This is a genomic window from Streptomyces sp. NPDC059852 (assembly GCF_042731455.1).
Lineage (GTDB): Bacteria > Actinomycetota > Actinomycetes > Streptomycetales > Streptomycetaceae > Streptomyces.
On record NZ_JBHWJK010000002.1, the window covers coordinates 103,936 to 161,606 of the forward strand.

The following is a 57,671-nucleotide window of genomic DNA, read 5'->3' on the forward strand; positions in this document are numbered from 1 at the left end:
CGCCGCGGGGGGGCTACACCCCCCACATGGGCTCAACCCCCCGGCCGGTCCGCGGGGCCCGGACCCGAACGACCGACGGCTTTCGGCCGTCCGGGTCCGTCCACCCGCGAGTCGGATGGCCGGCGTTCTTGATGACGCCGGGGGTTGCGCCGGGGGGTGCTGCGCAGGCTGTGCGGGCCGTGCGCCGGCGCCGACCGGGGCGCTCGTGCCGGCCGGGGCGCCGGCCCACGGCCTGGGTGCTGCCGGTGTGGGCCTGACGCCGGGGCACGGGCGCCTCACGGTGGCGTCGTCGCCGGTAGCGCGGGGCGGGAGCGCGGGCGGGGTCGTGCCGGGCGGCGATCGGGGCCACGGGGCTGCGGTGCCGTCGACGCGGTACCACGGGCCGCAGGCCGGGAGCCGCGAGCTGTGACGCGGCGCGCCGCGGCAGCGAGCCGCTCGGCGACCGGGTGGGCCCGGGCAGACCGGCAGGCCGTACGGCGTCGGCTAGGCGGGCGACACCGGTACGTCCCCGTACCGGTCCCGTGTCTCGTCCGCCTCCGCCCGGACGGCGGCGCCGGGCACCAGTCGCACCGGAACCCGGCCGTACTCCACGGACACCGCGTGGGCGTCCGCGCACCGGGGACCGTTGTTGTCGCCGCTCGAGCGGCTGCCCGGCACCCCGGCCGGGTGATCCGCCGGTCCCTGCCGCACGGGGCCGTATCCGAACCGTGCGTCCGGCTGCGCGGCGACGGCGTCCATGGCGCCGGACGCCATCTCGTCCGCGCCGGTCCGGACGCGGGCGGCGAGTGACTGGGCGCCGTGCGGGTCGCCCCAGGGGCCGTACACACCGGGCGATCCCTCGCCGGTACGTCCCGTGCGGTCCCGCTGGTCCCCCGGCTCCTCCGCGGCGGGCTTGTGCTCCGGGGCGGTCTCTTCGGGGGCGGGCGGTGCCGGCCGGTCCGGGACATCGGGACGGTCGGGGTTGCCGGGGTTGCCGGGGTTGTCGGGGAGAGCGGGCAGGCTGGGCGGTTCGGCCGTGGGCGGGTCCGGCAGGCCGGGCACCTCCACACCGGGCCAGTCCGGTGTCCCGGGCGGTGTCGGTGCGGGCGTCGGTGACGTGACCGGGAGGGCAGGCGGCGGGGGCAGCTCCTTCCGCACCTCGGTGAGTACACCGGAGACCGTTTGCTCGACCGTCCGCGTCACGTCCTCGGTCACGGTCCTGACGAGGTCGCGCACGGGCGACGCCACCGAAGTCGCGGGCGGAGCCACCTCCCGGCTCACCACCGGCAGCGTCACCTTGTCGCCGCCCGCACCCTCCGCCGCGTCGGCCCGCTCCCCGCAGAGGAGGCCGAGCACGAACAGGCCCCCGACGAGCAGCACCAACTGGAGCACGCGCGGTGCGGCACCCGGTGAGGCGGCGGGCCGGGACACGGTGGCGGTCCTCCCGTGGGGGTGGGCGAAGGACAGGGGACGCCGGGTGTATGCGCTTACGGAACACGCCACACCGCTGGCGGAACGCCGATCCTCGCACGCCCCTCCCGAGGTCGCGCAAGCCCTCGGTGACCGATGGGCGCGCATGTCCGTTTTGCTGCCCGGAGTCCACGAGCGGCGGCCCGCGGTCCCGCCGGTGACGGCCCGCCATCTCGCCGATGACGACCCGTCAGGGGGTGTCCGGCACCGGGATCGCACGCTTCTCGATGGCCGCCGCCATCACCTCCGGGAACAGGTCGGGCGTGCAGGCGAAGGCCGGCGCGCCCAACGCCGCGAGCGCCGCCGCGTGTTCACGGTCGTAGGCGGGCGCCCCTTCGTCGGACAGCGCCAGCAGCGCCACGAACTGCACCCCCGACGCCTTCATCGCCGCGACCCGCTTGAGCATCTCGTCGCGTATGCCGCCCTCGTACAGGTCGCTGATCAGCACCACCACCGTCTCGGCGGGCCGGGTGATCTGCGACTGGCAGTAGGCGAGCGCCCGGTTGATGTCCGTGCCGCCGCCGAGCTGGGTGCCGAAGAGGACGTCGACGGGATCGTCCAGCTGGTCGGTCAGGTCGACCACCGCCGTGTCGAAGACGACGAGCCGGGTGTCGATGGACCGCATGGACGCCAGCACGGCCCCGAACACCGACGCGTACACCACGGACGCCGCCATCGACCCGGACTGGTCGATGCAGAGGACGACCTCCTTCTTCACCGACTGCGAGGCCCGCCCGTAGCCGATGAGCCGCTCCGGCACGATCGTGCGGTACTCGGGCAGATAGTGCTTGAGGTTGGCCGCGATCGTCCGGTTCCAGTCGATGTCGTGGTGGCGGGGCCGGTTGATCCGGGCGCTGCGGTCGAGGGCGCCGGTGAGGGTCGCGCGGGTGCGGGTGGCGAGCCGCTTCTCCAGGTCCTCGACGACCTTGCGCACGACGGCCCGGGCCGTCTCCTTCGTGGTCTCCGGCATGGCCCGGTTGAGCGAGAGGAGCGTGCCGACGAGGTGCACGTCGGCCTCGACCGCCTCCAGCATCTCCGGTTCCAGCAGGAGCGTGGACAGACCGAGCCGGTCGATGGCGTCGCGCTGCATGACCTGGACGACGGAGGACGGGAAGTAGGTCCGGATGTCGCCCAGCCAGCGGGCCACGGACGGTGCCGACGCGCCGAGCCCCGCGGAGCGGTCCTTGCCCGTCTGCTTCTTGTCTCCTCTGCCGTAGAGCGCGGTGAGCGCTCCGTCCATCGCGGCGTCCTTGCCGGAGAGCGCGCAACCGGTGCCGTCGGCGTCGTCCCCGCCCAGCACCAGCCGCCAGCGGCGCAGCCGCTCGCTCGCCGGGTCCCTCAGTTCGGTCGTCATCAGCGTGTCCCCCTTCGACATCGTTCCCGCCACCGGTTCGTCCGCGTGCTCCCCTCGCGGCCCCTGCGTGCCGCCCGCTGCGTCACCGTCACGCCCTCTCGCAGCCCCTGCGCGCCGCCCCCTGCGTCACCGCCACGCCCCCCATGCACCCCGTGCGCCGGCACCTGCCTCATCGCCGCGCCCCCTCGTGGTGCCGACGCTCCCACAGCGGCATCACCAGCACCGTCCGGGGCGCCGCCGCCCTTCCCTGGGCCGGGGTCCGGCGCGGCAGCCGCGCCGCACTCGTCGTCCCGGGGCCGGCGTGCTCCCCGCGCTCCAGCAGTCCCTCGGTCGTCATCCCGTCGCCCCCACCAGGTCACCGGCGGCGGGGCGGCCGCGCCCGGCGGCCCCGTCCTCCGTCCCGTCCAGTCCCAGCAGCAGGCGTACGACCGGCACCACCGCGTCCGCCCGCTCGAGATCCAGCTCGTCGGCGAAGCCGGGTATGCCGCCCCCGGAGGTGCCCACGCCCTGCCGCTCCCCCGGTCCGCGCCGGACCAGCTCGCCGAGCGTGCGCCGGACGCCCGGCTCGTACGCCGAGAAGGTGCGCCGCAGCAGCGGCAGCACGTCGGTGAACGCCTCCGCCGGCACGCCCGTCAGCCAGGTGTCGACCAGGCCGAGCAGCCGCTCGTCGTGCACCAGGAGCATCCCGCCGCCGGACCCCCCGCCGACGAAACCCTCGATCCACGCCGCCGCGTCCCCCGGCGGAGTCCCCGGCGACAACGCCAGCCCCATCAGCCGCGCGGCGTCCTCCTGCCGCAGCTCCCCGTCGTCCAGGAGCAACCGCACCGCGCGGCCCCTGATGACGCCGGGCACGGTGTCCCGGCCGCACAGCACCCGCAGCACCCCGTGCCAGCGCGGCCGCATCCCGGTCACCGCGTCCCCGAGCAGCCCCAGGGCCCCGTGCACCGCGTCCACATGGCGCCGCATCTCGTCCGCCGCATCGGTGTCGAGGCCGACGCAGGCCGGGGGGAGGCCGACGAAGACACGCTCGGCGAGTCCGGCCGCCACCTCCGCGAGCGCGCCGGTGTCGGTGCCGCGGACGTCGCCGTACCGCAGGGAGCGCACCAGCGCCGGCAGGGCCTGCGCGAGATGCCCGACGTCCGCGTCGAGTGCCGCCCGGTCGGCCAGGACGCCCATCACCACCGGCAGCGCGTCCGGCAGGTCCGCCAGCAGGCAGCGCTCCGCGAGCGCCGTGACGTCGGCGAGCCCTTGCGCGGCGACCGCGTCGGCCTCCGCCTTGGCGGTGGCCGCGGCGAGCACCGTGGTCCCCCACACGCCGGCCTCGGCGACCCGCACCGCCAGCTCCGGCTCCCAGCGCAGCCGCCATGTCTCCCGGAAGGTCCCGGTGCTTCCCCGCGACGCGGCCGGCTCGCCCCACGCCACACCGAGCAGCCGCAGCCGGTGCAACAGCCTGCTGCGCTCGGCGTCGTTCTCCTTGCGCAGGTCGAGTTCCAGCTCCCGCTCGAGCGCCTCCGGCCTGAGCCGCAGCCGGCGCTGGATCCGGTCCAGGTCCCGCTGGAGCGGCACGGCCGGGGCCGCCTCCGGCACCTCCCCCAGCACATCGCCGACGACCAGCCGGTCCCGGATCAGCTCCAGCGGCACGTCGGAGCCCTCGCACATCACCGCGCGGATCGCGTCGGTGGTCTCGCTCAGCCCCGGCAGCGGGCGGCCGCGCATCGCCGCCAGCGTCTCCGCGAGGCGGACCGCCTCGATGACGTGCGCCGAGGAGACGATGCGGTCCTCCTCGCGCAGCAGTCCGGCCACCTTCGTCATCCAGCGCTCGACGGGCCGGTCGGGCGCGCCGAACAGATGCCCGTACCACCCCGGCGAGTCGATGCCCGCGCCGTAGCCGCTGGCGCGGGCCAGCCTGCGGTGCGTCCACGGCACCCAGGTCATCTCGGCCTTGACCTTGGGCAGCCCCTTCAGCAGCGCCTTGTCGGCGGTGACCGTGCTCTTCCGCCGCAGCGCGGGCACATGCCACGCCCCGCACACGACGGCCACGTCGTCCCCGAACTCGCGCTGGGCGGCGCGCACCTGGAGGCGCATGTACGCCTCGCGCACCAGATCACGGTCGTGTCCGCCGCTTCCGTACACCTCCCGCAGGGCGGCCATGGCCTCCTCCAGCCCCTGGAAGGGCGCGAACACGTCCCCGCCGGCCGTGCCCCGGTGCTCGACGACGTCCTCCCACCAGCGCTCGGGATCGTCGTAGCCGGCGGTCTCGGCGAGCACGGCGAGGGGATCGACGCGGACGTCGGCCGCGGTGTCCCCGGCGGCGGCCTCCGTGTCCTCCGTGCCCTCCTGGCCTTCCTGCCGGGCAGTCGCTTCGGGCTCCGTTTCGCCGTCCCTGTGCCACGCCAGGGTGTGCGTGGCGGGCAGGTCGATGAAGCGGGCCGGGACCTGGTGCTCCAGGGCCCAGCGGAGGGCCACCCACTCCGGTGAGAACTCGGCGAGCGGCCAGAACGCCGAGCGGCCGGGCTCGTCCACGGCGTGGGCGAGGAGGGCGACCGGCGGCCGCATGGCCTCGTCCCCGGCGAGCGGCACCAGGGCGTCGGCCTCGGGCGGCCCCTCGATCAGCACGGTGCGCGGCCGCGCCGCGTCCAGGGCCGCGCGGACCGCCCGCGCCGAACCCGGCCCGTGGTGCCGCACCCCGAGCAGCAGCGGCCCGGCGGGCCGGGCTCCGGAACCCGCCCGCACGCCGTCGCTCGTGGTCTCCTCAACGCCTGTCACTTCGACCCCCTCGCTCCGTGCACCGTCTGTCCCCCGTTCACACCGCGCCCCGCCCCCTCGCCGCTCAGCCGGGCTGTGCGGCTCGCGGCGTCGTCCCTCGCGTCGCCCGGCGGCCGCCGGGCCCCGGCCGGCCGGACGCGCCGCCCGGCTTCGATCCCCCGCCCGGCTTCGGCCCTCCGCCGGGGCGACCCCATCCGAGGTCGTCGCTCACGCGCTCACCTCCCGGCAGGCGCGGTAGAAGTCCGTCCAGCCGTCCCGCTCCCGGACGACCGCCTCCAGGTACTCCTGCCAGATGACCCGGTCGGCGGCCGGATCGCGGACGACGGCGCCGAGGATGCCCGCGGCGACGTCCCCCGGCCGCAGCACGCCGTCGCCGAAGTGGGCGGCCAGGGCGAGGCCGTTGGTGACGACGGAGATCGCCTCGGCCGTCGAGAGCGTGCCGCTCGGCGACTTCAGCTTCGTCCGGCCGTCGGCCGTGACCCCGTCACGCAGCTCACGGAACACGGTGACCACCCGGCGGATCTCGTCGATGCCGTCGGGCGACGCCGGCAGATCGAGGGAGCGTCCGATCTGGTCGACGCGGCGGGACACGATGTCCACCTCGGCGTCGGCGCTCTCCGGCAGCGGCAGCACGACCGTGTTGAAACGGCGGCGCAGCGCGCTCGACAGGTCGTTGACCCCGCGGTCCCGGTCGTTGGCGGTGGCGATCAGGTTGAACCCGCGGACGGCCTGCACCTCCTGCCCCAGCTCCGGTATGGGCAGGGTCTTCTCCGACAGGATCGTGATCAGGGTGTCCTGCACGTCCGCCGGGATGCGGGTCAGCTCCTCGACCCGCGCCGTCATCCCCTCGGCCATGGCCCGCATCACCGGGCTGGGCACCAGCGCGTCCCGGCTGGGGCCGTGCGCGAGCAGCCGCGCGTAGTTCCAGCCGTAGCGGATCGCCTCCTCCGGGGTGCCGGCCGTGCCCTGTACGAGCAGCGTCGAGTCGCCGCTGACCGCGGCGGCCAGATGCTCGGAGACCCAGGTCTTCGCGGTGCCGGGCACGCCGAGCAGGAGCAGGGCGCGGTCCGTGGCGAGCGTGGTGACGGCGACCTCGACGATGCGGCGCGGGCCCACGTACTTCGGGGTGATCACCGTGCCGTCCGGGAGGGTGCCGCCGAGCAGATAGGTGGCCACGGCCCACGGCGACAGCTTCCAGCGGGCCGGGCGCGGACGGTCGTCCTGCGCGGCCAGCGCGGCCAGTTCGTGGGCGAAGGCGTCCTCGGCGTGCGGTCGCAACGCCTGGGCCTCCTCCGTCGCCCCCGTGTCGACGGACGTCGGCTCAACGGACACAGTCATGGCAAAGTCCCCCTCCAGCTCAGCCGGTTCGGATCTGGGTCCCACCCTGCACCACCCCACTGACAACGCGTCCTGACCTGCGAGAACGCGATCACCGGCCGCTGCGCCAGACCGATTGTCAGTGGCGGGATCTACCGTCGGAGACATGACTCAGCAGGGGGTCCGCTGGACCGCGGACCAGGTGCTGGCACTGGCACCTGACGCCGCATCACGCAAAGCGGGAAGCAAACTCGGGGCGGCCGGGCCGTGGTCCGAGGCGGGGAGTTCCGACGAGGGGACGGTGTGGGGACTGTGCAAGGGCAGTGGCAGCAAGCCGTATCAGACGGTGATCGACCTCGCGGACGCGTCCGGCCCCGCGTACAAGTGCAGTTGTCCCAGCCGCAAGTTCCCGTGCAAGCACGCGCTCGGGCTGCTGCTGCTCTGGGCCGGCGGGGACGGGGCCGTGCCGGACGGGCAGGCGCCGGACTGGGCTGAGCAGTGGCTGGCGGGCCGGCGGCAGCGCGCCCAGGAGAAGCGGGCGGCGGGCCCCGCGGGCTCGTCCGCGGCCGCCGCCGATCCGGAGGCGGCCCGGCGCAGGGCCGAGCGCCGGGCGCTGCGGGTCACCGCGGGGGCGACGGAGCTGGAGCAGCGGCTCGCCGACCTGCTGCGCGGCGGGCTCGCGGGCGCGGAGCAGGCGGGGTACGGGCTGTGGGAGGAGACGGCCGCCCGGATGGTCGACGCCCAGGCGCCGGGGCTGGCCGCGCGGGTGCGGGAGCTGGGTGCGATACCGGCGTCGGGTCCCGGTTGGCCGGTGCGGCTGCTGGAGGAGTGCGCGCTGGTGCACCTTCTCGACCAGGGCTGGCTGGGCCGTGAGCGCCTGTCCGACGAGCTGGCGGAGACGGTCCGCTCCCGGATCGGCCTGCCGTCCTCGGCGGACGGTCCGCCGGTGCGGGACCGGTGGCTGGTGCTCGCCCAGTACGACACGGCGGACGTGAAACTGACGACGCGCCGGATCTGGCTGCACGGCGCCGACTCGGGCCGCACGGCCCTCCTTCTCTCCTACGGTGCGGCGGGCCGCGCCCCGGAACTGTCGCTGCCGGTGGGACTCGCGCTCGACGCGGAGGTGGCGGCGTACGGGGGCGCCGGGCAGGTGCGGGCGGCCCTGGGCGAGCAGTTCGCGCCGCCGGCGCCCACGGAGGTCCGGCCGCCCGGGGTGACGACGGTGGAGGCGGCCGCCCGGTACGGCGAAGCGCTGCGCCACGACCCGTGGCTGGACTCGGTGCCGGTCACCCTGGACCGGGTGGTGCCCGTCCCGGACGGCGACGGGTGGCAACTGGCGGACGCCAACGCGGACTCGGCGCTGCCGCTCACCGCGGCCGCCCGTTCCCGGCCCGGGCTGTGGCGGCTGGTCGCGCTGTCGGGCGGGTCACCGGTCACGGTGTTCGGCGAGTGCGGCCACCGAGGTTTCACACCGCTCACGGCCTGGGCGGAAGGGATCGGAGAGGCGGTGCGCCTGTGGTGACGGCCGGACGGCGCCCGTCCCACGGCGCGCGCCCATCACGCCCCGTCGGCCTCCAGTACGACGGCCACGCCCATGGCGACGGCCACGGCATCGGCCACGGCATCGGCATCGGCATCGGCAGAGAGGGTCGAACGACATGAACAGCCCTTCCCTTCCCGTGGACTCCCCGGCGCCGGACGCCTGGGAGGAGCTCGTCACGGCGGCGTTGCTCGGCACGGACCGGCGCACCCCGCCGGGCTGCCCGCCCGGCCCGGAGGCTCCGGTCGCACTGCTGGACCGGGCGGCGGTGGAGACCGTCCGCAGACGGGCCGGACTGCGTCCGGCGCGCGCTGCGGAGCGCCCGAAGCCCGCCCCCGAGGATCCGCGTCCGGCGCTTCCTCCGGCGGCGGCCCGCCGGCTGGCGCTGCTGCTGGCGGACCGACCGGGTGCGGGCGGTGGCCGCCGGGGCTCGGCACCGGACCTCATGGAGCTGCTGCCGCAGTGGCTGGCCGCGGCCAACGAGCGGGGCTTCGCCCCACCCGCGCAGGCGCTGCCCGCCTTGCTGGACGCCGCCCGGGGACGCACGGATCTGCGGCCGGCGGCCCTGACCTTCGCGGGCCCGCGCGCGGTGTGGCTGGCCCGGCTGAACCCGGACTGGCGGTTCGCGCTGCGCACGGCGCCCGGCGGGGGCACCACGCTGCCGTCATTGGAAGACCCGGCGCAGGTGGAGCAGTTGTGGCAGGAGGGGCTGTTCGCCGAGCGCGTCGCCCTGCTCGCCGCGATCCGCGCGCGGGAGCCGTCGGCCGCGCGCGAGCTGCTGACCACGACGTGGGCGACGGAGCGGGCCGAGGACCGGCTGATGTTCCTGGACTCGCTGCGCACCGGGCTGGGCCCGCAGGACGAGCCGTTCCTGGAGCAGGCGCTCGGCGACCGCAGCCGCAACGTCCGTTCCACGGCGGCCGAGTTGCTGTCGGCCCGGCCGGGCTCGGCACTCGCGGCCAGGATGGCGGTCCGGGCCGGGGCGTGCGTGGCCGTGGACCACACCGGGGACACGCCGACCCTCACCGTGGAGGCACCGCACGAGTGCGACGCGGCCATGGAGCGCGACGGCGTGGTGGCCAAGGCTCCGACGGGCCGGGGTGAACGGTCGTGGTGGTTCGGTCAGTTGGTGGAGGCGGCCCCGCTGGACGCCTGGGCGGGGCGGCTCGGCGGGCGGACACCGGAGCAGATCGTCGCCCTGCCGGTGGCGGACGACTGGCAGGGCGAGCTGCACGCGGCCTGGTGCCGGGCGGCGGTACGGCAGCGGGACGCCGCGTGGGCGCGGGCGCTGCTCGGCTCACCGGCGGCACCCGAGGCGGGCGGTCCGGGAGCGGTGTCCCTGGCGGAGCGCGCGAAGCTCCTGGCCACGCTCGACGCGGGCGAACGGTCGGAGTGGGTGGCCGGCTTCATCGCGACGCACGGTCTGTCGGAGGCGTTCCAGTTGCTGGGCGTGTGCGCGGTGCCGTGGAGCGGGCCACTCGGACGCGCGGTGGTCGACGCGCTCAACATCGCGCGGGACGCGGGGAGTTACCCGTGGTCGTTCAGTGGGGTGATGGGCCTGGCCGAGCGCTGCCTCGACCCGTCGGAGGCGGCCCGCCTCGACGGCCTCCTGGCGATACCGGACGAACCGGAGGACGCGTCCCCCGGAGCGACGGGCTACTGGGCGGAGTCCTTCCAGCGCCTGGTCACGACGCTGCGGCTACGCGCCACGATGATCGCCGAACTGGACGGCAGGGAGCCGTCCCAGGGCTGAGGACACCTGGGCGCGGGCGGCCCGGGCCGACGGGACGCGGGCCCGGGGAGGCGGCGAGGAGATGGAGGGGAGGCGGCCGGGCCTGGACCACGCGGGCCCGAACCGGGCCGAGGGACCGGCCCTGGGCAGGACGACCAGCGTCGCGGTCCGTCCCAGGGCACTGTCACCCCTGGCGACGGCCACGCCCGGCCGGCGCCCAGCCCACCCCGGGCCGGCGCCTACGCCTACGCCTACGCCTACGCCTACGCCCCCGCAGGCTGCCGTACGTTCTCGCGGACCCAGTCCACGATCGACTGCGTCGTGGCGCCCGGGGTGAAGATCTCCGCGACGCCCTTCTCCTTCAGCGGGGCGATGTCGGCCTCCGGGATGATGCCGCCGCCGAAGACGAGGATGTCCTCCGCCTCGCGCTCCTTGAGCAGGTCGATCACCGCGGCGAACAGCGTGTTGTGGGCGCCGGAGAGGATGGACAGGCCGATCGCGTCGGCGTCCTCCTGGATCGCCGTGTCGACGATCTGTTCCGGGGTCTGGTGGAGGCCGGTGTAGATGACCTCCATACCGGCGTCGCGCAGCGCCCGCGCGATCACCTTCGCCCCGCGATCGTGGCCGTCGAGCCCCGGCTTGGCGACCACCACGCGGATCGGACCGGCTGCCACACCCATCACTGCCTCCATGAAGCGACTACATCCATCCGTACCGACACGTACCGCTCATGTATGAGGTATGCCGTGCTCGGCCTACATGTCATACATGGTGCACGTATCGCACTGTCCGTCACCCGCTCCGGCACGCTCCGCGCCGGACGTGCGACGACCGCACGGACGCCCGGGCCACACCGCCCGGAAGTGAACGCACGTTATCTCCAGCATCCCGCAACCGGCAGTTTCGCGGTGCTGACCGAGGGGGAAATCACACGTGGGACACGTTCGCCGCGCAGGTTCCACTCATCGCGGCACACGCGCCGCGTCCATGAGCGGTGCGCGCGTCGCGGACGGGACCCCGCGCACAAGGAGCCGCAACGAGGTCGTCGCACCACCGCGCCACCGGACGGCGCGCCGTTGGTGATGCGACACGTCGGCGGTGGCACGAAGGGCACACAGGGCAGGTAAGGCACGACAGAGGGAGCTCGTCGCCCCACCGGCGGCAAGCCCCCTCAGGTCATCGGCGCCGCACGGCCGCCCGGGCCGGCGCACCTCTCACGCCTCGCTCACCCCGCTCCCCTACCGCTGACCACCCGCCGGCCGCCTCCGCCGCGACTTCCCACGAGGGCACACGGGGGCCGGAGCCGTCTCCTGCGTGCCACAAGGAGGTCGGCCATGAAGGTCACCAGGGCACTCCCCTTTTCCCCGCTCTGCCGACGCCTGCTCCCCAGCGGGCTCGCCGGCCTCTCCCTCACCCTGCTGAAGGCGACCGCCCTGGAGATCGCGATCCTGGCCGGCCATGTCCTGCTGTATCCCTCGGGCATCGCCCAGGAGCGCCGCTCACCCGGCACGCTCCCCGCGCGGGACACCGCCCAGCTACCGGCCGAGGTGACCCCACCCGTCGTCCTGCTGCACGGCTTCATCGACAACCGCTCGGTGTTCGTCCTGCTGCGCCGCAGTCTCGCCCAGCACGGCAGGCACCAGGTCGAGTCGCTCAACTACTCCCCGCTGACCTGCGACATCCGCACCGCCGCCGAGTTGCTCGGCCGGCACATCGAGGGCATCTGCGAGCGCACCGGCAGCAGCCGGGTCGACATCGTGGGGCACAGCCTCGGCGGGCTGATCGCGCGCTACTACGTGCAGTGTCTCGGCGGCGACCTCCGGGTCCGCACGCTGGTCACGCTCGGCACACCGCACTCCGGCACCAGCGTGGTCCCGCTGGCCAACGCACATCCGGTCGTGCGTCAGATGCGGCCCGGTTCGGCCGTCCTCGAGGAGCTGGCCCGGCCCGCTCCCGGCTGCCGTACGCACTTCGTGAGTTTCTGGAGCGACCTGGACCATCTGATGGTCCCGCTGGAGACGGCCCGCATCGACCATCCCGACCTGATGGCGCAGAACGTGCTCGTCACGGGCATCGGCCATCTCGCGCTGCCGGTCCACCCGGCCGTGGCGACGGGCATACGGCAGGCCCTGGACACCGCCCACACGGACGCGGGGACGCCCCGGGAGGCCGGTGGTCTGACGGTGGCGTGAGCGGTCCGGCGCCGGCCGGTCACGCTGCGTGGAACGGCGGCGTCCGCCCCAGCCGTCCCGGGACCGCCCAACGGCCCCCGGAACACCCACTCAGCCTCGAACACCCTTCGAACACAAGGCCAAAGTCGCGCCCACTGACCGCCAAAACACGGCCGAATGCCCGTTTCCTGCGCGCCTAAAACCTGCCGAAGATTGTCGCGCCCGCGTACCGCCGGGTACAGTCGCCGCACTGCTCTGGCAGCCCCTGTTGTCGAGGCGAGAGAGAAGTTGGTGAACGATCGTCACCCGTCGGGGACCATGACCTCCCCGGTCTCGGCCTCCGATGCCGCCTCGGCGCACTACGCGTCGTACGGCGCTCAGGAAGCCCCCTACGGTGACGCGAGCGCGTACGGCACCTACGACGCCACCGGCTATGCCGCCGGCCACGCGACCACGACGTTCGACGCGGATCCTCTCTTCGGCAGCCTCCCCGGTGACGGCACGGGCGCCTACGACGCCACGCAGTGGTCCACCGGTACCCACTCCACGCAGTACGACACCTACGCGGGCGATCAGCAGCACACCGCGTACGGCACCGGCGCGTACGACACCGGCGCCTGGACCGCCGAGCACGAGCGTCTCGACTTCGTCCCGCAGCAGGCCAACGGCCATGACGCGTCCGGGCAGTGGGACGCGCACGCGTGGCTCCAGCCCGACCCGTCCGGCGCCGCCCCGGCCGACCCCACGCAGCAGTGGGAGTGGGGCACGCAGACCTATGACACCGGCGCGTACGACGCCACCCAGTGGAACTCCGACGGCGGCGCCGCTCCGGCCGCCGACGCGTACGAGCCGGCAGCAGAATCCTTCGACCAGCAGACGACCGCGCACTTCGAGCCGGTCGAGCACGCGTCCTACGACCCGGCCGCCTACGACGAGCAGGCCACGTACCAGGACCCGGCGGCGTACGAGAACGAGACCGGCTACGACGAGCCGGTCCAGGACGCCTCCGACCCGGCCTCGACAGGCCAACTCCCCGTCGTCGAACCGCTTCTGGACGACCAGGAGGAGATCACTCCGGCCCCCGCGCCGCGTGCCGCCTCCCGCGGCGGGGCGCGCTCCCGCCGCCGTACGCCTCCCAAGCGCTCGGCGCTGCTGACGATCGCCGTGCCGTCGGCGTGTGTGATGGGTGTGGCGGGCATCGCCGCCGCGTCCGTCGGTGACTTCACCGACGAGAAGGAACCCACCACGCTGGCCGCCGAGGGCGACGCGGTGAAGCCGTCCGCGGCGAACAACAAGCTGGACAGCCAGCTCGAGAGCCTCTCCGCCGGCGCCGACGACTTCGCCGACCGCGCCAGCCGGACGCAGGAGCGCATCGACCTCAAGGCCCAGCAGGCGGCCGAGAAGCGGAAGGCCGCCGAGGAGGCGGCCCGCAAGGAGCGGCTGCGCCCGAAGTTCGCGATCCCCGTCGCGCAGCACGGCCTCAGCGCCTACTTCGGCCAGGCCGGCATCAACTGGATGTCGGTCCACTCGGGCATCGACTTCCCGGTCTCGTACGGCACCACGGTGCTGGCCGCGACCGACGGCACCGTCCGCACGCAGTGGAACAGCGCCTACGGCAACATGATGATCGTGACCGCGAAGGACGGTACGGAGACGTGGTACTGCCACCTCTCCACCTACCGCGTCGCCTCCGGTACGACCGTCAAGGCCGGCGACCCGATCGCGTACTCCGGCAACTCGGGCAACTCCACGGGCCCGCACCTGCACTTCGAGGTCCGGCCCGGCGGGGGTTCGGCGATAGACCCCCTGTCCTGGCTGCGCAGCCACGGCCTGGACCCCACGTAGCCGCCCGCTCGGCGAAGCAGAAGCAGACACGGCCCCCGCGCCTTCCGGCTACGGGGGCCGTCTTCCAAGACACCCCCTAGAGCTTCTCCACCGGCGCGTACCGCAGCAACAGCCGCTTCGGCTTGGTGTCGCCGAAGTCGATCGTCGCCTCGGCGTTCGCGCCCGTGCCCTTCACGGCCATCACGGTGCCGAGGCCGAACTGGTCGTGGGTGACCCGGTCCCCGACCGCCAGCTGCGGGATCGGCTTCTCCGAGGTGCGCCGCGTGGCGAAGCCGGACGCGCCCGACGCCGAGGAGCGCGAACGGGACGAGGACAGCGACGCCGCCACACCGGAGGCGGGACCGGACGACAGGGGCGAACTCCCGCCCTTGCGCTTCCAGTCCACGTGCGCGGGCGGGATCTCCTCCAGGAACCGGGAGGGTGGGTTGTACGACGGCTGCCCCCAGGCGCTGCGCATCGCCGAGCGCGTCAGGTACAGCCGCTCCCGCGCACGCGTGATGCCGACGTACGCGAGCCGCCGCTCCTCCTCCAGCTCCTTGGCCTGGCCGAGGGCGCGCATGTGCGGGAAGACGCCGTCCTCCATGCCGGTGAGGAAGACGACCGGGAACTCCAGGCCCTTGGCGGTGTGGAGGGTCATCAGGGTGATGACCCCGGAGCCGTCCTCCTCCTCGTCCGGGATCTGGTCGGAGTCGGCGACGAGCGCGACCCGCTCCAGGAAGGCGGCGAGCCCGCCGGACTCCTCGCCCTCGGCCGCCTCCTGCTCGAACTCCAGGGCGACAGCCGCGAGTTCCTGGAGGTTCTCGATGCGGGTCTCGTCCTGCGGGTCGGTGGAGGACTGCAACTCGGCGAGGTAGCCGGTCCGTTCCAGCACGGCCTCCAGGACCGTCGCGGGGCCCGCGCCGGACTCGACGATCGTGCGGAGCTCCTCCATCAGCGCGTTGAACCGCTTCACGGCGTTCGTCGACCGCGCGGCCATACCGTACGCCTCGTCGACGCGCCGCAGGGCCTGCGGGAAGCTGATCTTCTCCCGCTGCGACAGGGCGTCGATCATGGCCTCGGCGCGCTCGCCGATGCCGCGCTTGGGGACGTTCAGGATGCGGCGCAGCGGGACGGAGTCCTCGGGGTTGGCCAGGACCCGCAGGTAGGCCAGGACGTCCCGGACCTCCTTGCGCTCGTAGAAGCGCACACCGCCGACGACCTTGTAGGGCAGCCCGACGCGGATGAAGACTTCCTCGAAGACACGGGACTGGGCGTTCGTCCGGTAGAAGACGGCCACGTCGCCGGCCTTCGCCTCCCCGGCGTCGGTCAGACGGTCTATCTCGTCGGCGACGAACTGCGCCTCGTCGTGCTCGGTGTCCGCGACGTAGCCGGTGATGCGCGCGCCGGCGCCCGCGTTGGTCCACAGGTTCTTGGGCCGGCGGGACTCGTTGCGCTCGATGACGGCGTTGGCGGCGCTGAGGATGGTCTGCGTGGAGCGGTAGTTCTGCTCCAGCAGGATCGTCGTCGCGTCCGGGTAGTCCTCCTCGAACTGGAGGATGTTGCGGATGGTGGCGCCCCGGAAGGCGTAGATCGACTGGTCGGCGTCACCCACCACGCACAGCTCGGCGGGCGGGACCTCGGCCTCGGGCGGTACGTCTACGGGGTGCTCGGAGGTGCCGACCAGCTCGCGGACCAGGGCGTACTGCGCGTGGTTGGTGTCCTGGTACTCGTCCACCAGCACATGCCGGAACCGGCGGCGGTAGTGCTCCGCGACGTCGGGGAAGGCGCGCAGCAGATTGACCGTCGTCATGATCAGGTCGTCGAAGTCGAGGGCGTTGGCCTCCCGCAGCCGCGACTGGTAGAGCGCGTACGCCTGGGCGAGGGTCTTCTCGAAGCCGTCGGTGGCCTGGGCGGCGAAGTCCTCCTCGTCGATCAGCTCGTTCTTCAGGTTGCTGATCTTGGCGCTGAACGACTTGGGCGGGAACCGCTTCGGGTCGAGGTCGAGGTCCCGGCACACGAGCGCCATCAGGCGCTTGCTGTCGGCGGCGTCGTAGATCGAGAACGACGAGGTGAACCCGAGCTTCTTGCTCTCGCGGCGCAGGATGCGGACGCAGGCGCTGTGGAAGGTCATCACCCACATCGCGTTCGCGCGCGGTCCGACGAGCTGCTCGACGCGCTCCTTCATCTCGCCGGCGGCCTTGTTGGTGAAGGTGATCGCCAGGATCTGGCCGGGGTGCACGTTCCGCTCGCCGAGCAGGTAGGCGATGCGGTGCGTGAGGACACGCGTCTTGCCGGATCCGGCTCCGGCCACGATGAGCAGCGGGGTGCCGGAGTGGACGACGGCCGCACGCTGGTTCTCGTTGAGCCCCTCCAGCAGCGCGGCGGCGTCGAGGGCCGGGCGCGGGGCGCCGTCGCGGTAGTAGGCGTCGCGGTCCGGGGGCACGTCGAACTTCCCGCCGAACAGATCGTCCGGAAGCGACTCCGGAGTGTGATCGTCCTCGGGCGGTGGCGGGGGCTCTTCCCCGTGGGCCCGTGGGGCCTGGAGGTCCGCCAGGAAGCTGTCGTCAAAGAGGCTGCTCATCGCTCTCCGAGTCTAGGCGGCCCCACCGACAACCGGCCGCCGCCTCGAGAACATCACACCGCCCGGTCCGGCACCCCGACCGCCCGGTCACCGTACGAAGTCACCCCATCACGTCACACACCGGTCGGATGAAGCGCGTGATCCTTGCCTGAAAAGGACAGACAACACCAACCGCACCGGAACGGCATCAGTCACCCGCCCGCTCCCCCTCCACCCGCTCCCCTGACCGAAGGTCACGAAAATGTATCGGGCATATCGCACATCAACCTTCACAGCGGCCACACCAGTTGGCTACCGTGCCGGGCAGGCCGTACGACCCCCACCGGCGAACGACGCCGGGCCGCACGGCCTCCGCCGAGTCCGGTGCGTCCGGAGCCGGGGACCCACCGAACTTGGGGTGAATCGGCCCGACCTCCCGTCCTGGGAGCGGCCGTAGGGCAACCCTTCCGAACCACCCGCCCGAACCCGACAGCTAACTCGGCAGGCGGAGCGTGGAAGGAGTCGCCTCCCTTGGCGTCGCACCGCAAGTCGCGTCCCTCCGGCACGCGCGTGGCAGGCATACGGACCCCCGCGCTGGCCACCGCGGCCCTCACCTCCGTGGCCCTGCTGTCCCAGACGGCCCAGGCGAGCCCGTCCGCCGACGACCGCCCGAGCCTCGAAGAGGTCGAGAAGAAGGTCGACGACCTCTACCGCCAGGCGGAGTCCGCCACCGAGAAGTACAACGCGGCCAAGGAGAAGACGACCAAGCAGCGCAAGCGCGTCGACACCCTCCTCGACGACGTCGCGCGGCGCACGCAGAAGCTCAACGACGCGCGCGAGGAGCTGGGCCGCAACGCCGCCGCCCAGTACCGCACGGGCGCCGCCGCCCCGGACACCACGACGTTCCTCCTCGCGGACACCCCCCAGGACTACTTCGACCAGTCCCAGCTGATGAACCGTATGACGGGACGTCAGAAGCAGTCCGTGGACGAGTACTTCACCGAGCAGTCCGCGACGATGAAGAAGCGGCAGGAGGCCACGCGGAGCCTCGAGACGCTCACCGCGTCGCAGAAGAACCTGCGGACCGCCAAGGCGACCGTCCAGAAGAAGCTCGCGGACGCGCGTCAACTGCTCTCCGAGCTGACCGCGCAGGAGAAGGCCCGCCTCGCCGCGATCGAGAAGCGCAAGCAGGAAGAGGCCGACCGCAAGGCCGAGGAGCTGGCCCGGCAGCAGAAGGCGGAGGCCGAGCGCGAGCGCGAGGCGGCCGCACAGCGGCAGGAACAGGGCGGGCAGGAGCAGGGCGGCACCGCCCCGGACGGGTCGTACGCCACGAAGGCCGAGAAGGCGCTGACCTTCGCCCGCACCCAGATCGGCAAGCCGTACGTCTGGGGCGCCACCGGCCCCGACTCCTACGACTGCTCCGGCCTCACCCAGGCCGCCTGGAAGGCCGCCGGCGTCGACATCCCGCGCGTCACCTACGACCAGGTCGAGGCGGGCACGACGGTCCCCGTGTCCAGTGCCCAGCCCGGCGACCTGGTCTTCTTCTACGACGACGTCACGCACGTGGGCCTCTACATCGGCAACGGCATGATGATCCACGCGCCGAAGCCCGGCGCGTACGTCCGCGAGGAGTCGATCTACTACGACGGCGAGTCGGCGATCCACAGCGTGGTCCGCCCGGCGTGACGAACGGCGGGAACGGACGGACCCCACCGGCCTGAGGGTGGACGGCGACAGCGACGCGGGACGGTGCACCTCCTCCACGAGGAGCCCGTCGCCGAACTCGCCGAGGCGTTCACTCGCCGGACGGGCCGTCGATTCACCCACCCCCCGCGCGCGCCTCCACCCGCACGCCGGTGCCGTGCTCCTTAGCATCGGCCCATGCCCGCCGCCACACCCGCGTCCGCGTCCCCCCTGCCCGTCCGGTGGGCGCGCCGTCCCCCCGCCGCCGGGGCCTCGGTCATGGCCACCGGCATCCTCTCGGTGGCCCTGCACCAGACGGGCCACACGATCCTGTCCCGGATCGCCCTCGTCCTGGCGTGTGTCGCCTGGCTCGCGCTCGCCTGCGACTTCGTCGCCCGGCTCCTGTGGCACCGGTCCGCGTGGGTGAGGGCGGCGGTCACCCCGGCCTCGCTCTGCGCCGTCGCCGCGACCGCGGTCCTGGGCACCCGCTTCGCCGCGGCCGGCCGGCAGACTCTCGCCGAGGCGCTGCTGGCCCTCGCCTTCGTGCTCTGGCCGGGCCTGCTGTACGTCGTCGTACGCCACTGGCGGCCGGGGATGCCCGGGTCCGTCTTCCTCGGCTGCGTGGCCACGCAGGGGCTGGCCGTCCTCGCGGCCACGCTGGCCGCCACGGCGGAGGCGGCCTGGCTCGCGCACGCGGCCCTGGTGCTGTTCTGGCTCGGCCTGCTCCTGTACGCCGTGGCCCTGACCCGCTTCGACCGCCGGGAGGTCGTCCGGGGGCACGGCGACCACTGGGTGGCGGGCGGCGCGCTCGCCATCTCGGCGCTGGCCGGCGCCCGGCTCCTCGCGGCCGACGGGCCCGTCCCGTTCCTGTGGAACGACGACGACTTCGACGCGCTGCGCACGGTGACCTACGCCCTCGTCGCCCTGGACCTGGCCTGGTACGTCGTCCTGCTGGTCGCCGAGATCGCCCGGCCGAGGACGCGTTACGACGTGCGCCGCTGGTCGACCGTCTTCCCGCTGGGCATGTCGGCGGCGGCGACGCTCTCGGTCTCCTCCACCCTGGACGTCCCGTGGCTGGAGGTCGCCGGCGAGGTCCTGCTGTGGATCGCGGTGGCGGTGTGGCTGGCGGTCGCCGCGGGCGCCGTACGCCACCACCTCGCGGCCGGTCCCCGGGCCGGTGTCACGTCCAGAGCACGGCGATGAAGACGTTGGCCAGGGTCAGCAGACCCACCAGGCCGAACAGCTTCGCGTCCACCTTCTCCTCGTCCCGCTTCACGTAGACGAGTCCGAGGATCACGACGAGCAGCGCCAGCTTCACACCGATCTTGACGTTGTTCACCGACTGGTCGTCCGCCTGGTTCAGGCCGACCAGGATCACCCCGGTGACCAGCATGGTCAGCGCGCCGTGCAGCATCCCCGGCACGAACCGCGCGGTGCCCCGGCCCATCGCCTTCATCTGGGTGAGGAAACCGCCGAGCAGCGCGGCGATCCCGACGATGTGCAGGCCCACGAAGAGGTGGATGAGTACGTCCATGGGGCCGGAGCCTAACGACCGGCCCGCCCGGTGCCGTCACCGGGTGCGCGACCGATCCGGGCCCGGCCGCGGGGGTGGGCGATCCCGGCCGCGCGGGTGCGCGGGCCCCGGCCGTCGGTGCATATATGCGCCTCATAGCACCCCGCTCCGCCCCTCGCCCGCCGAACCCGTACATCGGTCACCACACAGCGTGAACAAGACGCCGTCTCTTCGGCGTCCCGCTCACTTACGGTCACGCCCGGTCCTCTCCCGGCACTTCCGCACAACGCGTTACCGACTCGACACACAGCGGTTTAGCGTCCTCCCCCAGGTGACCGGCTCCCCACCGCCGCCCGGGCCAGGGGCGGCCGTCGGTCACCACCGCCGAGAAAAGGTCCGGCGGCGGTCCGCTCCCCCTGTGCGGGTCGCCGCCGGACGAGCGAGTCCCCCCGTACGGAAGGACGTGCAGTCCACGTGGCAGCGCACCGGAAACCCCGCTCGAGAACGACCGCAGGCGGCGCGGCCCGCACGGCGCGGACGGCCTGGACGATCGCGCTGGCGGGCGCGGCGACGGCCACGGGGTTCGACGGGACCGGGCACGCGGAGCCTCAGCTGACCCCGGCGCAGGTCAAGGCGAAGGTGGACAAGCTGTACCAGGAGGCGGAGGTCGCCACCGAGAAGTACAACGGAGCGCAGGAGAAGGCCGAGGCGGCCCGCAAGCGGATCCGCACCCTGCAGGACGAGGCCGCGCGCAAGACGCAGAAGCTCAACGCGGCCCGGGAGGCCCTGGGTTCGATGGCGGCGGCCCAGTACCGCGACGGCGGCGTGGACCCGGCGTTCCAGCTCGCCCTCTCCTCCGACCCGGACCGCTATCTCGACGGCGCGGAGTTCGCCGAGCGCGCCGGCCACCGGCAGGCGGCGTCCGTCGCCGAGGTCCGGCGGGAGCTGCGTGAGATCGAGCAATTGCGCGGCGCCGCACGCGTCGAGCTGAAGTCGCTGACGTCACGCCAGGCGGAGCTGCGGCGGCACAAGAAGACGATCACCGGGAAGCTGGACGGGGCCCGCGCGCAGCTGGCGCGGCTGTCCGGCGGTGAACGCGCCCTGGATGGGCGGGCCGACCGCTCCGCCTCCGGAGACCGCACCGCCCTCGCCGCCCCCGGGTCGGCGGCGGCGCAGGCCCCCAACGCACGGGCCGCGGCGGCCGTGTCGTACGCCTACACCAAGCTCGGCAGCCCCTATGTGTGGGGGGCGACCGGTCCGAACGCCTTCGACTGCTCGGGCCTGACGCAGGCCGCCTATCGCGCGGCCGGTGTCTCCCTGCCCCGGACGACCTACAGCCAGATCGGCGCGGGCCGCAGGGTCTCCCGCTCCGAACTGCTCCCTGGGGACCTGGTGTTCTTCTACTCCGGCATCAGCCACGTCGGCCTCTACATCGGCAACGGGCAGATGATCCACGCCCCCAACCCGTCCGCGCCGGTGCGGGTGGCCCCGGTCGACGAGATGCCGTTCGCGGGGGCCACCCGCGTGGCGTGAGGACGGGGCCGGGGTCAGACCAGCCGCCGGGCCGTCGCCCAGCGGGTCAGCTCGTGCCGGTTGGACAGTTGGAGCTTGCGCAGCACCGCCGAGACATGGGACTCGACCGTCTTCACCGAGATGAACAGCTGCTTCGCTATCTCCTTGTACGCGTACCCGCGCGCGATCAGCCGCAGGACCTCCCGCTCGCGCTGGGTGAGCCGGTCCAGGTCCTCGTCGACGGGCGGCGCGTCCGTCGACGCGAAGGCGTCCAGGACGAAGCCGGCGAGCCGCGGCGAGAACACCGCGTCGCCGTCCTGGACGCGGAAGATCGAGTCGACCAGATCGGTCCCGGTGATCGTCTTGGTGACGTAGCCGCGCGCACCGCCCCGGATCACGCCGATGACGTCCTCGGCGGCGTCCGAGACGGACAGCGCGAGGAAGCGGACGGGCCGCTCGGCGTCCGCCATCAACGGGGCGCAGCGCCGCAGCACTTCGACGCCGCCTCCCCCGGGCAGGTGCACGTCCAGGAGGACGACCTCGGGACGGGTCGCGGTGATGACCGTGACCGCCTGGTCGACGTCGGCGGCCTCACCGACGACCTCGACGCCGGTCTCCTCGGTCCGGCCGATCTCGGCCTGGACGCCGGTACGGAACATGCGGTGGTCGTCGACGAGGACCACGCGCACCCGCCGCTCCCCCGCGCTCCCCCCGGTGGACTCCACGGGCTCGCTCGCCTCGGTCGGGTCGCTCATGACGTCTTCTCCGCCCTCTCCATCTCCAGCTCGACCTCCGTGCCGCCGTCGGGCACCGCCCGCAGCCGGGCCGTGCCGCCGTTGCGCTCCATGCGGCCGATGATCGATTCTCTGACGCCCATGCGGTCGGCGGGTATCGCGTCCAGGTCGAAGCCAGGGCCGCGGTCCCGGACGGAGACGAAGACGGTCCTTCCCTCCACCTCCGCGTAGACCTGCACGGCGCCGCCCTCGCCACCGTACTTGGCGGCGTTCACCATCGCCTCGCGCGCGGCCTGCATCTGTGCGGCGGTCTTCTCGTCGAGGGGGCAGTCGCCGACGACGACGACTTCGATGGGGACGCCGTGCTTGTCCTCGACCTCCGCCGCGTTGCGCCGGACGGCGTCGGCGAGGTGCGTCGGTTCGTCCGCCTCGTCCTTGCCGGTGCCCTCGGGTTTGTACAGCCAGGTGCGCAGGTCGCGTTCCTGGGCGCGGGCGAGGCGGCGGACCTCGCCCGCGTTCTCCGCGTTGCGCTGGATCAGGGTCAGGGTGTGCAGCACCGAGTCGTGCACATGGGCGGCGACCTCGGCGCGCTCCTGGGCGCGGATGCGCATCAGCCGCTCCTCGGAGAGGTCCTGGGTCATCCGCACGAGGTACGGGCCCGCGAGGAGCGTTATCCCCACGAGGACGGCGAGTGCGGCCTGGAGGATCGAGCCGAGGTGGGCGGCGGAGCCCTGGAGCACGAAGATGCCGGAGACGCCGGTCGTGACCAGGACGACGCCGGCGGCGGCGCGCAGCAGGGTCAGGGTGCGCCTGCGGCGGCCGACCTCCATCCAGCGGGCCCGGCGCGCGTTGTCCGCCTGGCGCCAGACGAGGGCGACGCCCGCGCCGACGAGCACGGCGGGCAGGAGGTAGGCCTTGGCGCCGTTGCCGACGTCCACGCTGCCGACGAAGACCACGGCCACCACGACCATGAGGAGCAGCGCGACGATCTGCCCCTTGTCCGGTTTGCGGGCGACGAGTCTGCGGCGGCCGTCGGCCGCGGTCTCGGTGGTGAACGGGGACGTGCGCTGGGCGCCGACGCCGCCGACGCCGAGCGGTACGAAGAACCAGAACGCGGCGTACAGCAGGGCGCCGAGGCCGTCCGCCATGAACAGGCCGACGAAGACGAGCCGCACCCAGATGACGGGCAGCCCGAGGTGCCCGGCGAGCCCCCGCGCCACGCCCCCGAGCCAGCGTCCGTCACTGCTGCGGTAGAGCTTGCGCGGAGGCCGCGGTTCGGCGAGGGGCGCTGCTGCGGCTTCCGGCATGCCATCGATGGTCACACGGGCGGCCGATCCGGGCATCAGGGTCGGCCCCCTAGACTCCCCTGATCTTCGGCCCCGGCCACTCGAACGCTTCCCCCCGCACCGCCTCAGGGCGATATCAGGGTCCGACCAGGGTCGTCCCGACTCCCGCCACGCCGACCCGCCCGTCACCATGGACCCATGACAGATCACCAGCACGCCGCGGACTCCGTGCCCGAGCCGGACGCCGTGCCCCCCGCGGGCACCGCGTCCGGCCGGGCGTCCGCGGGCGCCGCGGGTGAGGAACCGCGCGCCCGCACGGGCACGCGGGAAGCGCAGGACGCGGCGGCGGACGCGGCCGCGGCGTCCGGGCCGCCGCACCGGTTCCGGCGGGACCGGCCGCACAAGATGCTGGCCGGCGTGTGCGCGGGTCTGGGACGGCAGTGCGACATGGACCCGGTGATCTTCCGGATCACCCTCGCCGTGCTCTCCGCGACCGGCGGCATCGGCCTGATCTTCTACGGCTTCGCCTGGCTCCTCGTCCCGTACGAGGACGAGGACGAGAACGAGGTGCGCAAGCTGCTCACCGGCCGCGTCGACGGCCACGCGCTGACGGCCGTGCTGTTCGCGCTGGTGGGCTGCGGTGTCTTCCTGACGATGCTGAAGAACGGCGGTGTGCTGGCCTTCGCCGTCGTCCTGTCCTTCCTCCTCGCCGGCGCCGGCTACTGGTCCCGGCACCGCGGCGCCCCCGACCCGGACCCCCTCGCCGCGCAGGCGGTGGCGGACGCTCCGCCGGAGGCGCAGGCGCCGCCGGTCCCGGCCGCCTACCCCTCCTGGTGGCGGGACCCGATCGTGAAGGACGGCACCCATGAGGGCGGCACCGGCTATCTGTGGGGCCCTCAGGACGCCCACGACCGGGACCTGGCGGCGGCGGTCGCGATCGGCCGTGGCACCTGGGGCAGCCGGGAGGAGATACGGGCGCGCCGCCCGGCCCCGCCCCGGCCGCGCGGTCCCCGCCGGATCGGCGGCTGGGTGTTCCTGCTGGCCCTGTGCGCGGCGGCGCTGGGGACGGGCGGGACCTGGCACGACCAGCCGCTCGGTACCAGTCTGCAGACCGGACTGGCCTGTGCCCTGCTCGTGTTCGGCCTGGGCATCGCGCTCAGCGCGTTCCTGGGCCGTACGGGAGCGGGCACCGTCTTCCTGGCGGTCGTCACGGCGGGCGCGCTGGCCGCGTCGGCGGCCCTGCCGAAGGACATCGGCACCCGCTGGGTCGAGACGACGTGGAGTCCGGCGACGGCCGCGGACGTACGGCCCGAGTACGACCTGGGGACCGGTGTCGGCACCCTCGATCTGAGCGGGGTGGCGTTCAAGCCGGACAGGACGGTCGGCACGCGGGCCGATGTCGGCGTCGGCCGGCTGAAGGTGATCGTTCCCAGGGGAGTCACGGTGGAGCTGAGCGTGGACGTCGGCGTGGGCGACATCCAGTTGCCGGGCGACGACAGCCGGGACGTGGACGTGGCGCCGGGCAAGCACAAGGAGCTGACGCTGGAACCGGCGAAGGGCACCAGGAACGCGGGCACGCTGGACCTCGATCTGAGCGTCGGGATCGGACAGGCGGAGGTGAGCCGTGCTGCGTCATGAGTTCCAGCCGGGCCGGCTGGTCGCCGGTGCCTTCCTGACCGCCGCGGGCGCGGTCTTCGTGGGGGACGCGGCGGACGCCTGGGAGACGCCGTGGTTCGCGGTGATCCCACTGGTCGTCGGAGGGCTGTTCCTGGCGGGCGCGGTCGGGCTCGTCGCCCGGGCCGCCCGTCGTCACCGCAGGGCGCCGGGTCAGGAGTCGCGCCCCTGACCCGGGCGGAGGGTCACCGCAGTTCCAGGCGCTCCCGTCGGCGTGCGCGGAGGAGGGCGTCGAGGGAGAACACCGGCGCGCCCGCCAGCACGAGCGGCAGCCAGGCCATCAGATAGACCAGGTCGTTGCCGTAGTAGTAGGGGTCGGAGGCCCAGCTGACCGTGAGCCACAGGCTCAGCGAGATGAGCGCGCCGCCCAGGGCCGCCAGCCGGGAGAGGAGTCCGACGAGGGTGCCGATGCCGACGGCCAGTTCACCGAGGGCGATGGCGTACCCGAAGGCCACCGGGGCGTCGAGGGCCATGTCCACCATGGCCGGGATCGCCGCCGAGTCCCGTACGGCGCGCATCATGTCCCCGATGGACCCGGCCCCGGAGTCCTTCAGGAAGGCGCTGTCCGTCAGCTTGTCCAGTCCGGCGTAGACGAAGGTGACGCCGAGGAAGATCCGGAGCGGAAGCAGTGCGTAGCGGGTGGCCGTCTCCCGCCATCCGCCGGAGGTACCCGTGTGCATCCCGTGCGTCATCACCCGTAGCCGCCTCTCGCCCGCCGTGATCCCTCGCCCGACCATACGGAGGGAACTGCCGCAGCGCTCAGCCGCGCGGCACCCCGGCATTCTCCGCCGCATCCAGTCCAAACTTCAATCACTGAACACGGCCAAGTGGCCGGACGGCACCGATCAGTCGGTGACGTCGACGGCGTAGCGGTTGGTCTCCACGCCGGCGGCGGTCACCACCTGCACCTCGACGCGGCCCGGCTCCACGTCGGCGGGTACCGGGACCGTGAGCACGGTGTCGGTCGGGTTGCTGAACCCGCCGCTCACCGGGACCAGCGGCACATGCACATGCACCGCCCCGATGCGCACGACCATCCGCGCCAGCCGGTCGGCACGCTGCGCGCCCGGCGGCACGAACCCGGCTCCCCGGATCTCGATGTCGTCGCCGGTGCGGATCGGGGCGTCGAGGTCTCCGGCCTCCCGCGCCCGCACCACGGAGAGGATCACCGGGCGGCCTCCTTCGGCGTACTTCCCGGCCAGATAGGTCGCCGCCGAGATCAGCACGACGACCGCGAGACCCCAGGGCAGGTCGGGCAGCTGGTCCGGCCGCCGCCCCAGCCGTACCGCGGCGAACAGCAGGGCCACGGCGCCGATGACGACGTACTGGATGTCGGCGAACGTCCCCCGCCCCGAGTCGTCCGTCAGCAGGTCCGCGGCCCGGGGCCGGTCCGCGGGCACCTTCTGGAGCCGCTGCCCGAGGACCCGGACCCCGACGACCCGCCGCACCAGCACCGCGATCGCGCACACCACGGCGAGCACGGTCACCACCCCGGCGCCACGCCGCAGTTCCAGCCCCTCGATCAGCGCGTCGCGCTCCGCGTGGCCCGAGGCGGCGGCGAGCCGCCCGGCCAGGACGAGCACGGCGTACGCCACGAAGAGGACCCAGGCCCCGGCGACGGCACGCGAGGTGGACAGCCGGTTGTCCTCGCCGATGACCGGCGCCAGGGCCCCGCCGCGCGCCCGGTGGAACCAGGACGCCGCGGTGAGCGCCGCCGCCGTCACGACCGCCGCGAGCAGCCCGGCCGTACGGGCTGCCGTCCAGCCCGCGCCGATCGCCGTGAGCGCCTGGGCCATGAGCAACGCCACGACCAGTCCCCAGACGGCGCAGACGGTACGCCACCACAGGCGCCCCAGCCAGGCCGCGCCCTCGGCCCGGCCGCGTTCGGCGACCTGTTCCGCGGACTGCGTCAGCTCCTCGGACACCCACTGACGGGAGGCCGAGGCCGAGTGGGCCACGGCCGCCGGGAGTCCCTGTCCGGCGGCGAACTCGTCCCGCCTCGCCAGGAATTCGGCCACCGCCCGCCGGTGTCCCGCACGCGCCCCGTGCGGGCAGTCCCCGCACGCGCAGCCGCCCCCGTGCGGGCGCTCCACCGCGCCGCTCCGCCCAGCCTCCTGCACCGCCACGCCCGACGCCCGCCTTCCCGACGACCTGATGCCCCGCCCGCCCTGCGGCGCCACGGGGGTGTCCCGGGAGAGCCGCGCCGCCCGCGCCCGGCGCGCAACTCCCGTCCGATGACGACGAATTGTGCCGTACTCGACCCCCCACCCGCCCACCGCCCACCCGGCAGGCCCGGTCGGGACGGGTGAGTGCGGTCCCGGCGTGTTGACCCGACTGCGAGAATTCCCTTATGGCCGAGATCATCCAGCGTGACGGGACCTGGGCCTTCGACGGCACGACCGTCCGGATCACGCCGGGCCTCCACCGTTCCGTGCCGCTGTTCCGGCGGGCGTACGGCGAGATCGCCGTGCCCCTGGAAGCCGTCGCGGGCGTCGCGTTCGAACCGGACCGCAGGCGGGGCCGGCTGCGGATGCGGCTGCGCGAGGGCGCCGATCCGCTGCTGCAGGCGACCGGAGGGAGGCTGCCGGAGGCGTCGGACCCGTACCGGCTGACGGTGGACACCGACCGGGCGGGGGTGGCCGCGTACCTGGCCGAGGAGATCCGCAGCGCGCTGCTGCTGGACCGGGTCCCGAGGGAGCCGGTCGGGGCCTATCTGCTGCCGGGCCCCGCGGTGCCGGTGTCCGTGCGGTCGTCGGACGGCACGGTCTCGTTCGACGGCGGCCGGGTGCGCATCGACTGGTCGGACACGTCCGAGCGGGTCAAACGGGCGGCGGGCCCGCGCGTCATCGACGTCGACGACCTGGTGCGGGTCGAGTGGGTGCCCCACTCCGGTTCCGGGGACGGCTGCCTGCGGTTCGTGACCCGGGAGACGGTGTTCTCCGCCCTGCCGCCGCAGAAGGACCCGTACGCCCTCGACCTGTGGGGCAGCGCCCGCCGCGATCTGCTCACCGCGCTGGTGGCCACCGCGGTCACGACACGCCTCCCGCATCCGTCCACGCGGCCGGGCACCGCTCCCGGCGGCCGGGCCCTGCCCGCGGTCCCGGCGCCGCCCGGCCATCACGACGTCCTGCTGCGCCGGCTGCGCGAGTTGGGCGACCTGCATCGCGAGGGCGTGCTCACGGACGAGGAGTTCGCCCGGACGAAGGCGGCGGTGCTGCGCGGGTTCTGACCGCCCGGGCCGGGACCGGTCAGCTCAGCAGATCGGGCTGGCCGCGGGTGATGTCCTGCCACATCGGCTGGTAGTTGATCCAGGCCACCAGGTCGCCGCCGAGCTGTTCGCGGGTGGCGACCGCCATCCGGTGGTCGATCAGGACCGGTCGGCCCGCGGCCCGGGCCGTCAGCTGCACCTGGCAGGACCGCTCCATGGACAGGAACCACCAGGCGGCCGCGTCCACCGAGTCGCCGACGGTGAGCAGGCCGTGGTTGCGCAGGACGAGGGCCTTGTGGGAGCCGAGGGCGGCGGCGATCCGGCGCCCCTCCGCCGCGTCGACGGCGACGCCGCTGTAGGCGTCGTAGAGCGCGTGGTCCTCGTAGAAGGCGCAGCTCTCCTGGGTGATCGGGTCCAGCAGCTCGCCCAGCGCCGCCAGGGCCCGGCCGTGGACGGAGTGGCAGTGGGCGACGGCGACGACGTCGGGGCGGGCGGCGTGGACCTGGGAGTGCACGGTGAAGGCGGCCTGGTTGACGTGGTAGCGGCCCTCGACGACCTGGCCGTCGGAGTTGGCGAGGACGAGGTCGCTGACGGTGACATGGCCGAAGGGCATCCCGAACGGGTTGACCCAGAAGCAGTCCGTGAATTCGGGGTCGCGTGCGGTGATGTGCCCGGAGACACCGTCCTCGAAGCCCATCCTCCCGAAGATCCGCAGCGCCCCGGCGAGCCGTTCCTTGCGGTGCCGGCGCTCGTCCTCCACCGACTCGTGCATCGGCGGCATGGCGAAACGCAGCTGATCGGTGGGCAGCGGCGGGGGCGGAGTGGGCCCGGCGGGCGTCCCGTGCATGTGTCCTCCGGCACTGTGGGGTCGTACGGGGCGGAAGTTACCGTCGGTCAGCGCGGGGACAACAGGGCCGCGAGGTAACGATGCCGTGCACAACCCTTTCGTGACGTCGGAGGTCTGTGCTCCGGAACGACCCACCCACCGATTGATTTCAGTCACACCGGAGTCCCCGATGAGCACCGCCGAACGTCATCTCAGGTACCTCATGCGCCTGATCGCCGACCAGGACGACGTCGAACTGGTCGCACCCGCCTCGGACCGCAAGAGCGTCGGCTCGCTGGTCTACGTCGCCGAGTGCTTCGGCTTCCGCTACAGCGGGGTCCGGCTGGTGGGCCGGTACAAGAACCTGCACGTACGGCTCGTCCGCTCCACGGACCCGGCGGACCGGCAGCGTGCCGCGGCCAACCTGGCCGCGTTCCCCGCGGTCGGCCAGGGCGGGAACGTGCCGGGCATGTACCAGGCGTCGCTCACCCCGGTCCCCGAGGCGCAGGCGGACGTGGCCCTGCTCGACGACCTCGTCATGTACGACGCGCTGGTGCAGGCCGGCAACCGCAGGCAGCTGCTGGCGATGGCCTGGGCCTCGGGCGGTGTCCTGCTGCTGCTCGCGCTGGCGACCGGCGCGTACGCCGTGCTGCTTCCGCTGGCCGTGCTGATGCCGGCGATGCTGGTCGCCTCCCTGCGGATCAACGCCGCGCGCCGGGCGAAGATCGCCGTGCGGCTGACGGCGGCGGGCTGCGTCCAGGTCCCGGACGACGCCGGCCGGGACCGCTACGTGCGCCCGGTCCCCCAGGCCGGCTGACCGCACCCGGCGGCCGGCTCCGCGAACCGGATGACATCCCTCGCCCGTCCGGCGAAACCGGACAGAGGATGTCGGATATCGCCGTCAGACTCGGCGGCATGACAGCGAATTGGTCCGCCTTCGTCACCGCCGAGCCCGACTTCGCCCGGGTCGTCGAGGAGCGCTTCGGCGCGTTCACCCACCACGTCCTGGCCACCCTGCGCCGGGACGGCTCCCCGCGCACCTCGGGCCTGGAGGTGCGCTTCCTGGACGGCGAGCTGTGGCTCGGCATGATGCCGGACTCGCTCAAGGCCCTCGACCTGCGCCGGGACCCGCGCTTCGCGCTCCAGGCGAACCCCGGGGAAGGGCAGAGCATGGGCGGCGGAGACGTACGGATCGCGGGGCGCGCGCTCGAGGTCGAGGACCCGGCGCGCAGGGCCGCGTACGCGGAAGAGGTGGAACCGCCGGAGCCGTTCCACCTCTTCCGTACCGAGCTGACGGAGGTCGTGCGGACCTACGTGGAGGACGAGAAGTACCTCGTCGTCCGGATCTGGAAGCCCGGCGAGCCCGTGCGCACGGTCAAGCGCACCTAGGGAGCGTCACTCCCACTCGATGGTGCCCGGCGGCTTCGAGGTGACGTCGAGGACGACGCGGTTGACGTCCTTGACCTCGTTGGTGATGCGCGTGGAGATCTTCGCGAGGACGTCGTACGGCAGCCGCGACCAGTCGGCGGTCATGGCGTCCTCGGAGGACACCGGGCGCAGCACGATCGGGTGGCCGTAGGTACGGCCGTCGCCCTGGACGCCGACGCTGCGGACGTCCGCGAGCAGGACCACGGGGCACTGCCAGATCTCGCGGTCGAGGCCGGCCGCGGTCAGCTCCTCGCGGGCGATGGCGTCGGCCTCGCGCAGCAGGTCCAGGCGCTCCTTGGTGACCTCGCCGACGATGCGGATGCCGAGGCCGGGGCCCGGGAAGGGCTGGCGCTGGACGATCTCCTCCGGCAGGCCGAGCTCCTGGCCGACCATGCGGACCTCGTCCTTGAACAGCTGGCGCAGCGGCTCGACCAGTTGGAATTCGATGTCGTCCGGGAGCCCGCCCACGTTGTGGTGGGACTTGATGTTGGCGGTGCCGGTGCCGCCACCGGACTCGACGATGTCCGGGTAGAGCGTGCCCTGCACGAGGAACGCGACCTCGGGGCCGTCCTCCTGCATGATCTCCAGCTGCGCCTGCTCGAAGACGCGGATGAACTCGCGGCCGATGATCTTCCGCTTCTCCTCGGGGTCGGAGACCCCGGCGAGCGCCTTCAGGAACCGCTCCTCGGCGTCCACGACCTTCAGCTGCACGCCGGTCGCGGCGACGAAGTCCTTCTCGACCTGCTCGGTCTCGCCCTTGCGCATCAGGCCGTGGTCGACGTAGACGCAGGTCAGCTGGGAGCCGATGGCCTTCTGGACCAGCGCGGCCGCCACGGCGGAGTCGACGCCGCCGGACAGCCCGCAGATGGCGCGCTTGTCGCCGACCTGCTCGCGGATCGCGGCCACCTGCTCGTCGATGACGTTGCCGGTGGTCCAGTCGGGCTTCAGCCCGGCGCCCCGGTACAGGAAGTGCTCCAGCACCTGCTGGCCGTGCGTGGAGTGCATGACCTCGGGGTGGTACTGGACGCCGTAGAGCTTCTTCTCGTCGTTCTCGAAGGCGGCGACCGGGACGACGCCGGTGGAGGCCGTCACCGCGAAGCCCTCGGGGGCGGCGGAGCAGGCGTCGCCGTGCGACATCCACACGTGCTGCTCGGCCGGGGTGCCCTCGAACAGGGTGGAGGACGGCTTCGAGACCTGCAGGTCGGTACGGCCGTACTCGCGGGCACCGGTGTTGTCCACGGTGCCGCCGAGGACCTGCGCCATCAGCTGGAAGCCGTAGCACATACCGAAGACCGGCACACCGGCCTCGAACAGCTCGCGGTCGAGGCGGGGGGCACCCTCCTCGTACACCGACGAGGGGCCGCCGGAGAGGATGATCGCCGCCGGGTTCCTGGCGAGCATCTCGGCGACCGGCATGGTGCTCGGCACGATCTCGCTGTAGACCCGGGCCTCGCGGACACGACGGGCGATGAGCTGGGCGTACTGCGCGCCGAAGTCGACGACCAGGACGGTGTCGGGGGCGGCGGCGGGGTTCGCTGATGACACGGGTTGCCTTCCGGCGGTGAGCGAGGTGTGTGTGGGGCCGAGTCTACCGGGCGTCGCGCGGCCGCCCCGGGGCCGAAGCCCGTCTCACGATGCGAACCGGCTTGGACACCCTCGGCGAGCGCGGCATACTGGCGGCATGCTCACGCACCTGACCTTCCTGTTTACCTATGGCATCCGGCCCGCCGGCTGCCATGGTCGTGCTGCTTGAGCAACTGACAAGCGACTTCCCAGGCGCCCCGGGCCGACAAGGCCCGGGGCGTCTGCCGTTTCCGGGTCCTGCCGCTCCGGGGCACCTCCCACCGACGAGGAGCCCCCGATGACCGCCACGCACGTGACCCCCACCGAGGTGACCGGCGCCCGCACCCCCGAGGCCGCGGACGTGATCACCGGTGCCCGTGAACGCATCGACGCCCTGGACGACCGGATCATCGGGCTCATCCAGGAACGCATGGCCGTGTCGGCCGTCATCCAGGAGGCCCGGATCACGTCCGGCGGCCGACGGGTGAACCTGTCCCGCGAGATGGAGATCCTCGGCCACTACAGCGAGGCGCTGGGCAAGCCGGGGACGGCCCTCGCGATGACGCTGCTCGAACTGTGTCGCGGTCGCATCTGAGTTCGGCTCCCCTCTCACCCGGTCGGAGCGTGACGCCGCCCGGACCGCTTCGTTGGTACCGATGTCCGTGCCAGCCAGGGGCGGGCCCGAATGAACCACGCGTGGCTCGCCGGAGCGTTGTGGCGTACGGATCGCCGTACGCCGTGGGACCTCGCTCCGGGTAAGTGACCGGACGGCAGGGGACAGCAGCCCGGTCACCCAAGAGAACGGTCGGCTCCGGGGACGCCCGGGGCCGGCCGGCGGAAACACCGACGGAGTACGGGGCGGGCCCCAGCGGTTGCCGCGCCCCGGCCCGTCCCGCACGATGCGAGAGACCCTTTCGGCGGCGCACTCCCCCGGCGCCGCTCCCCCAGGCACCGGCGCGCCCTGACGCTGGTGCTGACCACAGAAGGGCCCCGCGGCCCCGCACCGCGGGGCCCTTCTCATGCCCACGGCCGCCGGGGCGTCAGGTGCGGCTGACGACCCCGCACTCCTCGCGGCGGTCCTCGGGGATGCCCTTGCTGCGGTCGTACGGGTCGGTCGTCGGGCCGGTGGGGGCTTCGCCGACGGGCGGCTCCGAGTCGAACTGCGGGTGCAGATAGCCGTCGTAGAGGTCGCAGGCCGAGTTGCCGATCTCCTGGTCGTAGCGCACGACGGCGATCTTCCCCGGGGTGACCTGGTACCGGGTGGGATCGGAGACCTCGACGTCGAGGACCCGCCGGACGATGGTGCGGGCCACCTCGTCGGAGCCCTCGCGGACCAGCGGGTAGACGAAGGTGTAGTCGGCGTGCACGCGGACGGAGGCGTGCTCGCCCTTCTCGAACGTCATGCGTCCGCGCGTCTTCACGACGTCCCCGGCGAGCCGTACCTCGTCGGGGTCGAAGCGGCTGAACATCCGGAGCGGGTCGTGCTTCTCGTCCGGCGTGCGCAGCGCGGTGGTCAGCAGGTCGACCAGTTCCCTCTGGCGTGGCTCGATGACGCCGAGCGCGGTCTCGGGGCGCTCGCCGCGCAGGGTGGCCGGGTCGAGGTTGGCATCGACGAGGAGCCTGCGGGTCTGGCGCAGTGCCTGCTCCACCTGGGCCTTGGACAGGTCGCCGACCGGGGTGGCCTCCGGCGTGGTGATGCCGGCCTCGCCGTCCGCCCAGCGTGCGGCGGGCGATCCGGCGAAGGGCCGGGCCAGGGTCGGGGTGTCCGGGTCGGCCGCGGCGGGTGGGGCCGTCGGCGCGGCGGTCTCGGCGGGCAGCGGCGAGGGGGCGGCGGTGTCCTGGACCGGGGAGGCGGCGGTGCCGAAGGGGTCGCCGGGGATCAGGGAGGGCCGTACGGCGACGACGGCCACGGCGACGGCGAGCGGCACCCCGAGGAACGCCCACATCCGGCGGCGCCGGGTGGCGGTCCCGTTCATCTCCTGCCAGGCGGGGCCGGTGCGCCACCCGGGAGGCAGCTCACCGCGGGCGTCCTGCCGGCGCAACCGCTCGGTGACCATCCGGGCCCGCGCGGACGGCTCCTTCGGGGCGGAGGAGGGGTCGCGCTCGGCGTCCTGGACGAACTTCTGCCACTCCTCGTCCGAGATGGACGGCGTGGAGGGCTGGGCCTCGTCATCGGATGCGGAGGGGGTCCCGTCGGACGGTCTGCCGGCCATGGCGGTGTGAACGCTTTCTCTCGAACTCCGGTACGGCCGCTGAGAGTACGGCAGGGAAACGGTCCATGATCCAGCACATGTGACCCAGGCCACATAAATATTCTGTCAGTTCGGGCACAACCATTCCCGGCCCTGGATGATCAAAGTCTGCGAACCAAGGGCCACACCCGCGCCCCACACGCGGAGGCCTCCCGATACCCGTGCCGCGTCCGGCGGCACAACGGACTTTCGAGGTCTTCATGAAGCTTCGCCGTGCCCTGGCCGCCGCAGCGACGACGGCGGTCATAGCACCGATCGCCCTGCTGTCCGCGCCGGCCGCGTTCGCCACGGACGAGACCACCACCCCGGCCACCTCGGAGACCACGCCGGCCGCCGGCGACACGACGCCTCCGGCCGACACCGAGACGACGACGCCCGCGGACGACGAGACGACCGCGCCGGCGCCCACCGACGAGGAGACCGACGAGACGTCTCCCGACCCCGACGACAGCACCTCGGCTCCGGCGCCGAGCACCTCGGCCACCGACTCCGCCAGCCCGTCGCCGAGCACCTCCACTCCCGAGGAGACGGAGGAGCCCGACCCCGAGGAGTCCGTCTGTGAGGACACCAAGGTCGACGTCAGCATCTCGGGCCTGCCGGGCAAGATCAGCGCGGGCAGCGGATGGCACAAGTTCTCGCTGAGCGTGCTCAACACCTCGGACTCCACGCTCGAGGACCTCGACTTCTTCGCCGGGGCGTCGTCCGACGCGGACGGCATGGACCTGTTCAAGAGCAAGCAGGTCGAGATCCAGGCCTGGGACCCGGAGGACGAGGTCTGGGTGACCCTCGACGAGGACGGCTACGCCGTCGGCTACGTCGGTTACACCGATGTGCTCGAGCCCGACTACGTGGTCGACATCCCGATGCGGGTCAACGTGAAGTCCAGCGCCCCCGCGGGTGCCGGCTTCACGCTCGGCGCCACCATCTACGGTGACGCCGACGGCGACTGCGTCGGCTTCGGCGACGTCGCCTACAAGTACCAGATCGTGGCCGCCGGCACGGACACGGACGGCACCGAGCCGCAGGAAGGCGGCAAGGCCCCCGTCACGGACGAGAAGCCGGGCAGCGACACCCCGCAGGTCACCGGCAGCCTCGCCGAGACCGGGTCCAGCTCTCAGCTGCCCGTCATCGGCACGGTCGGCGGTGTCGCGATCCTCGCCGGTGCCGGCGTGATGTTCGCGATGAAGCGTCGTCGGAGCGGTGCCGAGGCCTGAGCCTCGACCGTCTGACGCATCACACGGAAGGACCTGCGCTCGGAGGGGGGCGCAGGTCCTTCGGTGTCTCCGCTACTTCTTCGGCGGCATCGCCGGCATCCCGAGGAACGGCAGCTTCAGCGCGCCGAACGCCTCCGCCGGCACCACCGGCGCCTTGGGCTCGACGGGCTTCAGCCGCTCGTACGCCGCTCCCTGTGCGGGACGCGGGTCCGCCTCGCCCTTGTTGGGCCAGAAGGACATGGCCCGCTCGGCCTGCGCGGTGATCGTCAGTGACGGGTTGACGCCCAGGTTGGCGGAGACCGCAGCCCCGTCGACGACCGAGATCCCGGGGTGCCCGTACAGCCGGTGGTACGGGTCGATCACACCGGTCTGCGGGGAGTCGCCGATCGGGCAGCCGCCGAGGAAGTGCGCGGTGAGCGGGGTGCCCATCAGCTCGCCGACGTTGGAGCCGGGGAAGCCGTTGATGTCGGCGGCGATGACGGAGGCGGCCTCGGAAGCGGCCTTGATCTGCTTGGGGTTGGGCGCGCCGTGGCCCTGTCGCGCGGTCAGCAGCCCCTTGCCGACGCCGTCCGGCTTCAGGTACGTCGTCAGCGAGTTGTCCAGCGACTGCATCACGAGGCCGATGATGGTCCGCTCCGACCAGCGCCGGTTGGACAGCGAGCGCAGCACCAGCAGCGGGTGCCGGGCCGCGTTGGCCAGCCAGGCGCCGACGCGGGACCTGCCGTCGGCGTAGGGGACCTGGAGGATGGACAGGCCGCCCATCGAGTTGGAGCCCTTGCCGTAGCGGACCGGTTCGATGTGGGTGTTCTCGTCCGGGTGGATGGACGAGGTGATGGCGACACCGCGGGTGAAGTCGACCTTCGGGGCGCCCGTCAGCCTGCGGTAGCGCCGGCTGTCGGTCTGCGCGCCCACCAGCGCCTCGGAGTTGGTGCGGGTCAGCTCGCCCAGCCTGGACGAGAGGTGCGGCAGCTGACCGCCCGCCTTCATGCGGTGCAGCAGGGTCTGGGTGCCGTAGGTGCCGGCCGCGATGACCACGCGGCGGGCCTTGAACAGCCGCCCCTCGCCCTTCTTCCGCCGGTCGGTCGGCACGGTGGCGATCGCGTAGCCGCCCTGGGAGTCGTCGGTGACGGAGACGACCGTGGTCAGCGGGTGCACGACCGCGCCCGCCTTCTCGGCCAGGTACAGATAGTTCTCGTTGAGGGTGTTCTTCGCACCGTGCCGGCAGCCCGTCATGCACTCGCCGCACTCCGTGCAGGCCCGCCGGGACGGCCCCGCGCCGCCGAAGTACGGGTCGGACACCTCCTCGCCGGGCCGGGCCTTCGCCGTGCCCTCGGCGTCCTTGCCGTCGCCGAAGAAGACGCCGACCGGCGCCATGTGGAAGGTGTCGCCGACGCCCATCTTCTCGGCGGCCGCCTTGAGGTGCACGTCGGAGGGGGTCATCGTCGGGTTCAGCCGGACGCCGAGCATGCGCTGGGCCTGGTCGTAGTACGGCTTCAGCTCCTGCTCCCAGTCCGTGATGTCACGCCACTGGGGGTCCTCGAAGAACGGCTTGGGCGGGACGTACAGCGTGTTGGCGTAGTTGAGGGAGCCGCCGCCGACACCCGCGCCCGCAAGGACCATGACGTTGCCGAGCAGATGGATGCGCTGGATGCCGTACAGGCCGAGCTTGGGGGCCCAGAGGTAGTTCTTCAGGTCCCAGGAGTTCCTCGGCAGGGTCTGACGGGTCCAGCGGCGGCCGGCCTCGAGGACGCCGACGCGGTAGCCCTTCTCGGTCAGGCGCAGCGCCGTGACCGAGCCGCCGAACCCCGAGCCGACGACGATGACGTCGTAGTCGTACCCGGAACCGTCGTCCTGCGCGGGGGCGGAGTTCTCCTGTGACACGTGCTCTCCTCGTCGAAAGCGGTGGTGCGGTGGCCTCGGACAGCGAGGCCCGGGCAACGGTCTAGCGGAAACGGAACGCCTTCATCACCCGCAGGCTCCGGCTCATGAACTGCGCGTACGTCTCGTCGTCCATGCCCAGCGAGGGCGCCATCGGCAGCAGCCGCTGGTGGGCGACCGTCTGGGCCTCCGTGTACTTGAGGATGCCCTCGGAGCCGTGGCGGCGGCCGAGGCCGGAGTCCTTCATGCCGCCCATCGGCGACTGGACGCTGCCGTAGGCGGGGGCGTAGCCCTCGTTGACGTTCACGGTGCCGGTGCGCAGCCGTGCCGCGACCGCCCGGCCCCGGCGGCCGTCCTTCGTCCACACCGAGGCGTTGAGCCCGTACGGCGTGGAGTTGGCCCGCTCGATCGCCTCGTCGTCGGTGGAGAAGCGGTAGATGGAGACGACCGGGCCGAACGTCTCCTCGGTGCAGACGGCCATGGGGGCCTCGACGCCGTCGAGGATGGTCGGCTCGAAGAAGTACGGGCCGATGTCGGGGCGGGCCACACCACCGGCGACGACCTTCGCGCCCTTGGCGACGGCCTCCTCCACGTGCCGGGTCACCGTCTCCAGCTGGCGCTCGCCGACCAGGGAACCCATGTCGGCGCCGTAGGCGAGGGACCTGCCGAGGCGCATCGCCTTGGTGCGGGCGGCGAAGCGCTCCAGGAAGGCGTCGGCGAGGGACTCGTGGACGTACAGCCGCTCGATGGAGATGCAGAGCTGGCCGGCGGAGGAGAAGCAGGCGCGGACGGCGCCCGCGGCGGCCTTCTCGATGTCGGCGTCGTCCAGGACCAGCATGGCGTTCTTGCCGCCGAGTTCGAGCGAGACGCCGACCAGACGGGCGGCGGCGCTCTGCGCGACCTCGCGGCCGGTGCGGGTGGAGCCGGTGAAGGAGACGTAGTCGGCGTGCTTGACGACCTCCGGGCCCACGACCGGGCCCTCGCCGAGCACGACCTGGAAGACGTCGGCGGGCAGACCGGCCTCGATCAGCAGGTCCCGTGCCCACAGCGCGGTCAGGCAGGTCTCGGTGTCCGGCTTCATGACGACCGCGTTGCCGGCGACGAACGCGGGGAGCGCGTCGCCGACGGACAGCTCCAGCGGGTAGTTCCAGGGGGCGATCTGGCCCACGACCCCGCGTGCGTGCCGCAGTTCGGTGACGCGAGTGAGCGTGGGGATGGCGCCCGTGTGCCGCTTAGGCTTGAGGTAGGCGGGGGCCTTGCGGCCGTAGTGGCGGGCCGCGACGGCGACGGCCTGCACCTCCTCGTGCGCGTGCAGCCGGGCCTTGCCGGTCTCCAGCTGGATGAGGTCCAGCACCTCCGCCTGCCGCTCCAGCACCAGGTCGTGGAAGCGCAGCAGCACGTCGGCACGCCGGCGCACCGGGACCTGCTCCCAGACGGCCTGCGCCGCGCGCGCCGTCTCGAACGCCTCGCGGACGTCCTCGGGCGTCGACTCGGGCAGGTCGGCCAGCTTCTCGCCGGTGAACGGCGTGTGGTTGGCGGTACGGCCGGACCCGGCCACGCCCTTGGTGAGCTGGGCGACCAGCTCGGGCGTGACCACGTCGGCCGCGGTACGGGCGCCCTGCGGGGCGGGGGCGAGGGGGTTCGTGCCGGTCTGGGCCGGGGCCTGCGCGTCCGTCATGAGGCGCAGGGTATGCCGCGCCGGGGCCTTTGTGTACCCGTCGGTAACGGGGATTCACCGACTGCTCACACACTGCCAGTGGACACTGGCAACGAATGCGCTGATCAGGGCGTTGCCGTGAACCCGCCGGGGCGCCCGGTCTCGAGTCGGTCACGGGCACGGCGGTTCAGAGCCTGTCGATCTCCAGGTGGTCGATCGCGGTCTGCGCCACCTCGCGTCCGCGATTCGTGAAGTCGCCCTTGCCGGGGTAGCCGACGGACAGCTTGTACATGTCTCCGGCGGAGGTCCGGTAGTAGAAGACGCGCAGCCGGCGCGGCCGGGGGTTCTCGCTGTCGGTGGTGTCGTAGACGATCGTGTTCTCGGCGGACTTCCTGCCCTGGTACGTGGTCTCCCTGGGCTCCGTCCTCGGGTTCTGCGGCATGCCGACCTGGTAGTCGCCGCTCTGCCGGTAGTCGCCGTCCTCGTCGTACATCTCGGCGGCGGCGGACCCCTTGATCTCGTTACCGGTGTCCTCGGCCTTCTTCTCCAGCTCCAGGCTGATCCAGACGGCACCGCTGGGGTCGGTGTACGTGACCCAGTGGTCGTCGTCCGTCTTCTCGGGCCCGGTCCGCCTGTACTCGTCCGGCACCATCAGCGTCGCGCCGAGGGCCTGCTCCTCGTGCGTCTTCCAGCCGTCCGGCAGCGACCCGGCGAACGGGTCGGCGATCACCAGGTACGCCGTCACCGCGGCCGCGACCGCCGCCGCCGCGATCCCGAGCAGCGTCTTCGGGCCCAGCACGACACCCCGCCGCACACTCTCGGGGAGCCGTACGGGCTGGGTGAGGGCCGGCGCCGGCGGGTCGGCCGCCTGTTCCAGCAGGGCGCGGGTCCGCGCGGCGTCCGGGCGGCGCGAAGGGTCCTTCTGGAGCAGGCCGTTGATGGCCTCGGCGAGCGGGCCGCGCGCCGCCGCGGGGGCCGCGGGCTCGGCGTTGAGGACGGACTGGAGTGTCGCGGGGGTGTTGCTGCGGCGGAACGGCGAGACGCCCTCCGTCGCCGCGTACAGGACGACCCCGAGGGACCACAGGTCGCTGGCCGGTCCCGGGCGCTGGCCGAGGACCCGCTCGGGCGCGATGTACTCCGGCGAGCCGACGAAGCCGCCGGTGTCGGTCAGATTGGTCTCGCCCTCGATCTGGGCGATCCCGAAGTCGGTGAGCACGACCCGGTCGTGGCGCCCGAGCATGACGTTGTCCGGCTTGACGTCCCGGTGCAGGATGCCCGCGGCGTGCGCGGCCTCCAGGGCGCCCAGCACCTCCAGGCCGATCCGGGCCGCGTCCCGGGCGCCGAGGGTGCCCTCCTGCAACGCGTCGCCGAGCGAGCGGCCCCGCACCAGCTCCATGACGATCCAGGGCCGGCCGTCCACGACGGCGACGTCGTGCACGTTCACCACGGCGGGGTGGTCGAGCCGGGCTGCGGCGCGTGCCTCCCGGCGCATCCGCTCGTAGGCGTTGGCGCGTTCCCGTTCCGGAAGGTGGTCCGGGACGCGCGGTTCCTTCACGGCGACCTCCCGGTCCACCGTCTCGTCCTTGGCGCGCCAGACGGTGCCCATGCCGCCGTGCCCGAGCTTGGCGAGCAGCCGGTAGCGGCCCGCGATCAGCCGTCCGGCGCCGGGCTCCGGCCCGGACGCGGCGGGCGGGCCGGAGGGTGCGGGCGCGGCGGGCGGGCCGGCCTGTGTGGTCGGGGCCTGCTGCTGCGGCACGGGCGCGGTGGGCGTCGCGTACGGGTTGTCCGGATGCGGCACATGGGCGAGCGGCGCCGGCTGCGGAGGCCGCAGTTCAAAACTCGTCGGCTCGTCGGGCCGCTTCGGGAATCCCCCGTTGTTGCTCATGGATCCATCCATATCGCGCCGGACGGCCGGGGATCCAGGGACGGTTCCCTCGGTCACAGAGCCGTGACGCGGGTCGCTCCTTATCTCCGGTTCGTCCCGGACGGGGGTGGATCGGCCGACGGGGACCCGGGTGAGGGCGAGCCGTCGGACGCGGTGGGCCCGCCGGGCGGCGGCACCGTACCGGCCGTCTCCGCGGGCGGGCTCGCCGAGCTGGTCGGCACGTCGTGTCCGCCGCCGCCCCCGTCGGCCAGCAGCACCGCCGCCGACGCCCCCGCGACCGCCGCCACGGCGGCGAGCACCACGGCCGCCGCCACCTTGTGGGTCGTCCACGGCCGCTCCGCCCGCCTGCTGAACCGTTTCGGCACCAGGTCCTCGCCGGTCGCCAGGAACTCCCGCAGCATCCGCTCCGCCTCCGCCGCGTCCAGCCGGGCGGCCGGGTCCCGCTCCAGCAGGCCCTGGACGACGGGCAGGATCGGCGCCGCCTGCGCGGGCGGCCGTACCTCGTCGGAGACCACGGCCAGCACGGTGCCGCTCAGAGAGTCGCGCCGGAACGGCGACTCACCGCTCAGCAGCGCGCACAGCAGCGCCCCCACCGACCACAGGTCGGAGGCGGGACCGGTCCGCGCCCCCGACATCCGCTCGGGCGCGGTGTACTCGGGCGACCCCACGAACGACCCCGACTCGGTGAGCGTGCCGGTGCCGGGCACCCGGGCTATGCCGAAGTCGGTCAGGACGACCCGCTCGGTGCCGCGCTCCACCAGCACGTTGGCCGGGGTGATGTCCCGGTGCACGACCCCGGCGGCGTGCGCGGTGCGCAGCGCGTCCAGCAGGTCGGCGCCGACCCGGGCGGTCTCACGGGCGTCCAGCGGGCCGTGCGCGGCGAGCCGGTCGGCGAGCGACTCGCCGTCGATCAGCTCCATGACGATGTACGGGCGCTCGTGCTCCTCGATCACGTCGTGGACGACGATCACGTGCGGGTGCCGCAGCTGCGCCACCGCCTGCGCCTCGCGCAGCCATAGCGCGCGCTGCCGCCGTGCCTCGGACGCGGTGAGCGTCTCGTCGACCGGGATCTCCTTCACGGCGACCCGTCGCCCGAGCAACTGGTCGGTCGCCTGCCATACGACGCCCATGCCGCCCCGGCCGACCTTCGCCTCGAGACGGTAACGCCCCGCGATCACACGGAAGTTGGCCCCCTCGGTCCCCATGCGACTCATCATGCCCCACCGGACGCCCGGGCTCCGGGCAGCGATCGGCCAACTGTGCACAGCAGCAAAGCACGTCAAAAGCCGCCGACCGCGCGGGGAGTTCCGGCGGGTCAGCCCGTGCGCCAGCCCCGCAGCACCGCCGAGAACTGCGCGCGCGCCTCGGCCCAGTCCTTCTGCGGCGCGGACATGTAGATCGCGTACTCGGTGCCGTCCCGGTCGATGTACCCCTGGTCGATGGCGCGGCGCGGCCCGGGGAAGGGCGTGTCCTTGGGCTGCGCGTCCCAGGTGTACTCCCACACGGAGCCTGCGCGGTCGCGGTACTGGTTCTCCTTGAGCGACAGGAACGTGTAGCCGATGAGCCGCTCCTTGACCTGCTGCTCCAGGTCGACGAAATGGTCGTGGGCGGTCGCGAAGTCGGGCGAGACGTCGACGGAGATCCGTACGAAGTGCTCGCCGCCGTCCGGCGAGTAGTCGACCTGCTGGAGTCCGTCGACCTCCTCGCCGACCACCTTCCGCTTCCAGCCCTCGGGCAGATACAGACTGAAGCCCAGGGGGTCGTCGACGTGCTTCCAGGAGGGCGGCACACCGCCCGCGTCCCCCTCCGGCTCCTCGGTGGCCGATTCCTTCGGGGCGGGCGAGGACGGGGGCGCCGAGCTGACGGACGAACTGCCGTCACCGGGGCCCCACTTCTGCAGGACCACGGCCGTCCCTCCGCCGATGACGGCGGCGAGGGCGACGACCAGGGCGACCGAGCGCAGCCGGCGCCGCCGGGGCGCGGGGGCGGGCGGCACGGACCCGACGGGCGGGCCGAACGCCGTCGGCCCGGTCGTCGGGGGGTACGGCGTCGCACTGTGGACGCCGGCCTGGTCGGGGACGGAGCGCGCCTCCGGCTCGTACCGGTTCAGCTGGGTGGGCACATAGGCCTGCGCCCCGCTGGGCGTGCGGCCCTCGGCCGCCTCGGCCAGCAACTGCTCCGCCTCGGCGGCGTCGGGCCGGGTGACCGGGTCCTTGCGCAGCAGGGCGGTGATCACGGGGCCCAGCGGCCCGGCGTGCCGCGACTCCCCCGCGTCCTCCTCGACGACGGCCTGCATCGTGCTCAGCGGAGAGGTGCGGCGGAAGGGCGAGCGGCCCTCGACCGCCGTGAACAGCGTGGCGCCGAGCGCCCACAGGTCGGACGCCGGACCCGGATCGTGGCCGCGGATGCGCTCGGGGGCCAGATAGTCGACGGAGCCGACGACCTCTCCGGTGCGGGTGATCGTCGTGTCGCCCTCGATCTGCGCGATGCCGAAGTCGGTGAGCAGGACCCGGCCGTCCTCGGCGAGCAGGACGTTGCCGGGCTTGATGTCACGGTGCAGGACGCCGGCGGTGTGCGCGGCACGCAGCGCCCGCAGCACCCACAGCCCGATCCGCGCGGCCTCGGCGGGCTCGACGCGCCCCTCCTCCTTGACCGCGTCGGCCAGCGAGCGGCCCTCGATCAGCTCCATCACGATCCACGGGCGCCCGTCGTGCTCCAGGACGTCGTGCACGGTCACCACGGCGGAGTGGTTGATGCGCGCGGCGGCCCGCGCCTCGGCCCGCGTCCGGGCGAGGAGACGCTCCTGGTCGCTCTCGGAGACGTAGAGCGCGGCGGTGAGTTCCTTGATCGCCACGGCCCGGTGGAGCACTTCATCGTGCGCACGCCAGACGCGGCCCATACCGCCGCTGCCGATGGCCTCGGTGAGCCGGTAGCGGCCCGAGACGAGCTGGCCCTGCATCTTATTCACGTTGCCCCGCAATGTTCTTGACAGGGTCAGGTTAGGGACCGGGTCATGCGACCGGAACCGCGGGGGTGCCAAGGAGACCGCACTGTGACAGTTCTCGCCTTCCGTTCGCCGAAGCAACCCCAACGCCGTTGTCACAGACGGTTTTCGGGCCGCCTCACCCGGTGATGCGGTACGTCGCCGACGCCTGCTCGAACAGGCGCGTGACCTCGTCCCGCTCGGCCTCCGGACCCCGCACCTGGACCACGTGGTACCGCCCGTCGGCGAGGATCGCCAGATTCCGCACGAACAGCTCGCGCCCCTGGCCGTCGGTCCAGGTGAACTGCCCCTCGGCCATCGTGCGTTCGCCGACCTGAATGGTCTTCAGGCCGCCCGAGGAGGCCCAGCTGGAGTCCCGGTAGGGCTGCAACTCCTTCTCGTGCTCCCGCTGGTAGACCATCGGGTCGCCGCCGTACTGCCGCGCGGTGTCCCGGCCGGGCACGACGATCAGGTCGAAGCCGCCGTGCGTGTAGACGACCTGGCCGCGTCCGCTGCCGCCGCTGCGGCTCCAGCCGTTGGCCACGGCGACCTCGAAACCGGCCGGGTCCTTGCGGACGGTGAAGCCGTCGGGGACGTCGGGGCCGGTGGTCTGCGTCTCCTCGGAACCGGCCGACGAGGAGCCGTCGCCGGGGGACGGGGAGGTCTGCTCGGGGCGCGGCTCGCTGCTGGCGTCGGCCGACCGCTCGGGCGGCGCCTGGCCCGCGGCGGGGGTGCGCCCGGCGTTCGCGCCCTTGCCCGTGTCTCGGTCGTCCTTGGGCATGAACAGCATGGCGTACGCGATCGCCGCGGCCATGCCCAGCAGGACGAGGAGCAGCAGGGTGCGGCCGAGCCGGCGCGGTGAACGCGTCTCCTGCCGGGCCCGCTTGTGCCGGCCCTGGTGGGCGGGCAGCCGGGCGGCCCGCCGTCGGCGCACCAGCTCGCCGCGCCGCCGCACGATGGGCAGGCGGTTCGGGTCGACCGGCGGGGCGGCGACGACGTGTGCGCCGGCCTCCGGTTCGGGCGCCGACCGCACGAGGGAGCGCAGCCAGCCGCGCAGTTCCTCGAAGTCGGGCCGCTCGGTGGGGTCCTGACGCAGCAGCGACTCCACGACGGGCCGCAGCGGGCCGCACTCCTCGGCGAACGCGGGCGGTTCGGCGCACACCATCTGCACCAGCTCGGCCGTCGACTCCTCCGGGTAGGGCGCGTGCCCCTGCACGGCCCGGAAGAGCAGCGCGCCGAGCGCCCACAGGTCGGTCGCGGGCCCGATCGGCGCGGCGAGCTGCCAGTTCTCGTGCACGGGTCCGGCCTGCTCCGGGGCCCACCGCTCGGTGACGGGTCCGACGACGGCCATCCGGGCCTGCCGGGCCCGCTCGGCCGCCAGCGCGGTGCTGGGCCCCTTGCGGGCGGCGGAACCGGACACCAGTTCGTTCCAACGGGTCCCCGTGCGCGCCGGGGGCACAGCGGCCGCGCTGGCCGCGGCGGACGTGCTGTCGTCCCGTGGGGCGAAGCCCGGCTGGGAGCCGGCGGGCGGGAGCGCGGCACGGGCAGTGTCCGCGTCGGTGGCGGCGTCGGTGGGGGCGCGCCCGGTGCCGGGCCGGGGGACCGCTCCCTGCCAGGACGCGGCCCGCACCCCGTAGGGGTCGGCGATCTGCCCCGGCGGTGTGCTGCCCCCGCCGCCGGACAGGTACGGCTGTGGCGCCCGGCCCTCCGGGGCGCTGCGCGCGCCGGGCAGGGCGGCGCGTTCGCTCTGCTGGGCCTCCTGCACCCGGGCCGCGGCGCGGGCGCCCGCCCGGTAGGCGGCGATGGCGCCGGCCCGGGCGGCCCGGACGTCGGCGCCGGTCTCCAGGGCTCCGCCCGGCGCGGGGCCGGGGCCGTCGGCGCCGGGCACCGGCCGGGTCCCGTTGGTGCGGGCCTCTATGGCGGCCCGCCGGGCCGCCTCGGGGTCGGTGCCGGGACGGGGAAGGGTGCCTGGGGGGCCGTTGCCCGCGGAGGGTGCCGGGGCCGGGTCGTCACCGTCCTCGGCGGGCACGGGGTCGTAGCCGCACAGCGCCTCCTCTGCGGCGCCGACCGCGAGCCCGGTGAGCATCACCCGGCCGTCGTCGCAGACCAGGACGGTACGGGCGGTGATGTTGCGGTGGACCCAGCCATGGGCGTGCAGGACGCGCAGCGCCATGAGGACGTCGGAGGCCACCTCGGCCGCCCGGTACGGCGACAGCGGCTGCTCGGCGAGGAGCGCGGCGAGCGGCCGGGCCGCCACCAGCTCGCTGACTATCCACAGCGAACCGCCCTCGGCGAACACGTCGAAGACCTGGTCGAGGCGCGGGTGGTCGGGGACGCGGGCCGCAGCCTGGGCGGCCTCGACCGCCCGGCGCACGGCGGGATCGGCGGGCCGGCGGCCGGTGTCGCGGGCCCGCGCGTCCCGGGCGGTGAACCCGTCGGGCAGCCCTTCGGCGTCGAGCACCTCTGCCTCGACGACCTCGGGCAACGGCACCTGCCGGACCAGGACTTCCTGCCCGCTGTAGGTGTCGAAGGCGCGGCTCTCGGTGAGTTCGTACGTGTCGGAGGGCGGCAACGGCAGGCGGTAGCGGTCGGCGAGCACCCGGCCCGCGTAGTCGTCCACGTTGCCTCCCCCGGCCGCCCGGTCGGTCGATTCCGTTCGCCTCGTGTCGCGTTCCGGACGTCTGAATGGATGCGTACGGTCCGCGAGCTTTCACGATACGTGCCGGAGGCAACTCGCCAAGAGAGGTTGCCGTATCTCACGGAGCAATCCCCCTGGGCCTCCCCCGGAGGGGAAGCCCCCGCTTCACGCCTTCGGCTCGAACGTGCCCGTGAGCGCCTTCCATGTGCCCTTGCGCAGATCGCTGTCCCAGTCCGCCGCCTTCGCGGTGTACATCAGGGCGTACCCGGAGTGGTCGTTCACGACGAAACCGCGGTCGATGGTGCGGTACTTGGTGCCGCCCTCGACGTAGGTGAACTCCCAGTCGGCGGTGTTCCAGCCCCGGTAGTCCACCTGCTCTATGCGGATCTTCTTGTACTGGGAGCGCACCATGTAGCGCTCCTGGCTCTTCCAGTCCGCCACCGGGTCGCCCTTGGGCGTCGACGTCCAGGCCACGAGCAGCTTCTGCCCCTTCGGCCCGGTGAACCGGTCGCCGGCCGAGCCCGTGGACTGGAACTTCCAGCCCTTCGGCAGCCCGATCGAGTACCCCTGGCCACCCTTGTGGGTGGAGTCCACCTCGGCGCCGCCGGAGCCCTGTCCGTCGCCACCGCCACCACCGGCCGTCTCGCTGGAACCGGCGCTCGGCTCGGTCCCGCCGCCCTTGCCGGAGCCGGAGTCCGCAGTGGACTTGGACTCGTCGTCCCCGCGGTCCGTGCCGCCGTCGTCGTCGCGCTTGGTGTCCGGGGTCTCCTTCGACGCGGCCGAGGAGCCGGTCCCGCCGCCGTTCCCCGAGGCCTCGGAGCCGCCGTCGTCGCCCAGCGTCAGCGCCAGCACCACACCGAGGACGGCGACCAGGACGACGACCGCGATGATCAGGAGCGTCCGCTTCGGGACGACGTCGGTCAGCGGGGCGCGCGGGACGGGCCGCTCGGGCAGGTCGGGCGGCGTCATCACGGGCCAGCCGGAGCTGGGACCCGAACCGGCGTCGCCGACCGTCCGGGCGTCCTTGTCGGCGGCGTTCGCGCCGGTGGACGCGGACGTGTCGCTCGTCGCGTCGGCCCCGGCCTTCCCCTCGCCGGACGCGGTGCCCGCCGCACCGGCCGCACCGGCCCCGACCGCGGCCTTGCGCACCGAGCGCAGGGCTCCGCGCAGCCGCTCCCCGGCCTCCTCGGCCTTCTTGCCCGCGGCACCGGCGCCCGAACGCCCCTTGCGCGCGGCCGCGTCGGACTGCGACGGCAGCGGTACGACCTTCGTCGCGTCCGGCGCGTCGGCGGCCGTCTCCGTCCGCGGCGCGTGGATGACGGCGTTGAGCATCCTGCGCGCGCCGGCGTCGTCGAGCCGCTTCTCGGGGTCCTTGGTGAGCAGGCCGTAGATGACGTCCCGCAGCGGGCCGGCGTTCTTCGGCTCCTCCAGCGGCTCGGTCATCACGGCCGTGAGCGTCGCGATCGCGGAGCCCTTGTCGTACGGCGGCACGCCCTCGACGGAGGCGTACAGCAGACCGCCGAGGGACCACAGGTCGGCAGCGGGACCGGGCTTGTGGCCGCGCGCCCGCTCCGGGGAGATGTACGAGGGGGCGCCGACGAGCATGCCGGTCGAGGTGATGGACGGGTCGCCCTCGACCTGGGCGATCCCGAAGTCGGTGAGCACGACCCGGTCGGTGTCGGACTCGAGCAGCACGTTGGACGGCTTCACGTCCCGGTGCAGGATGCCCTCGCGGTGCGCGGAGCGCAGGACGTCCAGCACGGCGAGGCCCACCTGGGCCGCCCGCTTCGGCTCCAGCAGGCCGTCCTCCCGGATGACCTCGGCGAGCGACTTGCCCTCGACGAGCTCCATCACGATCCAGGGCCGGTCGTCCTCGTCGACCACGTCGTACACCGTGACCGCGCTGTTGTTGCGGATCCGGGCGATCGCCTTGGCCTCGCGCAGGGTGCGGGTGATGAGCCGCCGCTTCTCCTCCTCGTCGATGTTCGACGGGAAGCGCAGCTCCTTGACGGCGACGGTCCGCCCGAGCGTCTCGTCGACGGCACGCCAGACCGTGCCCATGCCGCCCCTGCCGAGGACGCCTCCCAACCGGTACCGCCCCGCGAGGAGACGCTCGTGGTCGTCCTGACGAGTCTCCTGACGAGATGTGCCCGCCCGCTCCGCCTCCGACATGCGTCCCCTCATACAACCCGCCCTGACAGAGCCTCCATTGTCCCCTACCCGACAACCGTCCGACGCCCAGGGTGCCCCTCGTGGCGCAACCTGTTCGAATCCACCCGGAGGCCGGGAGCCGAGCGCTCCGGGGCGTCGCGCGGCACGGGTTCACCCAGCACGGGCGGGCGGCGCCGGCCGGGACGGCCGGGCCGCCCAAGGCGCGGACCGGGAAGGGGACTTCGGGCCCGGGGCCCGTCCCCCGTCGCTACCGCGGCAGGATGTCCGGCGCTCCCAGACGGGCCGCGTCGGCCGTCAGGTCGTCGGGCTGGCGCTGGGACTCGCGTTCGGCCTCCACCCGCTTCTGGTAGTGCTCGACCTCGCGCTCGATCTGCTCCTTGTCCCAGCCCAGCACCGGTGCCATCAACTCGGCGGCCTCGCGGGCGCACCCGGTGCCCCGGTCGAAGGTCTCGATGGAGATGCGGGTGCGCCGGGTCAGCACGTCGTCCAGATGCCGGGCGCCCTCGTGGGAGGCGGCGTAGACGATCTCGGCCCGCAGGTAGTCGTCGGCGGACTGGAGCGGTTCACCGAGGCTCGGATCGGCGGCGATGAGTTCCAGGATCTCCTCGGTGAGCGCCCCGAACCGGTTCAACAGGTGCTCCACGCGGACCACATGAAGGCCCGTCCGCTCCGCGATGCGCGCTCGCGCGTTCCACAGGGCGCGGTAGCCCTCGGCGCCCACCAGCGGGATGTCCTCCGTCACGCAGTCGGCGACCCGCATGTCGAGGCCGTGCACCGCCGCGTCCACGGCGTCCTTGGCCATCACGCGGTACGTCGTGTACTTGCCGCCGGCCACGACGACGAGGCCGGGGACGGGGTGGGCGACGGTGTGCTCGCGCGAGAGCTTGCTGGTGGCGTCCGACTCACCGGCGAGCAGCGGGCGCAGCCCCGCGTACACGCCTTCGACGTCGTCCCTGGTCAGGGGGACCGCCAGCACCGAGTTCACATGGTCGAGGACATAGTCGATGTCGGCGCTGGACGCCGCCGGGTGGGCCTTGTCGAGGTCCCAGTCGGTGTCGGTGGTGCCGACGATCCAGTGCCGCCCCCAGGGGATGACGAACAGCACGGACTTCTCGGTGCGCAGGATCAGCCCGGTCGTGGAGTGGATGCGGTCCTTGGGCACGACGAGGTGGACGCCCTTGGACGCGCGGACGTGGAACTGGCCGCGCTCCCCGACCATCGACTGGGTGTCGTCCGTCCACACCCCGGTGGCGTTGACGACCTGCTTGGCGCGGATCTCGTACTCGCCGCCGCCCTCGGCGTCCTGGACGCGGACCCCGACGACACGCTCGCCCTCCCGCAGGAACGAGGTGACCCGCGCGCGGTTGGCGACCTTCGCGCCGTAGGCCGCCGCGGTGCGCACCAGGGTGGCCACATAGCGGGCGTCGTCCATCTGGGCGTCGTAGTACTGGAGGGCGCCGACCAGCGCGTCCTTCCTCAGGGCGGGGGCCACGCGCAGCGCTTGACGGCGGGTCAGGTGCCGGTGCAGGGGCAGGCCCCTGCCATGGCCGCGGGCCATCGACATCACGTCGTAGAGGGCGACGCCCGAGCCGGCGTACAGGCGCTCCCAGCCCTTGTGCTGGAGCGGGTACAGGAACGGCACCGGCTTCACCAGGTGCGGGGCCAGCCGCTCCAGGAGCAGCCCGCGCTCCTTCAGGGCCTCGCGGACGAGCGCGAAGTCGAGCATCTCCAGATAGCGCAGGCCGCCGTGGATGAGCTTGCTGGACCGGCTGGAGGTGCCGGACGCCCAGTCCCGGGCCTCGACCAGCCCGGTCGACAGTCCGCGGGTCACCGCGTCGAGTGCCGTGCCCGCGCCGACCACTCCGGCGCCCACGACCAGCAGGTCCAGCTCGCGCTCGGCCATGGCCGCCAGGGACGCGGCCCGCTCCTTCGGCCCCAGTGTCGCTGTCCTCACCGCTGCCTCCCGATGATCGGTCGCGTAAGCCGCACCCGTCGGGCGAAGCCCGTCTCGTATCCCCCTGCTCAGAATTCTGACCGGGTTGCCCGAGTTCAGCCACCACGTACCCCCAGCCTGTGGACAACACTCCTGGAAACGCGATCATTCAATGCGGCAAATCGGTCATATTTACTCCTAGTCTGACATTGCGCTCCCTCGTCCTGTCCACCGGGGTTGCGCACCAGCCCCACGTCGGTTACTGGGAAGGACGGCCCACGTATGCCCGCAGATCTCGCCGTCATCGGACTAGGCCCGTACGGCCTGCCCCTGGCCAAGGCCGCCGTCGCCGCCGGCATCCCCACCCTCGGTTACCGCACCGGTCCGGAGGCCGCCTCTCTCAGTCCCGCCGAACTGCGCCGGATGCTCTCGGGGGGCTTCCGGCACGCCACCGGCCCCGCCGAGCTCGGCCGGGTCCGCACCGCCGTCATCTGCTCGCCGACGCCGCTCGGGGCGGACGGGGTGCTCGACCTGAGCGAGGTGGAGAGCGCCGCGCGCGACCTCGCGGCCCGGCTGCGGCCGCACTCCACGGTCATCCTGGAGTCGCCGGTACCGCCCGGCACCACGGAGAGCGTGCTGCGGCCCCTGCTGGAGGAGGGCTCGGGGATGCGCGCCGGGCGGGACTTCCACCTGGCCTACTCGCCCAGCCGCGTCGACCCCGGCAACCGCGACTTCCACCCCGCCAACACCCCCAAGGTGATCGGCGGGCTCACCCCCGCGTGCACCGAGTCGGCGGCCGCCTTCTACGGCCGCCTCACCGACAAGGTGGTCCGCGCGCGGGGCCTGCGCGAGGCGGAGACCGTGCAGGTGCTGGAGACCAACTTCCGGCATGTGAACATCGCCCTCGTCAACGAGATGGCGGTGCTCTGCCACGACCTGGGCGTCGACCTGTGGGACGTCGTGCGTTGCGCCGAGACCAAGCCGTTCGGCTTCCAGGCGTTCCGCCCCGGCCCCGGCGTCGGCGGGCACGCCGTCCCGCAGGGCCTGACCGCCCCCACCGGCCGCTCCCTGCGCATGGTCGAACTGGCTCAGCAGGTCAACAGCCAGATGCCCCGATACGTCGTCCAGCGCGCCGCCACCCTGCTCAACGAGCACGGCAAGTCCGCGCGCGGCGCCCGCATCCTCCTCCTCGGCGTCACCTACAAGCCGGACCTCGCCGACCAGCAGTCCACCCCCGCCCAGGAGGTCGCCGTCCGCCTGCTGGAACTGGGCGCGTCCATCAGCTACCACGACCCCTACGTACCGTCCTGGAGCGTCCTGGACCGCCCGGTCCCCCGCGCCGACTCCCTCTACGAGGCCGCCGCCGACGCCGACCTGACGATCCTCCTCCAGCAACACCGCACCTACGACCTCCAGGGCCTGTCGGTGAAGGCCCAACTCCTCCTCGACACCCGGGGGGCGGCCCCGACGGGGGCGGCGCACCGGTTGTGAGGAGGCCGGGGCAAACGAAAGGGGCCGGTCGATGACCGGCCCCTCGCGTCGTGCGGCTAGCGCTGGTGCTGGGAGTCCGCCACCGTGACCTCGACCCGCTGGAACTCCTTGAGCTCGCTGTAGCCGGTCGTGGCCATGGCGCGGCGCAGGGCGCCGAAGAAGTTCATGGAGCCGTCGGGGGTGTGCGAGGGGCCCGTCAGGACCTCCTCGATCGTGCCGACCGTGCCCAGGTCGACCTTCTGCCCGCGCGGCAGCTCCGCGTTCACGGCCTCCATGCCCCAGTGGCAGCCACGCCCCGGCGCGTCCGTGGCACGGGCCAGCGGGGAACCCATCATCACCGCGTCGGCGCCGCAGGCGATCGCCTTGGGCAGGTCGCCGGACCAGCCGACACCGCCGTCCGCGATGACGTGGACGTACCGGCCGCCGGACTCGTCCATGTAGTCGCGCCGCGCCGCCGCCACGTCCGCGACGGCCGTGGCCATCGGGACGCGGATGCCGAGGACGTTGCGTGTGGTGTGCGCGGCGCCGCCGCCGAAGCCGACCAGGACGCCCGCCGCGCCGGTGCGCATCAGGTGCAGGGCCGCGGTGTACGTGGCGCAGCCGCCGACGATCACCGGGACGTCGAGCTCGTAGATGAACTGCTTCAGGTTCAGCGGCTCGTGCGAGGACGAGACGTGCTCCGCGGAGACCGTCGTGCCGCGGATGACGAAGATGTCGACGCCCGCGTCGACGACCGCCTTGGAGAACTGGGCGGTGCGCTGCGGGGAGAGCGCGGCGGCCGTGACCACACCGGAGTCCCGCACCTCCTTGATGCGCTGCCCGATCAGCTCCTCCTTGATCGGAGCGGCGTAGACCTCCTGGAAGCGGCGCGTCGCGGCCTCCGTGGGCAGCTCGGCGATCTCGTCGAGCAGCGGCTGCGGGTCCTCGTACCGGGTCCACAGACCCTCGAGGTTCAGCACGCCGAGGCCGCCGAGCTCGCCGATGCGGATGGCGGTGGCCGGGGAGACGACCGAGTCCATGGGGGCGGCCAGGAACGGCAGCTCGAAGCGGTAGGCGTCGATCTGCCAGGCGATCGAGACCTCCTTCGGGTCCCGCGTACGGCGGCTGGGGACGACGGCGATGTCGTCGAAGGCGTACGCCCGGCGGCCGCGCTTGCCGCGCCCGATCTCGATCTCAGTCACGTCTGTGGCCTTTCCCTGATGCGTTGCAGCGTCTTCCAGTATCGCCGACGGGCACGACGAGGGCGGCCCCGGATGCGTCCGGGGCCGCCCTGTCGCGGGGGCCGGCTACTTGTTGCTGTAGTTCGGCGCCTCGACCGTCATCTGGATGTCGTGCGGGTGGCTCTCCTTCAGGCCCGCCGAGGTGATGCGGACGAAGCGGCCCTTCGACTCCATCTCGTCGATGGTGGCCGCGCCGACGTAGCCCATGGTCTGGCGCAGCCCGCCGACGAGCTGGTGGAGCACGTTGGCCAGCGGCCCGCGGTAGGGCACCTGGCCCTCGACGCCCTCGGGCACCAGCTTGTCGTCGGAGGAGACCTCCGCCTGGAAGTAGCGGTCCTTCGAGTACGACTTGCCCTGGCCACGGGACTGCATGGCGCCGAGCGAGCCCATGCCGCGGTACGACTTGAACTGCTTGCCGTTGATGAACAGCAGCTCGCCCGGGGACTCCTCGCAGCCCGCGAGCAGCGAGCCCAGCATCACGGTGTCGGCACCGGCGGCGAGCGCCTTGCCGATGTCACCGGAGTACTGCAGGCCGCCGTCGCCGATCAGCGGGATGCCGGCGGGGCGGGCGGCGAGGGACGCCTCGTAGATGGCGGTGACCTGCGGGACGCCGATACCGGCGACGACACGGGTCGTACAGATGGAGCCCGGTCCGACACCGACCTTGATGCCGTCGACACCGGCGTCGATCAGGGCCTGCGCGCCGTCACGGGTGGCGACGTTGCCGCCGATCACGTCGACCGGAACGGCGGACTTGATCTTCGCCATCCAGCTGAGGGCGTTGCTGTTGTGCCCGTGGGAGGTGTCCACGACCAGGAAGTCCACCCCGGCCTCGGCGAGCGCCTGCGCCCGCTCCAGCGCCTCGGGGCTGGCGCCGACGGCGGCACCGACGAGGAGGCGGCCCTCGGCGTCCTTCGCGGCGTTCGGGTACTTCTCGGCCTTGACGAAGTCCTTGACCGTGATCAGGCCCTTGAGGGTGCCCTCGTCGTCGACCAGCGGCAGCTTCTCGATCTTGTGCTTGCGCAGCAGCTCCATGGCGTCGACGCCGGAGATGCCCACCTTGCCCGTGACCAGCGGCATCGGCGTCATGACCTCACGCACCTGGCGGGAGCGGTCCGACTCGAAGGCCATGTCGCGGTTGGTGACGATGCCGAGCAGCTTGCCGGCCGGGTCGGTGACGGGGACACCGCTGATGCGGAACTTGGCGCACAGCGCGTCCGCCTCGCCGAGGGTCGCCTCGGGGTGCACCGTGATGGGGTCGGTGACCATGCCGGACTCGGACCGCTTCACCAGGTCCACCTGGTTCACCTGGTCCTCGACGGACAGGTTGCGGTGCAGCACGCCGACACCGCCCAGGCGGGCCATCGCGATCGCCATCCGGGACTCGGTGACCTTGTCCATGGCGGCGGAGAGCAGGGGGATGTTGACCCGTACGTTCCGGGAGATGCGGGACGAGGTGTCGACCGCGTTGGGCAGGACCTCGGAGGCGCCCGGCAGCAGCAGCACATCGTCGTAGGTAAGCCCGAGTGTCGCGAATTTGGCGGGCACTCCGTCGACGTTGGCAGTCATGACACCTTCCCCAAATGGCCTTGATCGGTGCGGATGTCCATGCTAACGGGAAGCCGGGGTGTCACATTCCACGGTTCCGGACGGCTGCCGGCTTCGTATGTTCGTACGGGATCGAGGCAACCCCCGTTCACCCGCTGGGACTACTGCTCGGCGAGTGCCCGCAGTCTGCTCAGGGCCCGGTGCTGGGCGACCCGGACGGCTCCGGGTGACATTCCCAACATCTGGCCGGTCTCCTCGGCGGTCAGCCCCACGGCGATCCGCAGCAGCAGCAGCTCCCGCTGGTTCTCGGGCAGGTTGGCCAGGAGTTTCTTGGCCCACTCGGCGTCGCTGCTGAGCAGCGCGCGCTCCTCGGGGCCCAGCGAGTCGTCCGGCCGCTCGGGCATCTCGTCCGAGGGGACGGCCGTGGAGCCGGGGTGCCGCATCGCCGCCCGCTGCAGATCCGCGACCTTGTGCGCGGCGATGGCGAAGACGAACGCCTCGAAGGGGCGGCCGGTGTCCTTGTAGCGCGGCAGCGCCAGCAGGACGGCGACGCAGACCTCCTGGGCGAGGTCCTCGACGAAGTGCCGGGCGTCCCCCGGCAGGCGCGAGAGCCGGGTGCGGCAGTACCGCAGGGCCAGCGGGTGGACATGCGCGAGAAGGTCGTGGGTGGCCTGCTCGTCCCCGTCCACCGCGCGATGGACGAGTGCACCGATCGCCCCTGCGGCGTGAGCCGCCTCGTCGTCGCGCATCGGTCCATGGTGCCCTGCGGCCGCGGCGCGCGCGGCATCGCCGCCGTCGTTGTGCACCGAAGCGTTATGAGCAGGTGCGCCGGAACTCATCTCCTGCGCCCTCCCCTTCCGCTCGACCGACTCGTCCCCGAGAGACTCCACACCTCAAGGATGCGGCATCCGCGGCGAAACGAGCACCGGGCACCGATCGGACCCGCTGCCCGGCCTCGAAGCCGCGCCCCTGTGGGGGCGCGGGCCGAGACATGGTGCGGCCGGGCCGCGCGCACGCGACCAGCCACGACGAACCCGGGGCGACCGGCCGGCACGACGCGGGCCCCACGGCGGGACGCTCAGCGCACCAGGCCCCACCGGAACCCGAGCGCCACCGCGTGGGCCCGGTCCGAGGCGCCGAGCTTCTTGAACAGCCGGCGGGCGTGGGTCTTGACCGTGTCCTCCGAGAGGAACAGCTCGCGGCCGATCTCCGCGTTGGAGCGGCCGTGGCTCATGCCCTCCAGCACCTGGATCTCCCGCGCGGTCAGCGTCGGCGCGGCGCCCATCTCGGCGGAGCGCAGCCGGCGCGGGGCGAGCCGCCAGGTCGGGTCGGCCAGCGCCTGCGTGACCGTGGCCCGCAGCTCCGCGCGCGAGGCGTCCTTGTGCAGATAGCCGCGGGCACCGGCGGCGACCGCGAGGGCCACGCCGTCCAGGTCCTCGGCGACGGTGAGCATGATGATGCGCGCACCGGGGTCGGCGGACAGCAGCCGCCGTACGGTCTCCACGCCGCCCAGACCGGGCATGCGCACGTCCATCAGGATCAGGTCCGAGCGGTCGGCGCCCCAGCGGCGGAGGACTTCCTCGCCGTTGGCCGCCGTCGTCACACGCTCGACGCCGGGCACGGTCGCGACCGCGCGGCGGAGCGCCTCTCGGGCAAGCGGGGAGTCGTCGCAGACGAGGACGGATGTCATGGCCGCCCTCCGCAGCTGATGCACGTCACCTTGAGCCTCCAGGCTGGTACGAAATGTCACCTGTGCGGTCGACCGTCTCGGACGCCTGCCCGAGCGCTTCTTCTTTCAACCGCCTCCGCCCTCTCAACGACGGTCACTCGAAAGAGTTACGGGGGCATGTGCCGTCTTCGGCACTCTACGTGAGGGGACGGACACGGGGCAGACATGCGGGGCGGACCCTCCCCGTTTCATCACAAGCCGTGCCCCATTTAGCCCTTTTTCTTCCTACTTCGCAGCGTTTGGGGCTAGATTCGCAATGAGTCATATTTTCATCTTCTTAGATCGTAGATGTACGGTCGTAGACACCGTATCCGCCCAGAACGGCTACAAGGGGTCACGCAATGGCAGATTTCTCCCGCCTTCCCGGACCGAACGCGGACCTGTGGGACTGGCAGCTGCTGGCTGCATGTCGCGGGGTGGACAGCTCGCTCTTCTTCCATCCGGAGGGCGAGCGCGGGGCGGCCCGGAGCGCTCGAGAGAACTCGGCCAAGGAGGTCTGCATGAGGTGCCCCGTGCGCGCACAGTGCGCGGCGCACGCGCTGGCGGTACGCGAACCGTACGGCGTATGGGGCGGCTTGACCGAGGACGAGCGCGAGGAGCTCATGGGGCGGGCACGCAACCGGCTGGTGTCGGCGTCGACCACCGGCGGGGACGCGGGTCCCGACCGCTGAAGGAACGTTTCTCCAATCAGGGCACGCATCGCGTGCCCTTCCTCATGCCCGGGGCTCCCCCGGGCCCCCGGCGGCGCGGGCGAGCTGGTCCAGGGTCGCGGCCACGGCCGGCACCTGGGCGAGGTCCGGCAGCGTGAGGGCGACGATCTCGCGGCGGACCGCCGGTTCCAGCGCGACCATGCGCACACCCCGCGGCCGTACGGACTCCACGGCGAGCTGCGGCAGGACCGCCACACCGAGACCGGCGCCGACCAGACCGA

General features: G+C 73.1%; 44 protein-coding genes and 1 riboswitch (1 of these 45 running past the window's edge). Of the genes, 16 read left to right on the forward strand and 28 right to left on the reverse strand.

Annotation, left to right across the window (positions count from 1 at the left end):
- Positions 1 to 483: 483 nt before the first annotated feature.
- From ACFV46_RS02805 to ACFV46_RS02825, 5 genes are all read right to left on the reverse strand, one after another.
- The gene (locus ACFV46_RS02805; protein ID WP_385496808.1) at positions 484 to 1,410 is read right to left on the reverse strand and encodes a hypothetical protein; all 927 of its coding nucleotides are present in this window, start codon (positions 1,408 to 1,410) and stop codon (positions 484 to 486) included.
- Between the two features lie 229 nt (positions 1,411 to 1,639).
- Positions 1,640 to 2,803, reverse strand: coding sequence for a VWA domain-containing protein (locus ACFV46_RS02810; protein ID WP_385496809.1), 1,164 nt, complete (start codon positions 2,801 to 2,803; stop codon positions 1,640 to 1,642).
- Between the two features lie 169 nt (positions 2,804 to 2,972).
- Entirely contained in the window at positions 2,973 to 3,140 is a 168-nt protein-coding gene (locus ACFV46_RS02815; RefSeq protein ID WP_385496810.1) for a hypothetical protein, read from the reverse strand.
- Entirely contained in the window at positions 3,137 to 5,569 is a 2,433-nt protein-coding gene (locus tag ACFV46_RS02820) for a DUF5682 family protein (RefSeq protein WP_385496811.1), read from the reverse strand. The genes ACFV46_RS02815 and ACFV46_RS02820 overlap by 4 nt, the downstream gene beginning before the upstream one ends.
- A 207-nt stretch (positions 5,570 to 5,776) precedes the next feature.
- Positions 5,777 to 6,907 (reverse strand): AAA family ATPase, encoded by a 1,131-nt coding sequence (locus tag ACFV46_RS02825; RefSeq protein ID WP_361925784.1) that lies wholly within the window; start codon positions 6,905 to 6,907, stop codon positions 5,777 to 5,779.
- A gap of 145 nt (positions 6,908 to 7,052) precedes the next feature.
- Here ACFV46_RS02825 and ACFV46_RS02830 point away from each other — a divergent pair, with 145 nt between their 5' ends.
- Both ACFV46_RS02830 and ACFV46_RS02835 read left to right on the forward strand, forming a co-directional pair.
- On the forward strand, positions 7,053 to 8,408 hold the full coding sequence (locus tag ACFV46_RS02830) for an SWIM zinc finger family protein (RefSeq protein WP_385496812.1): 1,356 nt from the start codon (positions 7,053 to 7,055) through the stop codon (positions 8,406 to 8,408).
- A 136-nt stretch (positions 8,409 to 8,544) separates the two neighbouring features.
- Positions 8,545 to 10,179 carry a DUF5691 domain-containing protein gene (locus ACFV46_RS02835; protein ID WP_385496814.1) on the forward strand — a complete coding sequence of 545 codons (1,635 nt, stop codon included), beginning with the start codon at positions 8,545 to 8,547 and terminating at the stop codon, positions 10,177 to 10,179.
- A 242-nt stretch (positions 10,180 to 10,421) separates the two neighbouring features.
- Here the strand turns inward: ACFV46_RS02835 and ACFV46_RS02840 are convergent, their stop codons facing one another.
- Positions 10,422 to 10,838 carry a cobalamin B12-binding domain-containing protein gene (locus ACFV46_RS02840; protein WP_062663918.1) on the reverse strand — a complete coding sequence of 139 codons (417 nt, stop codon included), beginning with the start codon at positions 10,836 to 10,838 and terminating at the stop codon, positions 10,422 to 10,424.
- A gap of 654 nt (positions 10,839 to 11,492) precedes the next feature.
- On the opposite strand from ACFV46_RS02840, the gene ACFV46_RS02845 reads away from it, so the two are divergent.
- Positions 11,493 to 12,350 carry an esterase/lipase family protein gene (locus ACFV46_RS02845; RefSeq protein ID WP_385496815.1) on the forward strand — a complete coding sequence of 286 codons (858 nt, stop codon included), beginning with the start codon at positions 11,493 to 11,495 and terminating at the stop codon, positions 12,348 to 12,350.
- A gap of 270 nt (positions 12,351 to 12,620) precedes the next feature.
- Positions 12,621 to 14,174 (forward strand): M23 family metallopeptidase, encoded by a 1,554-nt coding sequence (locus ACFV46_RS02850; RefSeq protein ID WP_385496817.1) that lies wholly within the window; start codon positions 12,621 to 12,623, stop codon positions 14,172 to 14,174.
- 76 nt (positions 14,175 to 14,250) lie between these two features.
- Here ACFV46_RS02850 and pcrA read toward each other — a convergent pair whose 3' ends face one another.
- Entirely contained in the window at positions 14,251 to 16,734 is a 2,484-nt protein-coding gene (pcrA, locus tag ACFV46_RS02855) for a DNA helicase PcrA (RefSeq protein WP_361925776.1), read from the reverse strand.
- 342 nt (positions 16,735 to 17,076) lie between these two features.
- A riboswitch (cyclic di-AMP (ydaO/yuaA leader) is annotated at positions 17,077 to 17,237 on the forward strand.
- A 7-nt stretch (positions 17,238 to 17,244) separates the two neighbouring features.
- Here pcrA and ACFV46_RS02860 point away from each other — a divergent pair.
- Entirely contained in the window at positions 17,245 to 18,399 is a 1,155-nt protein-coding gene (locus ACFV46_RS02860; protein WP_376729476.1) for an NlpC/P60 family protein, read from the forward strand.
- Positions 18,400 to 18,594: 195 nt separating this feature from the next.
- Positions 18,595 to 19,599, forward strand: coding sequence for a tellurite resistance/C4-dicarboxylate transporter family protein (locus tag ACFV46_RS02865; RefSeq protein ID WP_376729475.1), 1,005 nt, complete (start codon positions 18,595 to 18,597; stop codon positions 19,597 to 19,599).
- Here ACFV46_RS02865 and ACFV46_RS02870 read toward each other — a convergent pair.
- Entirely contained in the window at positions 19,577 to 19,930 is a 354-nt protein-coding gene (locus ACFV46_RS02870) for a hypothetical protein (protein WP_361925770.1), read from the reverse strand. The two genes, ACFV46_RS02865 and ACFV46_RS02870, sit on opposite strands and share 23 nt — an antisense overlap.
- Positions 19,931 to 20,383: 453 nt before the next feature.
- Between ACFV46_RS02870 and ACFV46_RS02875 the strand changes: the two genes are divergently transcribed.
- On the forward strand, positions 20,384 to 21,442 hold the full coding sequence (locus ACFV46_RS02875; RefSeq protein WP_385496819.1) for an NlpC/P60 family protein: 1,059 nt from the start codon (positions 20,384 to 20,386) through the stop codon (positions 21,440 to 21,442).
- Between the two features lie 14 nt (positions 21,443 to 21,456).
- On the opposite strand, the gene ACFV46_RS02880 is transcribed toward ACFV46_RS02875, so the two are convergent.
- Together ACFV46_RS02880 and ACFV46_RS02885 are read right to left on the reverse strand one after the other, a co-directional pair.
- Positions 21,457 to 22,176, reverse strand: a complete 720-nt coding sequence (locus tag ACFV46_RS02880) for a response regulator transcription factor (RefSeq protein WP_055625215.1) — start codon at positions 22,174 to 22,176, stop codon at positions 21,457 to 21,459.
- Complete coding sequence (locus tag ACFV46_RS02885) at positions 22,173 to 23,462, reverse strand: PspC domain-containing protein (protein WP_376729474.1); 1,290 nt, start codon at positions 23,460 to 23,462, stop codon at positions 22,173 to 22,175. Before ACFV46_RS02885 ends, ACFV46_RS02880 begins: the two co-directional genes overlap by 4 nt.
- Before the next feature lie 177 nt (positions 23,463 to 23,639).
- Here ACFV46_RS02885 and ACFV46_RS02890 point away from each other — a divergent pair, with 177 nt between their 5' ends.
- Together ACFV46_RS02890 and ACFV46_RS02895 are read left to right on the forward strand one after the other, a co-directional pair.
- Positions 23,640 to 25,079, forward strand: coding sequence for a PspC domain-containing protein (locus ACFV46_RS02890; RefSeq protein ID WP_385496820.1), 1,440 nt, complete (start codon positions 23,640 to 23,642; stop codon positions 25,077 to 25,079).
- Entirely contained in the window at positions 25,066 to 25,287 is a 222-nt protein-coding gene (locus ACFV46_RS02895; protein WP_385496822.1) for a hypothetical protein, read from the forward strand. Before ACFV46_RS02890 ends, ACFV46_RS02895 begins: the two co-directional genes overlap by 14 nt.
- Before the next feature lie 13 nt (positions 25,288 to 25,300).
- Here ACFV46_RS02895 and ACFV46_RS02900 read toward each other — a convergent pair whose 3' ends face one another.
- Together ACFV46_RS02900 and ACFV46_RS02905 are read right to left on the reverse strand one after the other, a co-directional pair.
- Positions 25,301 to 25,807 (reverse strand): DoxX family protein, encoded by a 507-nt coding sequence (locus ACFV46_RS02900; RefSeq protein ID WP_385496823.1) that lies wholly within the window; start codon positions 25,805 to 25,807, stop codon positions 25,301 to 25,303.
- A gap of 153 nt (positions 25,808 to 25,960) precedes the next feature.
- Positions 25,961 to 27,241 (reverse strand): hypothetical protein, encoded by a 1,281-nt coding sequence (locus tag ACFV46_RS02905; protein WP_385496824.1) that lies wholly within the window; start codon positions 27,239 to 27,241, stop codon positions 25,961 to 25,963.
- Positions 27,242 to 27,465: 224 nt separating this feature from the next.
- On the opposite strand from ACFV46_RS02905, the gene ACFV46_RS02910 reads away from it, so the two are divergent.
- A complete protein-coding gene (locus ACFV46_RS02910; RefSeq protein ID WP_385496825.1) occupies positions 27,466 to 28,344 on the forward strand; it encodes a DUF4429 domain-containing protein in 879 nt (292 codons plus the stop codon).
- A gap of 19 nt (positions 28,345 to 28,363) precedes the next feature.
- Here the strand turns inward: ACFV46_RS02910 and ACFV46_RS02915 are convergent, their stop codons facing one another.
- A complete protein-coding gene (locus ACFV46_RS02915; RefSeq protein ID WP_361925754.1) occupies positions 28,364 to 29,170 on the reverse strand; it encodes a class II aldolase/adducin family protein in 807 nt (268 codons plus the stop codon).
- A gap of 169 nt (positions 29,171 to 29,339) precedes the next feature.
- Here ACFV46_RS02915 and ACFV46_RS02920 point away from each other — a divergent pair, with 169 nt between their 5' ends.
- Together ACFV46_RS02920 and ACFV46_RS02925 are read left to right on the forward strand one after the other, a co-directional pair.
- Entirely contained in the window at positions 29,340 to 29,966 is a 627-nt protein-coding gene (locus ACFV46_RS02920) for a hypothetical protein (RefSeq protein ID WP_385496826.1), read from the forward strand.
- 98 nt (positions 29,967 to 30,064) lie between these two features.
- Positions 30,065 to 30,538 carry a pyridoxamine 5'-phosphate oxidase family protein gene (locus ACFV46_RS02925; protein ID WP_385496827.1) on the forward strand — a complete coding sequence of 158 codons (474 nt, stop codon included), beginning with the start codon at positions 30,065 to 30,067 and terminating at the stop codon, positions 30,536 to 30,538.
- Positions 30,539 to 30,544: 6 nt separating this feature from the next.
- Here the strand turns inward: ACFV46_RS02925 and guaA are convergent, their stop codons facing one another.
- A complete protein-coding gene (gene guaA / locus ACFV46_RS02930; RefSeq protein WP_385496828.1) occupies positions 30,545 to 32,122 on the reverse strand; it encodes a glutamine-hydrolyzing GMP synthase in 1,578 nt (525 codons plus the stop codon).
- Between the two features lie 316 nt (positions 32,123 to 32,438).
- Here guaA and ACFV46_RS02935 point away from each other — a divergent pair, with 316 nt between their 5' ends.
- The gene (locus ACFV46_RS02935; protein ID WP_151785449.1) at positions 32,439 to 32,735 is read left to right on the forward strand and encodes a chorismate mutase; all 297 of its coding nucleotides are present in this window, start codon (positions 32,439 to 32,441) and stop codon (positions 32,733 to 32,735) included.
- Between the two features lie 445 nt (positions 32,736 to 33,180).
- Here the strand turns inward: ACFV46_RS02935 and ACFV46_RS02940 are convergent, their stop codons facing one another.
- Positions 33,181 to 34,353, reverse strand: coding sequence for a hypothetical protein (locus tag ACFV46_RS02940; RefSeq protein WP_385496830.1), 1,173 nt, complete (start codon positions 34,351 to 34,353; stop codon positions 33,181 to 33,183).
- 239 nt (positions 34,354 to 34,592) lie between these two features.
- Between ACFV46_RS02940 and ACFV46_RS02945 the strand changes: the two genes are divergently transcribed.
- Positions 34,593 to 35,606: an LPXTG cell wall anchor domain-containing protein gene (locus ACFV46_RS02945; RefSeq protein ID WP_361925744.1), complete on the forward strand. Its 1,014-nt coding sequence runs from the start codon at positions 34,593 to 34,595 to the stop codon at positions 35,604 to 35,606.
- 72 nt (positions 35,607 to 35,678) lie between these two features.
- Here ACFV46_RS02945 and ACFV46_RS02950 read toward each other — a convergent pair whose 3' ends face one another.
- From ACFV46_RS02950 to ACFV46_RS02985, 8 genes are all read right to left on the reverse strand, one after another.
- The gene (locus ACFV46_RS02950; protein ID WP_361925742.1) at positions 35,679 to 37,487 is read right to left on the reverse strand and encodes a GMC family oxidoreductase; all 1,809 of its coding nucleotides are present in this window, start codon (positions 37,485 to 37,487) and stop codon (positions 35,679 to 35,681) included.
- 61 nt (positions 37,488 to 37,548) lie between these two features.
- Positions 37,549 to 39,162, reverse strand: coding sequence for a succinic semialdehyde dehydrogenase (locus tag ACFV46_RS02955; RefSeq protein ID WP_385496831.1), 1,614 nt, complete (start codon positions 39,160 to 39,162; stop codon positions 37,549 to 37,551).
- Positions 39,163 to 39,328: 166 nt separating this feature from the next.
- Complete coding sequence (locus ACFV46_RS02960) at positions 39,329 to 41,026, reverse strand: serine/threonine-protein kinase (protein WP_385496832.1); 1,698 nt, start codon at positions 41,024 to 41,026, stop codon at positions 39,329 to 39,331.
- An 80-nt stretch (positions 41,027 to 41,106) separates the two neighbouring features.
- A complete protein-coding gene (locus tag ACFV46_RS02965) occupies positions 41,107 to 42,231 on the reverse strand; it encodes a serine/threonine-protein kinase (protein WP_376729462.1) in 1,125 nt (374 codons plus the stop codon).
- A 110-nt stretch (positions 42,232 to 42,341) separates the two neighbouring features.
- Positions 42,342 to 43,985: a serine/threonine-protein kinase gene (locus ACFV46_RS02970; protein WP_385496833.1), complete on the reverse strand. Its 1,644-nt coding sequence runs from the start codon at positions 43,983 to 43,985 to the stop codon at positions 42,342 to 42,344.
- A 163-nt stretch (positions 43,986 to 44,148) separates the two neighbouring features.
- Positions 44,149 to 46,629, reverse strand: a complete 2,481-nt coding sequence (locus tag ACFV46_RS02975; protein WP_385496834.1) for a protein kinase — start codon at positions 46,627 to 46,629, stop codon at positions 44,149 to 44,151.
- 183 nt (positions 46,630 to 46,812) lie between these two features.
- Positions 46,813 to 48,819: a serine/threonine-protein kinase gene (locus ACFV46_RS02980; RefSeq protein ID WP_361925730.1), complete on the reverse strand. Its 2,007-nt coding sequence runs from the start codon at positions 48,817 to 48,819 to the stop codon at positions 46,813 to 46,815.
- A 247-nt stretch (positions 48,820 to 49,066) separates the two neighbouring features.
- A complete protein-coding gene (locus ACFV46_RS02985) occupies positions 49,067 to 50,773 on the reverse strand; it encodes a glycerol-3-phosphate dehydrogenase/oxidase (protein ID WP_385496835.1) in 1,707 nt (568 codons plus the stop codon).
- A 261-nt stretch (positions 50,774 to 51,034) separates the two neighbouring features.
- On the opposite strand from ACFV46_RS02985, the gene ACFV46_RS02990 reads away from it, so the two are divergent.
- On the forward strand, positions 51,035 to 52,243 hold the full coding sequence (locus tag ACFV46_RS02990; RefSeq protein WP_376729457.1) for a nucleotide sugar dehydrogenase: 1,209 nt from the start codon (positions 51,035 to 51,037) through the stop codon (positions 52,241 to 52,243).
- 56 nt (positions 52,244 to 52,299) lie between these two features.
- On the opposite strand, the gene ACFV46_RS02995 is transcribed toward ACFV46_RS02990, so the two are convergent.
- The 4 genes from ACFV46_RS02995 to ACFV46_RS03010 form a co-directional block, all read right to left on the reverse strand.
- Complete coding sequence (locus ACFV46_RS02995; RefSeq protein WP_361925724.1) at positions 52,300 to 53,424, reverse strand: GuaB3 family IMP dehydrogenase-related protein; 1,125 nt, start codon at positions 53,422 to 53,424, stop codon at positions 52,300 to 52,302.
- 105 nt (positions 53,425 to 53,529) lie between these two features.
- On the reverse strand, positions 53,530 to 55,032 hold the full coding sequence (gene guaB / locus ACFV46_RS03000; RefSeq protein ID WP_151785439.1) for an IMP dehydrogenase: 1,503 nt from the start codon (positions 55,030 to 55,032) through the stop codon (positions 53,530 to 53,532).
- 140 nt (positions 55,033 to 55,172) lie between these two features.
- Complete coding sequence (locus ACFV46_RS03005; protein WP_055622496.1) at positions 55,173 to 55,760, reverse strand: sigma-70 family RNA polymerase sigma factor; 588 nt, start codon at positions 55,758 to 55,760, stop codon at positions 55,173 to 55,175.
- 329 nt (positions 55,761 to 56,089) lie between these two features.
- Positions 56,090 to 56,701, reverse strand: a complete 612-nt coding sequence (locus ACFV46_RS03010) for a response regulator transcription factor (RefSeq protein ID WP_003948568.1) — start codon at positions 56,699 to 56,701, stop codon at positions 56,090 to 56,092.
- 380 nt (positions 56,702 to 57,081) lie between these two features.
- On the opposite strand from ACFV46_RS03010, the gene ACFV46_RS03015 reads away from it, so the two are divergent.
- Entirely contained in the window at positions 57,082 to 57,411 is a 330-nt protein-coding gene (locus ACFV46_RS03015; protein ID WP_055622497.1) for a WhiB family transcriptional regulator, read from the forward strand.
- A 42-nt stretch (positions 57,412 to 57,453) separates the two neighbouring features.
- Here the strand turns inward: ACFV46_RS03015 and ACFV46_RS03020 are convergent, their stop codons facing one another.
- Positions 57,454 to 57,671: the 3' end of a LysR family transcriptional regulator gene (locus ACFV46_RS03020; RefSeq protein ID WP_361925722.1), read on the reverse strand. The gene runs 706 nt beyond the window's last position; 218 of the gene's 924 nt are visible here — the last part of the coding sequence; its start codon lies beyond the right edge, outside the window; its stop codon occupies positions 57,454 to 57,456.

What these genes read in the sequence shown, in the direction of transcription:
- ACFV46_RS02890 (WP_385496820.1), top strand. Translation starts at nt 23,640, where the DNA reads ATGACAGATCACCAGCACGCCGCGGACTCCGTGCCCGAGCCGGACGCC.
- ACFV46_RS03010 (WP_003948568.1), bottom strand. Translation starts at nt 56,701, where the DNA reads ATGACATCCGTCCTCGTCTGCGACGACTCCCCGCTTGCCCGAGAGGCG.
- ACFV46_RS02960 (WP_385496832.1), bottom strand. Translation starts at nt 41,026, where the DNA reads ATGAGCAACAACGGGGGATTCCCGAAGCGGCCCGACGAGCCGACGAGT.
- ACFV46_RS02835 (WP_385496814.1), top strand. Translation starts at nt 8,545, where the DNA reads ATGAACAGCCCTTCCCTTCCCGTGGACTCCCCGGCGCCGGACGCCTGG.
- ACFV46_RS02810 (WP_385496809.1), bottom strand. Translation starts at nt 2,803, where the DNA reads ATGACGACCGAACTGAGGGACCCGGCGAGCGAGCGGCTGCGCCGCTGG.
- pcrA (WP_361925776.1), bottom strand. Translation starts at nt 16,734, where the DNA reads ATGAGCAGCCTCTTTGACGACAGCTTCCTGGCGGACCTCCAGGCCCCA.
- ACFV46_RS02980 (WP_361925730.1), bottom strand. Translation starts at nt 48,819, where the DNA reads ATGTCGGAGGCGGAGCGGGCGGGCACATCTCGTCAGGAGACTCGTCAG.
- guaB (WP_151785439.1), bottom strand. Translation starts at nt 55,032, where the DNA reads ATGACTGCCAACGTCGACGGAGTGCCCGCCAAATTCGCGACACTCGGG.
- ACFV46_RS03015 (WP_055622497.1), top strand. Translation starts at nt 57,082, where the DNA reads ATGGCAGATTTCTCCCGCCTTCCCGGACCGAACGCGGACCTGTGGGAC.
- ACFV46_RS02945 (WP_361925744.1), top strand. Translation starts at nt 34,593, where the DNA reads ATGAAGCTTCGCCGTGCCCTGGCCGCCGCAGCGACGACGGCGGTCATA.
- ACFV46_RS02830 (WP_385496812.1), top strand. Translation starts at nt 7,053, where the DNA reads ATGACTCAGCAGGGGGTCCGCTGGACCGCGGACCAGGTGCTGGCACTG.
- ACFV46_RS02825 (WP_361925784.1), bottom strand. Translation starts at nt 6,907, where the DNA reads ATGACTGTGTCCGTTGAGCCGACGTCCGTCGACACGGGGGCGACGGAG.
- ACFV46_RS02870 (WP_361925770.1), bottom strand. Translation starts at nt 19,930, where the DNA reads ATGGACGTACTCATCCACCTCTTCGTGGGCCTGCACATCGTCGGGATC.
- ACFV46_RS02925 (WP_385496827.1), top strand. Translation starts at nt 30,065, where the DNA reads ATGACAGCGAATTGGTCCGCCTTCGTCACCGCCGAGCCCGACTTCGCC.
- ACFV46_RS02970 (WP_385496833.1), bottom strand. Translation starts at nt 43,985, where the DNA reads ATGCAGGGCCAGCTCGTCTCGGGCCGCTACCGGCTCACCGAGGCCATC.
- ACFV46_RS02910 (WP_385496825.1), top strand. Translation starts at nt 27,466, where the DNA reads ATGGCCGAGATCATCCAGCGTGACGGGACCTGGGCCTTCGACGGCACG.
- ACFV46_RS02935 (WP_151785449.1), top strand. Translation starts at nt 32,439, where the DNA reads ATGACCGCCACGCACGTGACCCCCACCGAGGTGACCGGCGCCCGCACC.
- ACFV46_RS03005 (WP_055622496.1), bottom strand. Translation starts at nt 55,760, where the DNA reads ATGCGCGACGACGAGGCGGCTCACGCCGCAGGGGCGATCGGTGCACTC.
- ACFV46_RS02965 (WP_376729462.1), bottom strand. Translation starts at nt 42,231, where the DNA reads ATGGGGACCGAGGGGGCCAACTTCCGTGTGATCGCGGGGCGTTACCGT.
- ACFV46_RS02880 (WP_055625215.1), bottom strand. Translation starts at nt 22,176, where the DNA reads ATGAGCGACCCGACCGAGGCGAGCGAGCCCGTGGAGTCCACCGGGGGG.
- ACFV46_RS02920 (WP_385496826.1), top strand. Translation starts at nt 29,340, where the DNA reads ATGAGCACCGCCGAACGTCATCTCAGGTACCTCATGCGCCTGATCGCC.
- ACFV46_RS02915 (WP_361925754.1), bottom strand. Translation starts at nt 29,170, where the DNA reads ATGCACGGGACGCCCGCCGGGCCCACTCCGCCCCCGCCGCTGCCCACC.
- ACFV46_RS02840 (WP_062663918.1), bottom strand. Translation starts at nt 10,838, where the DNA reads ATGGGTGTGGCAGCCGGTCCGATCCGCGTGGTGGTCGCCAAGCCGGGG.
- ACFV46_RS02815 (WP_385496810.1), bottom strand. Translation starts at nt 3,140, where the DNA reads ATGACGACCGAGGGACTGCTGGAGCGCGGGGAGCACGCCGGCCCCGGG.
- ACFV46_RS02900 (WP_385496823.1), bottom strand. Translation starts at nt 25,807, where the DNA reads ATGACGCACGGGATGCACACGGGTACCTCCGGCGGATGGCGGGAGACG.
- ACFV46_RS02885 (WP_376729474.1), bottom strand. Translation starts at nt 23,462, where the DNA reads ATGCCGGAAGCCGCAGCAGCGCCCCTCGCCGAACCGCGGCCTCCGCGC.
- ACFV46_RS02990 (WP_376729457.1), top strand. Translation starts at nt 51,035, where the DNA reads ATGCCCGCAGATCTCGCCGTCATCGGACTAGGCCCGTACGGCCTGCCC.
- ACFV46_RS02940 (WP_385496830.1), bottom strand. Translation starts at nt 34,353, where the DNA reads ATGGCCGGCAGACCGTCCGACGGGACCCCCTCCGCATCCGATGACGAG.
- ACFV46_RS02845 (WP_385496815.1), top strand. Translation starts at nt 11,493, where the DNA reads ATGAAGGTCACCAGGGCACTCCCCTTTTCCCCGCTCTGCCGACGCCTG.
- ACFV46_RS02865 (WP_376729475.1), top strand. Translation starts at nt 18,595, where the DNA reads ATGCCCGCCGCCACACCCGCGTCCGCGTCCCCCCTGCCCGTCCGGTGG.
- ACFV46_RS02955 (WP_385496831.1), bottom strand. Translation starts at nt 39,162, where the DNA reads ATGACGGACGCGCAGGCCCCGGCCCAGACCGGCACGAACCCCCTCGCC.